Raw genomic sequence first — 56,568 nt, 5'->3', positions numbered from 1 at the left:
AATTTAAGGACAAAGGGCCGGAATGACGACGAGTCTGGACACACAGCGAACGATGCAGGATGGCCACTGGGCAACGCCATACACGTTGGAGCCCGGGCAGACGCAATACCACGAACTCAGCCACACCCGAATCTGGATAACCCTGCTGGATCAGGAATGGCTGATTCGCTACCAGCGTATGCCCGAAGACGACAATCAGGAACGTTGGCAGCAAAGGGTAACCCACACGCTACCCGATGCAGATCTGGAGGTTCAGCGGTTCGTTCGGCCGGACGATGGCTGCCAGGTTTGTTACCTGCCGGCGATGTCCAGCCTTGCCACGGTGATACGTCCCTACCAGCCGCTCACCATCCCCGCGGAGAGTGAGTGCACCATTTATGTTGGCACCCTGCTGTGGATGCGAATCCAGGTTGGAACCAAAGGCACTCACCTGATGGAACTGCCGCTGGCGGACCCTTCGCTGACCTGGGTGGGCAGGACCACCATGGAAGGTGAACTGTGCTATTCCGCCGCCACGTTTGCTCGCCTGGTGCTCGAGGCTGTGCCCAAACGGCCCTGGCGGGCGATTACACCGGTGCGAATTGTCAACGAACGACAGGAACCGCTTCTGCTGGAGCGGTTCAATCTGCCAACTCCGCTGCTGTCCCTGCATCGCAATGACAAGGGGCAGCTCTGGACACCGCGCGTGACGGTGACCTGCGAAACCGATATGAATTCAGCACGCCTGAAGATTGATCAGTCGCTGATTGCCGCTGCCGGCCAGTGCGAGCTTATTTCTCCGGCGCGGGAGCAAACCGCCCGTGGTGGGTTGGTACGAGCCTACGACCGTATATTTGGCTGATGTCATCGGCCAATTGCCGATTTTGAATCCGTAAATGGAGTTACCTCCTTGATTGAGCAGTTTGAAAGCAGCCTGATGCAGTTTTTTGGGGCCATCGCCTGGGGCAAGTGGATCAGCACCCTGTTCCTGATTATTCTCGGTATTGTGCTGGCCTCATTTGCCGCTCGTGGCGTTACCCGCTTCATGCAGGATCGTGCGTCACGGCACCACACGGTGATGTTGCGGCGGCTGATTTTCTACATTGTGCTGGCCATTTTCTTCGTCGCCGCGTTGCGTGAAGCCGGCTTCTCTCTCGATGTGGTGCTGGGCGCCGCCGGCATACTGACGGTTGCCATCGGTTTCGCTTCCCAGACGTCCGCCTCCAACATGATCAGCGGGCTGTTCCTGCTGGTGGAAAAACCCTTTGAAATCGGTAACTTTATTGAAGTGGAAAATACCATTGGCGAGGTGGTATCCATTGATATGCTGAGCGTGAAGTTGCGCACGCCGGACAACCTGTATGTGCGTATTCCCAATGAAACCCTGATCAAGACCCGCGTGGTCAATCGCTCACGCTTTCCCATCCGCCGCATGGACCTGACGGTGGGCATTGCCTACGCAGAGGATGTGGAGCGGGTTGAAAAGCTGCTTCTTGAACTCGCGAGACAGAACAGTGCGAGTCTGGAAGAGCCGAAGGCGTTTGTGCTGGTCACCGGATTTGGTCCATCCTCAGTGGACCTGCAGTTCTCTTTCTGGGTACCCAGCAACAAAGTGCTTGAGGGCCGCAGCCAGATGATGGTGGCCATTAAGAAAACGCTTGATGAGGAGGGGGTTGAAATACCTTTCCCCCATACGAGTATTTATGCCGGAAGCCACTCCGAGCCCTTCCGGGTAGAGCTGCTTCGGCCGGAAACCACAACCAACCAGGGAGGCCCGGATGCCGACCAGAATGGATGATGCTTCGAAAGCCGGCCCGGTGCCGGATACAGACGGAAAGCTGGCGTTGGGCTGGCGCGAGTGGGTTGCCTTGCCGGAGTTCGACATTTCCCGGATCAAGGCGAAGGTGGATACCGGTGCCCGTACCTCTTGCCTCCATACCTTTCGTACCGAACCCTACACAGAGAGCGGTCAGCGCCGGGTCCGCTTCTGGGTGCACCCGGTTCAGAACGACCTGCATCATGTGGTGGAGTGCGATGCGGCGGTTCTGGATGAACGCAACGTCTCGGACTCCGGTGGCCATAAAGAATTGCGCCTGGTGATCGAAACCCGGTTGGTGCTCGGCAACATCGAGTGGCCCATCGAAATGACATTGACCAATCGTGACTCCATGCGTTTCCGTATGCTGCTTGGTCGAACGGCAATGGCCAGGCGCGCCATTGTTCTTCCTGAATGTTCCTATCTTGCCGGCGAGCCGGCCCTAAGGACGAAATAATGAAAATTGCGATCCTGTCGCGTAACCGTCATCTCTACTCAACGCGTCGTCTGGTGGAGGAAGGTATCAATCGGGGCCATGAAGTGAAGGTGATCGATTGCCTGCACTGCTCCATGAACATCACGTCCGCGGACCCTCGCATTCACTACCACGAGGAAGTTCTGGAAGACTTTGATGTGGTGATTCCCCGTATTGGCGCGTCGGTGACCTTCTATGGGACGGCCGTGTTGCGGCAATTCGAGATGATGGGCGTTTTCCCCGTCAACGAATCCGTGGCCATTACGCGTTCACGGGACAAGCTGCGTTCATTGCAGTTGCTGGCCCGTAAGGGCGTTGGCATGCCGGTGACCGGCTTCGCCAACAAGCCGGACAACGTGCCGGAACTGCTGCAGATGGTGGGAGGTGCTCCCGTGGTTATTAAACTGCTACAGGGCACCCAAGGCATTGGCGTGGTACTGGCTGAAACCCGCAAGGCGGCGGAAAGCGTCATTGAGGCCTTCATGGGCCTGAAAGCGGACATCCTGGTGCAGGAGTTCATCAAGGAAGCCGGTGGCGCTGATATCCGCTGTTTCGTGATTGGTGATAAGGTGATTGCAGCGATGAAGCGCCAGGGTGGGGAAGGCGAGTTCCGTTCCAACCTGCACCGGGGCGGTACAGCCTCGCTCGTGAGGATAACCCCCGAAGAGCGCAAAACGGCGATCACGGCGGCAAAATCCATGGGCCTGAACGTGGCCGGTGTGGACCTGCTGCGCTCCAGCCGTGGGCCTCTGGTTATGGAAGTGAACTCGTCACCGGGCCTGGAAGGTATCGAAAATGCCACCAACAAAAACGTCGCTGGCATGATCATCAACTGGACCGAGAAGAACCAGAAGCCCTGGAAAACCCGTACCAAGGGGAGAGGCTGATATGGCTGCTCGGGCGCCGTTTGTTATCGCCGGCCACGAAGTCAAGGCGGGCACGCGACAAACCGTGGAAGTTCCGGTTGCCAAACTATACACCCACACGCCTCTGCACATACCCGTTGAAGTGGTTCATGGCCGCCGGAGTGGGCCTGTACTGATGGTCTGCGGAGCGATACACGGGGACGAAATCAACGGTGTCGAGATTGTGCGCCGCGTGCTGACCAACTCGGCCCTGCGGCATTTGCGGGGCACGCTGGTGGCAGTCCCCATCGTGAACATTTTCGGGTTTGTTCAGCGTACCCGCTACCTCCCGGATCGCCGCGATCTGAACCGCTGTTTCCCGGGCAGTGAAACCGGCTCCCTTGGCGGCCGTATTGCCTACCTGCTGCGCACACAGATCATGGAGAATGTCTCCCACATTATCGACCTGCACACGGGCGCCATACACCGGTTCAATTTGCCGCAGATTCGCGCGGAACTCAAAAACCCGGAAACCATTCGTATGGCTGAGGCCTTCGGCGCTCCTATCATCATCAATGCCAGCTTGAGGGAGGGCAGCCTTCGGGCCTATGCTGACTCTCAGGATATTCCGGTAGTAACGTTTGAGGGTGGCGAGGCCCTCCGATTTGACGACGTGGTCATTTCCAGCGGCGTTAAAGGGGTCATCCGGGTGATGCGGGAACTGGAGATGATTCCCGCCAAGAAAGGCCCCAAGGCCCCCAGGAAGCGTTCGGAAACGGCTGCGAACTCGCAATGGGTGCGTACCGATATCGATGGCATCATGCGCCCGGTTGCCAGCCTTGGCCAGAAAGTTCGTAAAGGTCAGAAGTTGGCCATGGTGGCCGACCCGTTCGGCGAGTCGGAAACCGCCGTGACATCACCCTGTTCCGGTATCGTCATCTGTGTAAACAACCTGCCACTGGTAAACGAGGGCGAGGCGATCTACCACATTGCCCGATTCGACGAGCTCAGCGAGGCGGAGAAGGCGATGGACTATTTCCGCAGCAGCTATGAAGGAGATGTGGGCGACGATGTAGTGCCCGTGCATCCCTGGGACGACCGGCAGAAATAGAAACGAGGTTGGACATGATCTGGGATCAGACCTTTATCGAACTGGCGCCCCAGCCCAGGGGCTTTCATCTGGTGACCGATGAAATCCTGGCCCAGGCGCCGGCCCTGCAAAACTGCCAGGTGGGGCTTTTGCATCTGTTTATCCAACACACCTCGGCCTCCCTGGCGATTAACGAAAACGCCGACCCGGATGTACGCGGCGATCTGGAACGCCATTTCAATGTGATGGTGCCCGAGAACGCGCCCCACTATGAGCACACCATGGAAGGCCCGGACGACATGCCGGCTCATATAAAAAGCGTTCTGGTTGGCCCGTCACTGACCATTCCAGTGAACGATGGACGCCTTGCTCTTGGCACTTGGCAGGGGATCTATCTTTGTGAACACCGGAACAACGCTGGCAGTCGCTGCGTTGTCGCGACATTGCAGGGACGGTGGTAAGTGCTTGGTGCTGAAGGTGGCTGGGTGGTTCGCCTCTGTAAACCATTCATCACGGGTGTCTGCTTGCAGGCACCCTGAACGGGAACTCAACGTATGCAAATACTCGACTCTGAAGTCGTCGCAGAAAACCTGCCCTGGAATGCGCTTGTCGACCAGTTGGAACGCGCTTTCGCTGGCGGTATCGTAACACCACCTCGCCACCATCATGCGGTTGAACGTCAGGACGGGGAGGCCACGATGCTGCTGATGCCGGCCTGGGAAGATAAGGGCAAACAGCCGGGCTATCTTGGTGTGAAGATGGTGAACGTTTTCCCCCAGAATGCGAATCATGGCATGCCCGCGATCAGCGGCGTCTACCTCCTGAGCGACGGCGCCACGGGCCAGCCCCTGGCCTGTATCGATGGCAGTGAGCTGACCCGCCGCCGCACTGCCGCGGCCTCCGCTCTGGCAGCCCGCTATCTGGCCCGTGAAGATGCTGAGACATTGGTCGTCGTGGGCACTGGCAAGCTGGCGCCAATGTTGATTGAAGCCCATGCGTCGGTACGGCCGATTCGCCGGGTTGTGGTGTACGGCCGCAATCTAAGCAAAGCGGAGGACCTGGCGCGGTCGTACTCGGGTTACAACAAAGGGCAGGCGGCGTTTGAGTCCGTCACCGCTACCGACAACCTTGCGTCGGTGGTTCCAGAGGCTGATATCGTCAGTGCGGCGACGCTCTCAACCAAACCCATGATTCAGGGTGAATGGCTGAAACCCGGAACGCATCTGGATCTGGTGGGGGCATTTCGTAAGGACATGAGGGAAACCGACAGCGAATGCGTTGCTCGTTCTGATGTCTTTGTTGACTCCTATGCAGGCGCTAAAGGCGAAGCAGGAGATCTGCACTTTGCTGTGAACGACGGCGTTTTTGACATGGAACAAATTCAGGCGGAGCTGTCTGAACTGGCAAGTGGTGCTCGTACTGGGCGCGCCGATGATGATGCCATTACGCTGTTTAAGTCCGTGGGTGTTTCGCTTGAAGATCTGGCTGCGGCGATTCTGGTCTGGGAGAACTATTCGAGTTCCAGTAAGCAGGGTAAAGCCTGATTACACGGCTTGTGTCGTGCAAAATGGGTGGATGTCCACCCATTACCCTCCTGGAAATGGGTAGAATATTACCCGCTAACGCTAAGTCTGCCCCATCCTGATTTTTAAATACTATTAAAATCAATTATTTATTTTATCTGGCCTGTTAGTTGCTCGTGTTCGTTGCTGTAAGTGTCCAACCGGAACCTGCTGGGCTCCGTTCTAGCACCCAACAAACACAACGAAACGGGAGCATTCTCTATGAAAACCCAATCCGTCATTGCCATGGCATTTGTCTCAACGTTTGCCGTGACCAGTCCCGCCATTGCACAGGACCGGTCTGATTGGCCGGATAACTTCACGGTCGGTACCGCAAGTCAGGGGGGAACCTACTTCGCGTATGGGTCAGGATGGGCAAACTTTGTGGCCGAGAATCTGGGCGTGTCCGGCGGTGCAGAAATTACCGGTGGCCCAATGCAGAATATGGCGCTGGTTCATACTGGCGATCTGAAGTTCGGCCTGACCACCATGGGGCCGGCGCAGGAATCCATCGACGGTAACAGCCCACTGGCACCGGGCATGAAAATGGACAATGTGTGCGCGATGTTTCCCATGTATGAAACGCCGTTTTCCGTCACCGCACTTTCCAGTTCCGGCATCACGTCCATCTCTGATATTCCCGACGGTGCCACCATTGGATTCGGGCCGGCCGGCTCCACATCCGACACCTATTTCCCCCGCATCATGGAAACCCTGGGCGTCAATTTTGAGCGCCGTAACGGTAGCTGGTCCGATCTGGGTGGGCAGTTGCAGGATGGCCTGATTGACGTGGTGGCCTTTGCAGCCGGCATTCCGATTCCGGCGGTCAGCCAGTTGGAAGTACAGACCGATGTGACCATCATCGGCATGACGGATGAAGAGGCGAAGAAGGTGACGGATAATTTCCCCGTATCGGAATTCACCATTCCAGCCAGCACCTACCAGTCCCTGAATGAGCCGTCCCGCGTGGTGTCCATGTGGAACTTCGCCATGGTCAACTGCGACATGCCGGAGAGCTTTGTGTATGAAATTACCAAGCTGACCATGGAGAACAACGACAAGATGGTGTCCATCCACAAGGCCGCCAAAAACTCCGTTCCGGAAAACTACACGAAGAACAACGTCCTGCAATGGCATCCCGGCGCAGCTCGTTGGTTCAACGAAAACGGTTACACGATCGAAGACAGCAAGATCAATCAGTAACCATCGTGTGTGCGGGAGAGCCACGGCGGTGGCCCTCCTGAGCAAAGCCGGCGAACAGCCGGCCCCGTTTTCCCGTGAGCAGGGTCTATCATGACTGACAAACAACACCCCGAAGAACACCCGGTGAACGACATTGGCGATGACCACGTCCTGGCCCACGATGTCGATGAAGAGCCGGTCGAGGCCAATCGCCGCCTGTTTAAAGGTGGCATGCTGAAATTTGTGACGTTGCTGGCCATCGCTTACTCGTCGTTCCATCTTTACAGCTTGAACATCGCACCGCTGGAAACCTGGTCGTTCCGGATTGTGCATATTGCGGGCGCGCTGGTGTTGGGCTTCATCCTGTTTGCCGGTGCCCGTTTTGTCTCCGCCGAAGAAGGCCCCGCACGCCATCGCTGGACAACCTGGATCGGCGCCCTGGCCATGGTGCCGGCGGTATACGCGCTGTACCAGACATTTTCGTTCCACCAGATGATTCTGGGTGGCACGCTAAGAATTCCTGTTGACCTCGAAACCTGGCACTTTGGCTGGCCGCTGTTGGCCGCCAGTGCGATCGGTATCGTGATGAGCTGGTTTCACCAGCGTGAGCGTTCCCGCTTCAGTGTGCCGGATCTGGTGCTGATTGTGTGTTCGGTGGCGGTCGCCGCCTATTTCCTGGTGGTTTATAACACCTCGATGCGCATGTCCACGGGCACCTCGTTTGCGCCGGTCGGCATTTCATTCGCCGCCATTGCCGGCACGGCCCTGATCATGGAGTTGACTCGCCGGGTGGCAGGTCTGGCTCTGGTCGTTATCGGGCTGGTGTTCCTGGTGTATGTCTTCCTTGGCCCCTATCTGCCCGGCTTCCTGGGGTATCCGGGCCTGTCGGTCCAGCGCTTTTTCAGCCAGGTGTATACCGACGCTGGTATCCTCGGCCCAACCACCGCCGTGTCGTCGACCTACATCATCCTGTTTATCGTCTTTGCTGCCTTCCTGCAGGCATCAAAGGTGGGGGATTATTTCGTGAATTTCGCCTTCGCTGCGGCGGGCCGCACCCGAGGTGGCCCGGCCAAGGTGTCGATTTTTGCCTCCGGCCTGATGGGTATGATCAACGGCACCAGCGCCGGCAACGTGGTCTCCACCGGTTCCCTGACCATTCCGCTGATGAAAAAGGTGGGCTACAGCAAACAGTCGGCAGGGGCCGTGGAAGCGGCGGCCTCAACCGGTGGGCAGATCATGCCACCGATTATGGGGGCGGGCGCCTTCATCATGGCTGAGATCACCGGTATTCCCTACACAGAAATTGCCATTGCGGCGATCATCCCGGCCATTCTTTACTTCGCCTCGGTCTATTTCATGGTGGACTTTGAGGCGGCGAAGACCGGCATGCGAGGCATGCGCGAGGATGAGCTGCCCAAGCTCAAGACCATGGTGAAACAGTGCTACCTGTTTGTGCCCATCATCATTTTGATTGTTGCTCTGTTTATGGGCTATTCGGTGATACGGGCCGGTACGCTTGCTACCGTGTCTGCCGCTGTTGTCAGTTGGTTCTCACCCAACAAAATGGGCATACGGAAGATCCTTGAGGCGCTGGAGATTGCGTCCTACATGGCCATCCAGATCATCGTGGTGTGTGCGGCGGCCGGTGTGATTGTGGGCGTGATTTCCCTGACCGGTGTTGGAGCGCGGTTCTCCGTGTTGCTGCTGGATGTGGCCGAAGCCAGCCAATTGCTGGCTCTGATCTTCGCCATGTTCATTTCCATCCTCTTGGGTATGGGTATGCCAACCACCGCCGCCTACGCGGTTGCCGCGTCAGTGGTCGCTCCGGGGCTGGTCCAGTTGGGCATTGAGCCGCTTACCGCGCATTTCTTCGTGTTCTATTTTGCGGTGGTGTCGGCCATTACCCCGCCGGTTGCCCTGGCCTCCTACGCGGCTGCCGGAATCTCGGGCGCCAATGCGATGGAAACCTCCGTGGCCTCGTTCCGCATTGGTATTGCGGCGTTCATCGTGCCCTTCATGTTTTTCTACAACGGCGCGCTACTGATGGATGCCGGCTGGTTTGATATCGCCCGCGCACTGATCACCGCTCTGTTCGGGGTGTATATGCTGTCCGGTGGTGTGCTGGGCTGGTTTGCCCGGGCCTCTGCTGGTGTGATCACTCGTCTTCTGCTGATTGGCGCGGCGCTGCTGATGATCGAAGGCGGTTTATGGACAGATCTCAGCGGTATTGCCCTGGCGGTCATTGCGTTCCTGGCGCAGCGTCAGAGCAAGCTGCGCCCGGCCAGTACCTGAACAGGGCTATACTCTAGCGGCTTTCAACGATTTTTCAGGAACCGGAGTGTATGTCCTACCGCATTATCGCGTTTCTTGTTTTTCTGGTGACTCTGGCCTGCTCATGGATGTTGGGTGGCTGGTACGGTTACCGGCAGGTTGAACAGGAGAGTGTGGAAGAGTCGTTTCGCTATCGTCAGCTTGTGGCCAATGAGCTCAACCGGTACGTGCCCATCCCCGAGTTGATGGCCGAGCATCCGCTGTTGGCCGAAGCCCTGGCATCACCGGGTGACCCAGGGACACTTTTGCGGGCTAACGACCAGATGCAGCGTATGGCGACCATCGTCGGCAGCTCGGATGTCTATCTTATGGACGCCTCCGGAACCACGATCGCGGCCAACAACTATCTGCGCAGGGACAGCTTCGTGGGCCGAAATTTTGATTTCAGACCCTATTTTCAGGACGCCATGGCAAGCGGGGATTCCGCCATTTATTTTGCCCTGGGCACCACCTCTGATGTCCGCGGACTGTATTTCTCCCATCCTGTCCGCGGTGACAGCGGCGAGATTCTGGGTGTTATCGCCATGAAAGTTCTGGTGCATGAACTGGAATCCCAGTGGCGGCGCCCCGCCTCACTGAAGGATTCGGAAATGGTGGTGTTGGACGACGCTGGCATCAGTTTCCTGTCCAGCAAGAGCGAGTGGCTGTACCGGAACTTTACCGGTGAAAAAGCCGGCGCTCCCAGTGAGCTATCCCGCCAGCGCTACCCAGATCGTGAGCTTTCACCGATTGATTTCGACAGCCTGGGGTCACCCTGGGGGCTTTCCGACAGGGCAGGGACCATGCGTATTCACAACGATGGAGAGAGCCGCGAATATCTCAGGGTGCGAACACCCCTGCCACGCCTGGACTGGACACTGCAAGTCATGGTCAGTACCCGCTCTGTTGTGTGGAGTCGGCTCGGGTTTGCAGCGGTGGGCGTGGCGATCTTCGTGGTCGGTTGCTCGCGTCGTTGTATTTGCGCGAGCGCTACCGCCGGGAGGCGGAATTGGCTTACCGGGGAGAGCAGCTCGAGCGCAGTGTTGCCAGCAGAACGGCGGAGCTTGAGCGCTCCAACCAGCAACTTCTGGATGAAATCCGCGAGCGGGAGAAAACCCGCGATGAACTCCGTGAAACCCAGCACGAGTTAATCCAGGCGGCCAAGCTGGCGGTGCTTGGCCAGATGTCTGCGGGCCTGAATCATGAAATCAATCAGCCACTGACGGCGATTCAGACCTATGCCCGCAACAGCCGCCGGTTCCTCGAGAAGGGAACGACGGAGATGGTGGATGCCAACCTTTCGGAGATCATCACCCTGTGTGACAAAATGGCGGAGCTTACCCGTCAGTTCAAGGTGTTCGCCCGAAAATCGGAAGGGCCACCGGCACTGGTTGATTTGCGACAATCGGTCGACGGCGCCCTGAAGATAATGGCGGCGCAGGAGAGCCGATCCGATATCTCCATTCAATGGCACCGCCCGGAACAACCAGTGCAGTGCCATGGAGATCTGATCCGGATCGAACAGGTTATGGTGAACCTGGTGGCAAACGCCATTCAGGCCGTCGAAGGCAGAGAGCAGCCGGAGATCACCATTGATGTGGAAGAAGATGACGGGCATTGGTATTGCCTTGTGCGGGATAATGGTTCGGGCCTGCCGGGCAGTACGGAGCGGATCTTCGAACCTTTTTTCACCACCAAATCGGTGAAGCAGGGGCTGGGGCTGGGCCTTTCAATATCCCGGCAGATCGTGGATGCGCTTGGCGGCAGTCTGACGGGGCGTAACCGGAGCGACGGACCGGGCGCGGAGTTTGTTTTAGCACTCAGAAAGCGGGAGGCCACTGAATGACAGAGGCGTCGGTAATTTTTGTGGACGATGACCCGCATATCCGCAAGGCCATCGCGCAGACCCTTACGTTAGAAGATCTATCCGTTGCCTGTTTCGAGGATGCACGATCTGGCCTTGAAAACATTACGCAGGACTACGAGGGCGTGGTGCTATGTGACTACAACATGCCGGGGATGGATGGCCTGGAAATGCTCGACAGGATTCGCGCCAAGGATGACACCATCCCGGTGATTATCCTGACCGGGCAGGGCGATATCAGCACGGCCGTCACCGCTATGCAGCAAGGCGCCTACGATTTTATCGAAAAGCCTTTTGATCACGATGAACTCCTGGAGCTGCTTCGCCACGCCCTGGAAAAACGTCACCTGGCACTGGAAAACCGGCGGCTGAAAGCCCAACTGAAGCACCTGGCCCGGCCTGGCCCCAGGATTCTGGGGGATTCAGCCGGTATGCAGAAAGTGATGGCAACCATCGATCCGGTACTGGATATCTCCGCCAATATCCTGTTGCACGGCGAAACCGGTTCGGGGAAGGATGCCTTGGCCCGCTATATCCATGAGAACAGCCCCCGAAGCTCCCACAATTTCGTTGCCATCAACTGTGGCGCGGTGCCCGAAAACCTGATCGAGAGCGAGCTTTTCGGCCACGAAGCGGGTGCCTTTACCGGTGCGGACAAACGCCGCATCGGTAAAATCGAGTACGCTCACAAGGGCACCCTGTTTCTGGATGAACTGGAAAGCATGCCCATGGCCCTGCAGGTCAAGTTGCTGAGAGTGCTGGAAGAACAACGTGTTGAGCGCCTGGGCAGCAACCAGGTACAGGATGTGGATGTCCGCATCATCGCTGCCACCAAGGCCGACCTGAAGCAGCTCAGCGACGAGGGCGAGTTCCGGGCCGACCTGTACTATCGGCTGAACGTGGTGAAGCTGGATATTCCGCCACTGCGCGAGCGCAAGGATGACATTCCCGTGCTGTTCCACCATTTCGTGCTGATTGCGGCCGCCCGCTACGACCGCGAGAGCATACCCCTGGACGCCAGCCAGGCCGCGCGTCTGATGCAGCATAGCTGGCCGGGGAACGTGCGGGAGCTGAGAAACCTGGCCGAACGCTACGTTTTGCTGGGGCCGGTCGCATTGGACGAAAACGACTCCTCCGTCACCACCAATGTGTCCGGGCGCCAGACGCTGTCCGAGATGATGGACGACTTTGAACGGTCAGCGGTCGTCAGCGCGCTCAATGCCTGTCATGGCAGCATCAAGGACACCATGGTCCAGCTAGGCATTGCCCGCAAGACGCTGTATGACAAGATGAAGAAGTACGGGCTGGACAAAGCGCAGTTCCGGGATTGAGCCTGAAGGCGTTGCGTCAGGCGTGATACCGCCTTTCCGGCCGTCCAACGCTGCCGTAGGTGACTTCCGCGGTCAGCTCCCCCCGGCCCACGAGAAACTCAAGATAGCGCCGTGCCGTGGTCCGGGATGCCCCCATGGCATGGCCGACTTCCTCGGCGCTCCATTGGCCGGATGAAACCACCTCGCGAATTTTATCCAGCGTGATGCTATCGATGCCCTTGGGCAGCCTGTCTGTGTGCACGGGCTGACCGGCTTCGCTTGACCCTCTGGGCAGGAGGGCATCGACTTCTTTCTGGGCGATTTGCACTAGGCCGGACAGTTGCCGCAAGTGGTCCCGGTAACGGTTGACGGCTTCCTCAAGGCGTTCGAAAACCAGGGGCTTGAGAATGTAGTCGAAGACGCCGCCGCGCAGGGCGCTTTTGAGCGGTTCCACTTCCTTGGCAGCGGTGATAAGAATTACGTCACTGCTGCTATCCCGTGCCCGGAGTTCGCGCAGCAGATCCAGCCCATTGCCATCGGGAAAATAGATATCCAGCAGGATCAGATGTGGCGCCATAACGTCAATAAGGTCGCGGGCATCCCCCAGGCTGTGGGCAATGCCGCAAAGCTCCACGTTCTGGAGTCGCTCGACAAACCGCCGCTGGATTTCGGCGATCTGCCGGTCGTCCTCAACAATCAGGATTCGAAGGGTATTCAATGACGGTCACTCCCCTGACTGGTTTTCGGAAGGTAAAGGGTGAATCGCGAGCCCACACCCGGTAGGTTCTCCACCATGATGGATCCCCCCCAGCGATTCAGGAACTGACGCACCAGGTGCAGGCCATAACCGTGTTCTTCAGCGCCTTGCTTGGTGGTCACGCCTTTCTCGAAGATCTTCTGTTGAGAGTCTTCGGGGATACCGGGCCCCTGGTCTTCCACTTCAAAGATCAGTTCATGCCCCAAGTCTGTCATGGATAGCTGAACCCGTCCTCCTTCGCCGGTTTGATGGCGGGTGGCCTCGAGGGCATTGTCGATGAGGTTGCCGAGGACACTCACCAGCTGATCCCGCGGCATGTCGGCGGGTATGTCCACCATGCGGCTTTCGGCATCAATCTGTAGGCCCAGCCCCATCTCCCGGGCGCGGTTGTACTTGCCCATAAGGCAACCGGCGATAACGGGATCGGGAACGGCCTCCAGAAGCAGGTGAATCAGCGCCTGATGATCACTGACTTCGCTGCCGATCAGATTCAGCGCGTCGTCATAGGCTTCAATCTGGATCAGTCCTGCGATGGTATGGAGCTTGTTCGAGTATTCGTGAGTCTGGCTTCGCAAGGTATCTGCGTATTGTTGTATGCGAGTCAGTTGCCGACTGACCTGATCCACCTCGTCCTTCAGCCTGAAACTGGCCACAACACCGGTAATCTCCGCGCCCTGGCGGACGGGCAGGCGGTTGACAATCATCTGTCGGTTGCGCAGCCAGACCTCCCGATCAAAGTCCGGCGTGCCGGACTCGAGTACCGACAGCAGGTCACTTTCGGGAAGAACGTCAAGAATGGGGCGACCGGAAAGTGGCGTGTCGGGATCAATGCCAAGGGTTTCCAGGGCCGTGCGGTTGAAGGTCGTGATCACACCGTCGCGGTTGACGGCGATGATGCCTTCCCTGACGGACTGTAAGGTGGCGTCCCGCTCCTGGAACAGGCGTGCGATTTCCTCGGGTTCCAGGCCGAATATGGCGCGCTTGAACCGGCTGGCGATCACCATGGCGATGAGTATGCTGACCAGCAGGGTCAGGCCAACCACGGTATACAGTACGAAGCTGTAGCGCTTGATGGTGGCATCCACCTGATCGACCCCGTATCCCACGGAGACAATTCCGATAATCTCGCCGGTCTCCGGCTCGATCACGGGTGCCTTGCCACGCATGGATTCGCCTAGGCTGCCTGCGGCCCTTGCCACATAGGCCTTGCCCTCAACCAGGGCACGCCGGCCCTGGTCGCCATCGTCGTCGGCCATGGAATGCCCGATGCGATCAGCAGAGGGATGCGCCAGGCGCATGCCCTGGTGGTCACCAATCACAATGAACAAAGCCTCGTTGGTGCGGGTCAGTCGGCTTGCCAGCCGGTTCAGTCCCTCAATATCACGCTGGCGCACGCCCTCGATCACCGAGGGAGCTGCCGCGACGGTCTTCGATACCATCAGCGCCCGTTGTCCGATCTCATCGAACAGGGAGTCGCTGAGGTAATAGCCGGCAAACACGCCAATGAGAATCGTCTGTACGGCGCTGACGAATCCGAGCGTGAGGATCATTCGGGTTTTCAGTTTGGTTTTTCGGAACACGTTGTCAGCAATGATTGGTTTGTTGTCGTTATGGGGTCAGGTTAAAACACCCGCTTTATGATTGCCCGTGAATTTTATGAACGAAACGTCCTTTAGTTTCTTTAAAGGCATTACGCGCACAAACTTCTGGCCCCATTGGTGAATCTTTAACCTCTGTTATGTAGCGCTTCACGTTGGCCCTGAACCTGGGCCCGTACCCTGGAAGCGATCACAAAAACAAGACAGAGGTGACAATCATGACTCTCAAACGAAGCTTGTCGTTTATCGCGGCAGCGGCTTTCAGCCTTAATGCCATGGCATGGCAACCCTCCGGAAAAGTGGAATGCATCGCCCCGTCAGACCCGGGTGGCGGCTGGGACTTTACCTGTCGCAGCGCTGGTAATGTGATGCGGGACCTTGGCCTGGTTGAGGGCACTGTGCAGACCATCAACATGGCAGGTGCTGGCGGCGGCGTTGCCTATGCTCACACGGTCAGCAAACGTGCGGAAGATGACAAGCTGATCGTTGCCGCATCAACGGCAACCACCACCCGTCTCGCCCAGAAACAGTTCCCCGGGCTGGACGCCGATATGGTGACCTGGGTCGGCGCACTGGGCGCGGATTACGGCGTCATTGCCGTAGGCAAGGACTCGCAGTATGAGAACCTGAATCAACTGCTCGATGCCATCAAACAGAACCCGAAATCGGTCAAGTTCGCCGGTGGCAGTGCCCGTGGAGGCTGGGATCACCTGAAGGTCCTGATCACCGCGAAGGCTGCCGGCGCCGATAAACTGCCCGCCATTCCGTACCTTTCTTACAACAACGGCGGTGAGGCCATGACCCAGGTGGTCGGCGGCCAGGTCGACGCCTTCACCGGTGATATTTCCGAAGTCACCGGCTTCCTGTCGTCGGGCGACCTTCGCGTTCTGGCCGTGCTGGCTGACGAACGACTGCCGGGTGAATTTGCCGATATTCCGACCGCAAAAGAGCAGGGCGTTGATGCCGTTGGCCCGAACTGGCGCGGTTTTTACATGCCCCAGGGCGCTTCCAGTGAGTCCAAGGCGTTTTGGGTTGAGGCTGTCGATACCCTGTATGCCAGTGAGCAGTGGAAAAAGGTGATGAAGGCCAATGGCCTCATTCCGTTCCACCCGCCTGCAGATGAGTTCGACAGCTTTGTCAAACAACAGGTACAGGACATCGAGAACCTGTCCCGCGAAATAGGACTGCTGAAATGACAGGCCTGGGTGATCGACTTCTTGGCCTGGGCCTGTTGGTTCTGGCAGTGGCCTACGGCTGGGTTGCACAGCAGTGGCCCGAGCCGTTTGGCGGCGCTGAAACCGTTGGGCCGGAAACATTTCCTACCATCCTTGCTGTGGTTCTGGTCGCTGGCAGCATCTATCTCATGGTCAAGCCGGACCCCGACGCCCAGTGGCCGCTGGGTCGGTCCGCATTGGAGCTGGTGGTGTCGCTGGTCGTGCTGGTGGTCTACGCGATGCTGCTCGAGCCCCTGGGGTTTGTCATCTCGACAACCCTGGCGGTTGGCACCCTTAGCTGGCGCATGGGCGCGCCCGCCAGGAATGCCTTTTTAACAGGCCTGATCAGCGCCGTGGTGGTGTTCGTCCTGTTCAACTATGGCCTGGCGTTGAGTTTGCCTGCCGGCATCCTGGAGGTGAACTGATGGAAACGCTCGGTTTTCTGATGGACGGCTTTGCGGTCGCCCTGACGCCGTACAACCTGATGTTTGCGCTCTTCGGCGCTTTTGTGGGCACCCTGATTGGTTGTTTGCCCGGCCTGGGGCCGGCAAACGGTGTGGCGATTCTCATCCCGTTGGCGTTCACCCTTGGCTTGCCGCCGGAAACCGCGATGATCCTGCTGACGTCGGTTTACGCAGGTGCGATGTATGGCGGTCGTATTTCCTCCATCCTGCTCAACATTCCTGGTGACGAACCGGCGATGATGACCTGCCTGGATGGCTACCCCATGGCCCAAAAGGGACGGGCTGCGGATGCACTGGCGATCTCGGCCATTGCGTCCTTTGCGGGTGGGCTGATCGGCACCATAGGGCTAATCATGCTTGCCCCGGTGCTGGCAAGGTTTGCCTTGAGTTTCGGCCCGGCGGAGTATTTCGCGCTGTTCCTGCTGGCCTTCGCCACCCTGGGTGGTATTACCGGCAAGAACCCGATGAAGACGGTCATCGCCGCTACTCTGGGGATCATGATCTCCACCGTGGGCATCGATATTTCCACCGGCACCCAGCGCTACACCTTCGGTGTGCTGGAGTTGTACGAGGGGATCGATTTCATCCTCGCAATTGTTGGTCTGTTCGCCATTTCGGAGTTGTTGTTCTTCGTTGAGTCGCGCATGGGTGGCGGACGCAAGAAGATGAACGTGGGCAAGCTGACGCTGACCTTCAAGGAGTTGGTCTCCACGGTTCCCACTCAGTTGCGTGGCGGCGTGCTTGGATTTATTTCCGGCGTGCTGCCGGGCGCCGGTGCGTCCCTGGGCAGTTTTATCAGTTACACCCTCGAAAAGAGCGTGATCGGAAAGAAGGGCAGGTTCGGCGAGGGCGATATCCGGGGTGTGGTGGCACCTGAGGCGGGCAACAATGGTGCCTCATCGGGCGCGCTTGTACCCATGTTGACCCTGGGGGTGCCTGGTAGCGGTACCACTGCGGTGCTGTTGGCGATGCTGATTTCATTGAACATCACGCCAGGCCCGCTGATGTTTACCCAGAACGCGGATATTGTCTGGGGTGTGATTGCCGCTCTGCTGATTGGCAACGTGCTTCTGCTGGTTCTCAACATACCGCTGGTCGGCTTCTTTGTGCGCCTGCTGTCGGTGCCTCCCATGTACCTGCTGCCGATTGTGACCATGGTTGCGTTTGTGGGCATCTATTCCATCAGCAACAGCGCCTTCGACCTGTATTTCATGGTGGCGTTTGGCGTGGCGGGTTATTTCCTGCGCAAACTGGAAATTCCGGTGGTGCCGATTATTCTCGGGCTATTGCTCGGACCGGAGATGGAGAAGAACCTGGGGCATGCCCTGGTGTTGTCAGACGGCGACTGGAGCATTCTGTGGGAAAGCACCCTGGCCAAGAGCTTCTGGCTGGTTGCCGCTCTGAGCCTGGTGTTGCCTTATGTGGTGGGTCCGGTGCTGCGTCGCCGCATGAATGCGGCCATGAAGGAAAGCCCGACCAGCGACTGAGCCGGTTCCCGGTTGCTAACCTACGCTTTGCCGCACCGGATGACCGGTGCGGCTTTTTTGTGTGCGGGTTAGAGGTTCGCTTCCGCGTACTCCGCCAGAACAGAGCGCGGGACGCCCTGCAGGTGAATGTGTCCACCATGGCTGAAGCTCTTGAAGCGCTCGGTCATATAGGTCAGGCCTGAACTCAGGGCACTAAGATAGGGGGTGTCGATCTGGGCCAGGTTGCCCAGGCAGATCACCTTGGAGCCGTTGCCGGCACGGGTGATGATGGTCTTGATCTGGTGTGGCGTGAGATTCTGGGACTCATCAATGATGATCAGGCTGTGCTGGAAGCTGCGGCCACGAATGTAGTTCATCGACTTGAAATGAAGCGGCACCTTGCTGAGGATGTAGTCCACGCTGGCGGTCATGTTCTCATCGTCTTCGTGAAGAGCTTCGAGGTTGTCCACGATGGCGCCCAGCCAGGGCTCCATTTTCTCCGCCTCGGTGCCGGGGAGGAAGCCAATGTCTTCGTCCAGGCCCTGGGTGCTGCGGGTGGCAATGATGCGTTTGTACAGCTTGCTGGCAACCGTCATTTCAATGCAGGCCGCCAGGGCCAGGATGGTTTTGCCAGAGCCGGCGGAACCGGTCAGGTTCACCAGGTGGATATCCGGGTCCAGCAGCAGGTTCAGGGCAATGGCCTGGTAAATATCCCGTGGCACCAGGCCCCAGACTTCCTCGTGCATCAGGTCGTGCTGGTGCAGATCCCGAATGACTATCTTGTCTTCGCCGACATCAGACACCTTGCCGACAAACCCCTGTTCATCAATCACGAACTCGTTGATGGTCAGCTTGGCCAGGTCGCCTTCACGACGAAGGATGTGTTCGGTAATACCCTCCCGCTGAATGGTTTCGACTTTCTCGATCGTGTCCCAGAACGAGTTCGGGAACTCTTTGTACCCTTTCGGCAGCAGGTCGATATCGTCCAGCAGCATGTCGTTGTGGTAGTCCTGGGCCTCCACGCCGAAGCCCCGGGCCTTCAGTCGCATGTTGATGTCCTTGCTGACAAGGATGATGTCCCGCGACTTGTGGCGGGTTTGCAGGGCCGCCAGGGTATTGATGATCTTGTTGTCGTTCAGGTGCTCGGGCAGGCCATGGTTGCCCTGGTAGTCCGTGCTCATCAGTATCGATAACGCGCCGAGCGGTTCTGCCTTCTTGCCGCGCACGATGGGAACGCCTTTCTCGATTTCTCCGGGGCTTGCGTCACCCAGCAACTTGTCGATGTTGCGGATGGCCTGACGGCAGTCGGCGGCAACGGCCTGTTTACCGGATTTGAGACTGTCGAGTTCTTCGAGGACCGTCATCGGGATGATGACGTCGTGTTCTTCAAAGTTCAGGAGGGCGTTCGGGTCGTGGATGAGGACGTTGGTGTCGAGGACATACATCTTTCTGCGAGCCTGCGATGCTCTTGGCATAGGGTGTGATACCTCTCTGGTCAGCCGTTCCCGGCACAGCGGTTGGTGAGCTCCTGGTCGGAGATCAGTTTGAGCATGTCATACGTGGTCACAATACCGGTGATCTTGTCGTCCTTGGTGATGAAAATCCGGTGCAGGTGTTCACGCATCATAATATCGGCAATGTCGCGCACCGGCGTTTGCTCGTCAACCGATAAAACGATAGGGGTCATGATGTCACGCACTTCCACCGGCACCTTGCCCATTTCCTCAAAAATGGCCATGCGCAGGCGACGGGCTTCCTGTTCTTCTTCCGGGGTCATGCGGGCATCGGATTCGGAACGGCTGGCGTTCCAGCGGAATTCGGTGATGTCCTTCAGCGTGGCAATGCCGACGATCTCGCCCGTTTCGTCGGTAACGGGGCTGCCGGTGATTTCGTTGTCGGTGAGGAACCTGGCCAGACGGTCCATCGTCCAGGATTGGGGTACGGCCTTGATGCTCGGGGTCATGATCTCGTAGGCGAGAACGGTCATTGACGAATCGGCTCCGTTAGCAGGTCCTTTGTAAAAGAGCTTAGCTGTTACTGATGTTCTAGTCATCCCCTGATTCAGCTTTGGGAACCACATCTTTCAGTTGGCCCTGCGAGTTATAGATTAGCTCGTAGTTTTGATAACGGTCCCACTGGGCGACCCGTTCCAACTGCTCCATGGAACGGATAGGAATGTCCACGAGCAGAGTATTGACCAGCCAGCCGGGAATTGAACCGTTTGGCTCGGTGTGCTGAACCCAGATCATTCGGGTCTGGTCGTCTTCGGGAATAAAGCGGTAAAGGGTGTCGGACTTGTCGACACGGATGTAGTCATCTTCTTCCTCCCGTTGATCGGGAATGGCATTGAGGTCCATGACAATCTCGCCGTCGGCCTGCTGGCCTCGGGTGCGGATGCGCAGGACGTAATCCCGATCGGTGACCGGCCAGGGCATATCGTTGACCGAGTAGGCGTAGCGCTCATCAAAGTCACCCGAGCCGAAGGCATAGGATTCCGAGCAGTTGTGAACCCACTGAACGCAGGACTTGGGGTTGATCATGACCGCCATCAGGTTCTCGATCGGTACGTCGAGCACCGCCACGGCCTTGAAGGCCTGGAAGCTGGAGTTTGGCTGGTCAATGGTATAGACCCTTATATGATCGGTTTCTTTGCGAAGGCTCCAGTTCTCCGAGTCTTCGGCCGGCAGCCCGGCGAAGGCCAAACCTGAGGTCAGCAGGAAAACCGTGGTGGCTGCAAGCCAGTTGACGCGTCCATTGGCCAGGCGTTGGTTGCCACGGGCTCTCAGGTTTTGCATGAGGTACACTTCCTTGAACATGGTCGGGCGAGTCTACCACGACTGATCTGGTGCGAGCCTGCTACGATCGGGGGTTTGTGAACTGGGTAACTGACTGAATTACTGACGTTAACATTTGGCCCGAATTGACGATGAAAAAAACGAACAAGCGACTGATCGATGACCGGGGACGGATTCCCTACGGCGCATTGGACACACCAGTGGATGTCATCAACTACCGCGATTTTGACCTCCGTACGGTGATGGACAAACCGCGCTCGGCCCTGGCCCGTAAAGCCCGTTTTAACCAGTTTCAGTTCATCAGTGCGATGGCGCCGGGATGGGTGTTCGGGCTCGCGGTAGTGGATCTGAAACTGGTTAGTACGGCGTTTTTTTATCTTTACGATTTCAAGACCGGACAGATGCTGGAGCAGTCCCTGATGCAGCCATTGGCGATGGGGACCCACATTGAACCCAGGCCGGAAACCGGGGTGACGGAGTTTCGCAAAGGGAAAACAAGGGTTCGCATTACATCGGACGGCCACTCGCGTGGTGTGTCGGTTTCGGGGCCGGGTGACCTCCGGATAGCCCTGACTATCGGCGCGGACAACCATCCTCTGCGCCTGGTGTGCCCAGCCGGTTACAGCGGTTGGGTGTTTACCCGTAAATCAGCGGGTCTGCCGGTGTCCGGAGACATTCGGTGGCAGGGACAGAACTGGCAATGCGACCCCCTGTCGCGCGCAGCCGTTGATTGGAGTTGCGGTTTTATGAGGCGCGAAACCGCCTGGAACTGGGCGAGCCTGGCAGGGGTGCTGGCGGACGGCCGTGCCGTTGGTATCAATCTGGCGGCGGGCGTGAATGAAACCGGTATGACGGAAAATGCGCTCTGGCTGGAAGGTCGCTGTATCAAGCTCGGGCAGGCCCGTTTCGTGTTTGATCGCTACGATGAATCCGCACCCTGGCATCTCACCACGGACGATGGCAGGGTCGATCTCCGGTTTGAGCCATCGGGGGTTCGGCGGGAGCGACTCAATGCGTGGCTGATCGCCTCCAATTTCCGCCAGTACATCGGTACCTTCTCTGGCACAGTGCACGATGAGGCGGGCAACTCAATCCCCGTAGACGGCCTACGGGGATTGATGGAGGATCACTTCGCACGCTGGTAGTGGTGCGGTCAGTGTTCCGGCAGGGTAACGTTCAGTTCCAGTACCGAACAGCTGTCGTTGCGGTCAACTTCCACCTGGACCTGGTCATCGCTGATCTGAACGTACTTGCGGATGACCGCAAGCAGCTCTTTCTGCAATTCTGGCAGGTAGTCAGGCTGGTCGCGCTGGCCCCGTTCGTGGGCAACAATGATCTGTAGGCGTTCCTTGGCAACGCTGGCGGACCGGTTGTTTTTCTTGCTCTTGAAATAATCCAGGAAACTCATCCGTCAGCCCCCCTTGAACATCCGTGAGAAGAAACCCTTTTTCTGGGACGTCATGAAGCGATGTTCTCGCTCCTCTCCCAGAAGGCGGGCCACGGCATCATCATAGGCCTGCCCGGCATCGCTGTCTTCCTCAAGAATGACTGGAACGCCCTGGTTAGAGGCATTCAGTACCACCTGGGACTCCGGAATCACGCCCAGCAGGGGTATGGCGAGAATTTCCTCCACATCGGCCACGGAAAGCATTTCGCCCTTTTCCACCCGATCCGGGTTGTAGCGGGATAGCAGCAGGTGTTCCTTGACCGGATCCTGCCCCATCTCGGCTCTTCGGGACTTGCTCTGCAGGATGCCGAGAATACGGTCTGAATCCCGCACCGAGGACACCTCCGGGTTGGTCACAACCACCGCCTCGTCGGCGTAGTAGAGTGCCATCAGGGCGCCATGCTCAATGCCGGCGGGAGAATCACAGACAATGTAGTCAAACCGATCGGACAGTTCGTTGATCACCTTCTCAACGCCATCCTTGGTCAGGGCTTCCTTTTCCCGGGTCTGGGACGCCGGCAGGATATACAGGGTGTCGACCCGCTTGTCCCGGATCAGAGCCTGGTTGAGAGTGGCTTCGCCCTGGATCACATTCACGAAGTCGTACACCACCCTGCGTTCGCAGTTCATGATGAGATCCAGGTTGCGCAGGCCCACGTCGAAATCGATCACCACGGTTTTGTGGCCCCGCTTCGCCAGGCCGGTGCTGATAGAGGCGCTGGTTGTGGTTTTACCTACGCCACCTTTTCCTGAGGTAACGACAATGATTCTAGCCAAGGTTGCATTCCTGTTTTGCGGTGGATTCGTCGTTCTTCCCGCTTGTGCGGGTCGTTACGTTCTTTTCAGGCCTTCTCCAGTGGCGTTACCACCAGCAGATCGTCCCTGAGCTGGATCTGTACGGCGGTTTTCCAGCCGTTGTCCTGAAGATCTTCGGAGATTTTATAGTGTCCGGCGATGGACACAAGCTCTGCTTCAAGAGACTGGCAGAATACCCGTGCATGTTCCGCACCGTGAATGCCCGCGAGGGCCCGCCCGCGCAACGGACCATAAACATGGACATTGCCGGCCGCAAGCACTTCGGCACCGGCCTGAACCGGCGCAAGGATGATCAGGTCGCCGTCGGGCGCGTAAACCTGCTGGCCGGAACGGACCGGCTGGTTGATGATTTTTGCGGGCGCTGGTTCACCCGGGTTTTCGACCCTGGCGGGCGTCGGGTTCCCGGTCGGTTCAGTGGCGGCCGATTCCGTGGCCGGCGCGGTATCGATGTCCCGGTCGCGCTGGTTGCCACCGGGAAGTAGCGCCAATGACGCACCGCGGGCCAGGCGGCGCTGATCATCGTTGCCACCGCGTACACCGATGACATGGATATTGTGGCGGCGGCAGGCGCCGATGATCTTGAAAAAATCCAGTTCGCTGCTCAGCCCCTCATACTTTTCCAGGCTGATGATCAGGGGGATGTCCTTGAAGAATCCGGGTGCCTGGCTGATTTTGTCTCTGAGCGTGCTTTCGAAGTCGTCATTGTCAAAAAAATACAGCTCCAGTGCGGTCATGGAAACGTTCGCACTCTTCAGTTGGAAGCACTGCTTTACCCCGGATACGGCGGTCTCGCTCATGGATGGGTCTCTTCCGTGGTGTCGTCCTGAGTGGTGCCCGGGCGCTTGCGAAGCGCCGGGCCGTCAAAGCGGATACCGGACCAGCCGGTGCCCATGAACTGGCGGATATTTCTATGGCTTTCACCTGCCGGTTCGTCCAGCACCTGCTGGTAGTGCTGGGCAAACAGACGCAAAGTGTCGGATTCGGTCAGGTTGCAGTATTGGGCCAGGGAAAATACCCGGCATGAACCGGCATTCTCGCCGGTGCCATTGTACAGCGGTCCGTTGTGAAACCCGGTGGGCTGATAATCGAAGAATCGATCAATCAGTGCCAGGGTGTCGTCAAAGTCGCCATGACCGGCCTCAACCGATGCCAGGTGGATACGAACCGCGTCATTGACGTTCATGCCTTGTGGTCCTGTTTGGGCCCTTGCTGATAGCGGGTTTTCCACTCCTCGTAAGGCATGCCGTAGATGATCTCCCGAGCGTCCGGGTCAGACAGCTCGAAGCCTCTTTCGGCGGCCTCGGCGCGATACCATTTGGAGAGGCAATTGCGACAGAACCCTGCAAGGTTCATCAGGTCAATATTCTGGACCTCGGTGTGCTCGCGCAGATGGTTGACCAGCTTTCGAAACGCGGCGGCTTCGATTTCCGTCTGCGATTGTTCTGGGATCGGGTTTGTCATGATTGCTCACACCTGTCTCTGTCGTCGTTGGGAGTTGCTACTCGGAGCTCCTGACATTCTCAGCATGTTACCGTAAGATACAAGGCTGTACATATGTACAGATAATTTACTTGATTGAAGAGTCATGGCCCAGCGCAAGATTATCCATGTAGATTGCGACTGCTTCTACGCCGCCGTGGAAATGCGGGACGATCCCTCATTAAGGGAGGTTCCGCTGGCAGTGGGTGGCGAAGGTGGCCGTGGAGTGGTTACCACCTGCAACTATAAAGCGAGGGCCTTTGGCGTGCGGTCCGCCATGCCCGGCGGCGAAGCCCGGCGCCTGTGCCCCGGCCTGGTGACCGTGCCGCCGGACATGGCCCGCTACCGGGCGGTGTCAAAACAGGTGATGGCCATCCTGAGGGAGCTGACCGATCTGGTGGAGCCGCTGTCGCTGGACGAAGCCTTCCTGGATGTCAGCGAGGTGACCGAGCATAAGGGTAGTGCCACGTTGATGGCGCAGTACCTGCGCAAGCGAGTGAAAGACGAGGTGGGTATCACCATTTCCGCCGGCGTGGCTCCCAACAAGTTCCTGGCGAAGATTGCCAGTGACTGGAAAAAGCCAGACGGTCTGTTCGTGATCCGCCCGGAAGATGTCGAGGGGTTCGTTCAGGACCTGAAGGTCGAAAAGCTTTTTGGCGTGGGGCAAGTGACCGCTGGCAAACTTCATGCGATGGGCATTGCCACCTGTGGCGACATTCAGGCGCTACCCGCTGAAGCCCTGCCGGAGAAATTCGGTAAACAGGGCTACCGGCTGCGGGAAATGGCGTTCGGCCGTGATGACCGAGGTGTGGTGGTGTCGCGCATTGCCAAGTCCGTAAGCGTGGAGCGGACCTTTTCCCAGGACCTTCCAGACAAGCGCGCCTGCGAATCGGTGATGGCCTCGCTGGTGGCCGACCTGAACCTCCGGCTCAGCCGCAAGGCCGGCCGAAAGCCCATTCACAAACTGTTTATCAAGATTCGTTACAGCGACTTTTCCACCCACACCCTGGAGCGCGTGCGTGACCGGATTCAGGAGCCTGAGCTGGAAGATTATCAGCCACTGCTGGATGAGCTGGTGACCGATACGGGGCGCCCGGTGCGCCTACTGGGGCTGGGCGTGCGCTTCCGCAATGATGAGTCGCCGGTTATGCAACTGCGGCTATTTGAATAAACAGGTCGTAAAATCCGTTAACCGAAGCCAGGCCTAAGACGCCGCCAATCAAGGCGCCTGCCGCCACGTCGCTGGGGTAATGAAGTCCGAGCACGACCCGGGAAGCGGCCACACTCAAGGTGAAAGGTAGTAACAGCCAGGCCATCTCAGGCGCCGTCATGGCGAGCACTGTATTGAAGCAGACTGCGTGTAAGGTGTGGCCGGACGGAAAGCTGTAGCGATCCAGGGGCGGAGTGCCGCAATTGATCGACGGAAACGATATAAACGGGCGTTCGCGGATCAGCCAACGCTTCAGCAGCTTGTAGGTGATGGTGCAGGTCAGGCCGGTGGCCACCATCAGCAGCGCGATGGCGAGCCCGGTCTGAGGCATAAGCACGGGCATCGACAGAATGACCAGATACCATAGCCAACCATCACCCAGCCGGCTGACAACCTTGAAGTACCCCTGCACCGGTCGAAACCGCAGGGACCGATTGATGGACTGGCAGAGGGCAAATTCCCTCTGATCCACCACATTAAAGAAGCGAGATGCCTTGCTTGTGGAGGGCATGGTAGCTGTTCCTCAGTGGCTGGTTCAGTATCAGGTGTTCGAACTGCTCAACCTGTGCGGCCCAATTCAGGTCCAGTGCGTCCAGGCGTGCCTGTGCCCGTATTCTGTTCATCAGGGTTGGCTGGTCAGCCAGGCGCAGGGCATGGTCGACAAAGCCTTCGTCGTTGTTGAGCTGAGCCTTCATGCCGTTGTCTTCGTGGCGGATATGTTCACTGGCGGCGGCATCGTCAAAAGCCACCACCGCCAGGCCGCTGGCCATGGCTTCAGTAACCACGTTGCCGAAGGTGTCGGTTTTGCTGGGGAACAGGAAAATGTCACCGGAGGCATAGTGCCGGGCTAGATCTTCACCACGGCGGGTTCCGGCAAAAATGTAGTCTGGATGGCGTTCGGCCAGGCGCTTGCGCATCGGCCCATCACCCACCAGTATGAATTTCGCGCAGGGGTGCAACCCGCGGATACGTTCAAAGCATGACACCGCCATCTGAAGGTTTTTTTCCGGAGCGAGGCGACCAACATACAGTACCGCGCGGTCGTTGGTTTGCAGCCCCCATTGCTGCCGGAGAGTCGGGTCCCGTTTGTGGGGCGAAAAACGGGTACAGTCAACGCCGCGACTCCAGACCGATGTCGGGTGAATGCCCATGTCATGGGTGGTCTGTGCGATTTTCCGGGTGGGGACCAGGGTTATGGCCGTCCTGTTGTGAAACCAGCGCCCGTAGCTGCACAACAGTTTTTCCAGGAACCCAGCACCATAGTAGCGACTGTAGGCATGGAAGTTGGTGTGAAAGCCGGAACTGACCGGGATGCCGGCTCGTCTGGCGGCCGCAACAGCCGCTACGCCGAGGGGGCCCTGGGTGGCAACGTAAACGGCATCCGGGCGTTGATGCTTCCAGAGTGAGGCCAGGAAGCCCGGCCGGGTCATTCCGAACCTCAAGTCACTGTAACCCGGTAGCGGCAGGCCGGTCACCACTTGCTCGTCGGAAAACAGGCGTTCCCCGGCACCTTCGAATCGTCCTTTTGATTCATGGCGCTGGCGTGGGCGAATGACCGTAACCTTGTGGCCACGTTGCATCAGACCCAGGCATAGGTGCCTGAGGGTGTTCGCCACGCCATTGATTTCCGGAGGAAAGGTCTCCGAAACAATGGTAATGTGATGCTTGCGCCCTGAAGCCTGGGTGACTCTCATCGCGGTGTTACCTGTGGTTTCCTCTTTCATGCCTCCACTATGGAAACCTGGCATGACAGTTCCGGGACAATCCCATGACAATCCCTTTACCTTTTTCACCAATCAGATTCGGGAGTACGCATGAAAACCCGCAAGCTCGGCAGGACCGACATTGATGTAAGCGAGATTTGCCTGGGCACCATGACCTGGGGCGAGCAAAATACCGAACAGCAAGCGTTTGAACAGCTGGACCTGGCCACCTCCGAGGGCATTAATTTCATTGATGCCGCGGAGATGTACCCGGTGCCGCCGCGGGCTGAAACTCAGGGCCTCACGGAAAGCTATCTGGGCAACTGGCTGGCGAAGCGGGGCCGTCGCGACCATCTGGTGATTGCCTCCAAAGTGGCGGGGCCGGGCAATGGACTGGATTACCTCCGGGATGGCCCACGCCTGACCCGGGACCATATTCGTCAGGCCTGTGAAGACAGCCTGCGCCGGCTCAAGACCGATTATATCGACCTCTATCAGGTGCACTGGCCGGATCGTAACGCCAATTTCTTCGGCAAGCTGGGATATCAGCATCGTGTGGACGAGCAGGCTACCCCCATTGAAGAGACACTGGGCACCCTGGCGGAGCTGGTCAAGGAAGGCAAAGTCCGCCACGTAGGCATTTCCAACGAAACCCCTTGGGGAACGAGCGAATACCTCAGGCTGGCCCGGGAGCATGACTGGCCCAGGGTGGTCAGCGTGCAGAACCCCTATAACCTGCTCAACCGCACCTTTGAGGTGGGAATGGCGGAAATTGCCTGCCGTGAACAGGTTGGTCTGCTCGCGTACTCCCCGCTGGCCTTCGGCATGCTCTCTGGCAAATATCTCGATGGCAAGCGCCCGGAAGGCGCCAGGATGACCTTGTTTGAGCGCTTCACCCGTTACACCAGCGGTCGTGGTGCCGAGGCGACCCGAGCCTACGTAGACCTGGCAGCCAGCCACGGGCTGTCACCGGTACAGATGGCGCTGGCGTACGTGACCAGCCGTGATTTCGTTACCAGCAACATTATCGGGGCCACGACGCTTGAGCAGCTTCGTGAGAACCTGGGGTCAGCGTCGGTGTCCCTGAGCGAAGAGGTGCTTGAGGCGATAGAGAACCTTAACCAGGTGTACACTTACCCCTGCCCATAGTCCTGCGTGGATTACGGTTTATTAACAACGCCCATCGTGAAGCAACCACTCTGACCGTTACTGGCGGCAGAGTGGGGTGCTTACAAACTGCAACAAAGATTGCTGTTTTCTTGACAAAAATGCGGTGCTCCCGTGACAAAAAAGCGGCGCTTTTGTGTGCAAAATCACATCTTTCTGGCCTTTAATCATTAGACTTAAGCATTACATGACAGTAGAATTCCGCTTCGATTACAGGTCGCCAGAATTATTATGATTATCCGTATCTTCGTCGCACTTCTTGCACTCAACATGATCGCCTTCGTCGTTCGCGCCGAAGCGAGCGAGCGTGTGTTTGCAGATGAAGTCCCGGCCGAGAACGTGTATCAGCTTCAGGAAGAGATGTCGGGCGACTTCGAGCGTGAAGAGTCCGACATGTATGCCACCATTGGTTCGCGCCTTCTGAGCCTCAGTCTCAGCGACTCAGATTCGGGAAAGAAGTCCTACGCGTCTGATCGTGCCAAGCCGGACCACGGTATTGCATTGCTTGAAGAGGGCGCCTGCCTCAACCTCCGCTGGAATTTCTGAGCCCCATCGTCTCCTCCTCCCCCTGAACCCTGACTGACCTTTCACGAATTCGCACCACCCTTTATCTGCCTCCGCGCATTGCCAGTCATAATGGCACATGTGATTATCCGTATCGGTAAGCATTCTGACGGCAACTAAGGGAGTAACACGATGGCCGCGATGGTGGAGGAACAACCGGTAACGCTCGCAGACAGCAGCGCCTGTGTGGACGAGCTGATTCGCCGGGTGGGTAAGCGCATCACACTGGGCCTGCCATTGGGGCTTGGTAAACCCATACGTTTTGCCAACGCTCTCTACCAGCGTGCCAAGGACGATCCGTCCATAGAACTCCATATTGTCACCGCACTATCCCTGACCGCGCCCGGTGGCAGTTCATCGCTGGAAAAGCGTTTCATGGGCCCGTTCGCCGAGCGCCTGTACGGGCGGATTCCGGAGCTTGACTACGCACGGGACGTGATTGGTCAGCGTTTGCCCGCGAACGTTCGGGTATCCGAATTTTTCTTCAAGGCCGGGTCCTTCCTGAATAACAAGGACCAGCAGCGCAACTATGTCTGCACCAATTACACCCACGCAGTGCGCGATCTTATGGCGCTGGGTGTTAACGTCGTCGGCCAGATGGTAGCTCCGGCGACCGAGCCGGATCAGGAAGGCTACGTCAGCCTCAGCTGCAACCCGGATCTGAGCCTGGATCTGTTGCCCCTGTTGCGTGCGCGGGAGGCGGCCGGAACCCCCGTGGCGTTGGTGGCAGAGACCAACAGCCATTTACCATTTCTCGGCAATGACGCCGCCGTCGAGACCGGCCAGTTTGACATCGTCCTGGAGCACGCCGCCTCCGACTACCCTCTGTTCTCGGCACCGCAAATGGCGGTCAGCCCCGAGGATCACCTCATCGGGTTCTATGCCAGTGCGTTGCTCCGGGATGGCGGAACGCTGCAGGTTGGGATTGGCTCACTGGGAGCGGCGCTGGTTCACAGTGCCATTCTCCGGCATCGCCATAACGAGCACTGGAAGCAGGTGTTCGATCACCTGAAGGTGGCAGAACGCTTCCCGGTGGTTTCCGAGTACGGTGGCACGGAGGTCTTCGAGGCGGGACTCTACGGCTGTAGTGAAATGATGGTGGATGGTTTTATTTACCTCATGGAGGCGGGTGTCCTGACTCGCGAAGTGTTTGATCATGCCGGACTGCAAACGTTGATAAACCGGGGCGAACTTGCCCAAAGTGTCTCTCTGGGCACCCTCGATGTCCTGCGGCGGGAGCAGTTGATTGATTCGCCGTTACGGGCCAGGGACGTGCAGTGGCTGTGTCGTTACGGCATCCTGAACCCGGAGGTCGAGTTCAAGGGCGGGCGGTTGCGTGTGGGCGAGCAATCCCTGGACCCGGATCTGGACAATGAGGAGGCGAGAAGCGCCATTGAGTCGTTAGCTCTGGGGCAGTCACTGACTGGAGGGATTGTGGTGCATGGTGGCTTCTTCGTCGGCCCCGAAGCCTTCTATCAGCGGTTGCGGGACTTGTCACCGCACGACCGCCAACGCATCTGCATGACCAGCGTTAACTACATCAACCACTTGTATGACCATGCGTTCGGCAACCAACGTCTGAAGGCGGCACAGAGAGTACATGGCCGGTTTATCAACTCGGCAATGATGCATACGCTCAGCGGCGCGGCCGTGTCCGACGGGCTGGAAGATGGCCGTGTGGTGAGCGGTGTTGGCGGCCAGTACAATTTTGTGGCCATGGCCCACGAACTGCCGGGCGCGAGGTCCATCCTGACCCTGCGCAGCACCCGTAAGTCCGGTGAGGAAACACTGTCCAACCTTGTCTTCAGTTACGGGCACTGCACCATTCCCCGTCATCTTCGCGACATTGTCATCACCGAGTACGGTATAGCGGATCTGCGGGGCCAGTCCGACGAACAGGTATACCTGCAACTGATCCGCATTGCAGATTCCCGTTTTCAGGCCGACTTGCTGAAGCAGGCCCAGAAAGCGGGAAAAGTGGATGCGTCGTTCCGTCTGCCTGAGCATTGGTGCAACAACACGCCAGAGGCGGTTGAAGAGGCCGTAAAGATTACCGGAGATACGGAGATGTTTCCGGCATTCCCGTTCGGGCGGGACTTTACCGATGAAGAGCTCCGGCTGGGCAAGGCTTTACAAACCCTGAAGGCCGCAACGGCGACTCGTCGTGGTAAACTGTTGACCTTATGGCATGCCGCCAAGGCAAGCGATGACGAAAATCGCTACCAGCCGTTGCTGGAGCGCATGAGCCTGGATAAGCCCCGGAGCCTGAAAGCGAGACTGGACCGGCGCCTGGTTATCCATGGCCTGAATCTGACTGATACACCCCCGAATACAGGAAACACAAACGCCTGATGCAAAAGCCTGCTGTACTAACCGTCCACTATGTCCTCAAGAACAAGCTCGGTGAGCTGGTTGACACCTCCGAGGGCAGCGAGCCGCTTCATTTCCTGGAGGGCAGCCCGGAAATCATCGAAGGTATTCAGAAAGCGGTGAAAGACCGTAATGTCGGCGATTGCCTGGAAGTGACCGTACCGCCGGCCATGGCGTACGGAGAGCATAATCCGGAGCTGATCCGCAAAGTACCCCGCTCCATGTTCGAGGGCGTGGAGAACCTGCAGGTAGGGATGAAGTTTCAAACCAACACCGGCGACACGGCCCAGGTGGTACAGGTGGTGAGTATTGATGGCAACCTGGTGCGGGTGGACGCCAATCATCCGCTGGCGGGTTTTACCCTGTACTTTGATCTGGAGATCATCGGCAAGCGCGAAGCCACGGAAGAGGAAATCAACGCTGGCCATCCGCTGAGCTGAGTTACAGCTCCGGGCCGACAACCGCTGTCGGCCCGTCTGATGGCTGGTCTGAAAGGCGCCCCGCCTGAATCTGCCGTAGCCCGTCGTGTACTGTCTGCCGCAAATCCCGCGTTACCTCGGCCAGGTCCGTGCCGTTGTCGATAGTCACCACCGGGTGGGCGATAACACCGACCTCGACCGCCGGCTGGCGAAGCATGCGAATCAAGTGATGCTGAAACTCATCGTCGCCAATAAACGGCGCCAAATGGTCGGGGTGGCCGTTTCTCAGGTAACCGATGCTCAGAGGCTGTATGTCCACGCCTGCATCCGCCGCGGCGTGAAGCAGTCGGCTATGGAAGGGCAGGACGGTCACTCCGGCTGTGGTGGTGCCTTCGGGAAATACCAGCACCGACTGCCCGTTCAGAAGAGTGCTGGTGATTTCTTGGCGGGCCTGGCCGGCTTTGCCGCTGCCGCGCTGAATAAACAGCGTGCCCGCCTGTGTGGCCAGCCAACCGATCACCGGCCAGCTCCCTACTTCCGCTTTGGACAGGAAGCTCAGGGGCACCTGTCCGCCAAGTACGGGAATGTCCGACCAGGAGATGTGGTTGCTTACATAAAGCACGGGCCTTTCGCTGAAGGCACCTTGCGTGGACATGCGAAAGCCAAGGCATCGACTGGCCCCGTTAAAGCAGATGCGGGCGAAGGGCGCGCGGTCGATTCGGCAGCGGAACAGGGTCTCAACCAGTAGCAGGGTGCCGGCAAGCGTTGCTGTCAGGCCCAGGAAGCCGGCAAAGAGCGTCAGTCTCGTGGTCAGGCGTATCAGTTCCATAGCCAATCCTCGGGTTGCCAGATGGGGCGGCCGCTTACTGGGCCTGTTTGCGCATGAAGTGGCGGCTGTACCGGCTGGCCAGATTATTGACGTCCAGAACCACCAGCAGGTCAGCGCAGCGAAATTCCGGGTCCCAGCAGGGCTCCCCGCAGACGCGGGCGCCGAGGCGCATATAGGCCTTGATCAGTGCGGGAACGTCCACCGGGCGATCTTCGCTGACGGCGTGGGTCAGGTGCGGCAGTGCCCGTAACGGGGTTACCCGGTATTCTTCGCCGGCCAGGAATTCCCGCTGCAGGTAACGAGCTATGCGCCAGGCTTTCAGGCCGCCATCTGACATACCGATACTGGCGCAGCCGATCAGGTAGTCCACGTTTCGCGATACCAGGTATTCCGCAACGGACGCCCACAACAGGCTGATGGTCGCACCGTTACGATAGTCCGGGTGCACGCAGGTTCTCCCGAGCTCGGCCACGGTGCCGGGAAGTTGATAAAGAGACGACAGCTCGAACTCACCCTCGGAATAGAAGCCTCCGGCTTCAACGGCCTGACTGTGGTGAAGCACTCGTGTTGTGGCCACCAGTTCACCGGTGCTCTCATCGGTGACAATCAAGTGATCGCAGAATTGGTCAAACTCGTCTGCATCAATGCCAGGGACGGTAGCGCCAAGATCAGAACCATACTCTTCCGAGAAAACCTGATAGCGCAGTTTCTGGGCGGCTTCAACGAGATCCGGCTGTTGGGTAATGACGGTTTTGAGCCGTCGGGCCGAGCGTGACAGGCGGGCAGTCTGGGCGTTCATGGCAATGCCTCTTTGTTTCCACTTTTCGACAAGGCTATGAATCCGGTGTGACATCGGAATGAACGAGGGATGACGACTTTGTGACAAGTCCCGTTTCTTGTGTGGCATTGGGGTGTGGCACTGTGACCTTTGTCACGGGCTGTAACGAACAGGTGGTTCCATGTATATTTCTGAATAGCATGTATAATTGCTGTTACAGGAGGTAGCCTGTATTGTCAGTTGGGTAGCTGATCTTCTGACAGTCAGCTCTGTTCCGGTCATGTGGGGTGACGTTGGCCGGACGTTTCAGAAACCGGAAAAACAAAATCAGAGATGGATGGCGTGGAACAGACGAACGAAAGTTGGCGGATTCTTATAGTCGAAGATGATGAGAGGCTGGCAGAGCTGACCAGGGAATACCTGGAGAGTAACGGGTTGACTGTCGCCCTCGAAACTCACGGTGGGAACGCGGTGGAGCGCATCCGCAAGGAGCAGCCGGATCTGGTCGTCCTTGACCTGATGTTGCCGGGTGAGGATGGACTGTCCATCTGCAGGCGTGCGCGGCCTTTTTATCCGGGCCCGATTATCATGCTTACCGCCCGCACGGACGATCTGGACCAGGTGCTCGGCCTGGAAATGGGTGCCGACGATTACATCGGCAAACCGGTTCAGCCAAGGGTGCTGCTGGCGAGAATCCGCGCCTTGCTGAGGCGGGTTACCGAGAATGGTTCGGTAGCTGCGGAAGAGGGTAGCGGTGAAGAACCGGTCAGACTGCAGTTCAACAACCTGGTGGTGGACAGGTCCATGCGTGAAGCATGGTTGAGCGACGACAGTATCGATCTCACCAGCGCTGAATTCGACCTGCTCTGGCTATTGGCAAGCAATGCCGGCCGAGTGCTCAGTCGGGAGGAAATCTTCACCGCCCTGAGAGGGATCGAATACGACGGCCAGGACCGTTCGATCGATGTCCGGGTTTCAAGGATACGTCCCAAAATCGGCGACGATCCCATCCACCCGAGGCGCATTAAAACCGTACGCAGCAAAGGCTACCTGTTCGTAAAGGAAGCCTGACTGTTCAGTCTCTGGCGCTGGCCCGGCGGGGCCGGCGTTCATTGCCAGGGTTATCGCAATGCCCCTCAAGTTTTTTCTCAAGCTTTACGCCCGGCTGATTGGTCTTACCTTTCTGATTCTCCTGTTTTGTGCTGCCTTGTTCCTGGGTGTGAATTCCGTCAGGGGGCAGTATTGGCAAGAGCGGTTTTCAGAACCGCTGTTGCGCTGGCTTGTTGCAACACCCTATCCCCAGAAACAGTACCCATGGCTTGAGTCGTTCTACGATTTCCGGGTAACGCCGCCCGGTAACCTGTCGGTATCCGATGTCATCATGGAGCGTCTTTCCTACGGTCAGATAGTGTCGATGGACACCAGCATCGGCCAGCAAGTTATGGTGCGGAACGATAGCGGTGGGATCATCGACCTTCGATTCCGGGACATCTACAGTGACGTTGCTGAGGCAACCGCTCTTATCGCCCGCCTGCATCTCGATGACATGTCGCCGAACGGTCGGGAAGGTGCCATGTCGCAGTTATCCGATACGCTCGGGGTGGAGCTGCTGCCGGTTCGGGATCAGGCAGAACTTCCGGATTCCGAGGTGCTTGAGCGTGTCTCCGAACGGGGTATTTCGCTGTACCATCATCCCTCCCGGGATCGTGCCCAGGTGTTGATCCGTCTGGAAGACGGTACTCTTGTGGACATGGCAATGCCTGCGCCCTTCAATCCCTGGGCATGGCCGGTCGTGCTGCTGTTGCTCGTAGTGGCTGGAAGTGTTCTTGCATTGGCTCTCTACCTGGCGTTAAGGGATGTGGACAGCAATCTCCGGGCCGTGGAGTCGGTGGCAATCCGTATTGCCCGGGGCGAGATGGGCGCGCGGGTGGATGCTGGCGACAGCCGCCTTGTGTCCCGGCTGGCCGCCGCCTTCAACAGTATGGCGGAGCATATCCAGCGGTTGGTAGGGGTTCAGCGGGAAATGATCCACGCGGTTTCTCATGAATTGAGAACACCGGTTGCCCGTATTCGATTCGGTGTCCAGATGATTGAAAGCGCCAACTCTCCGGAAGCGCTCCAGAAGCAGCTTGACGGCATTGACGGCGACATCCAGGAGCTTGATGAGCTGATTGATGAAATCCTGACCTACGCCCGGTTGGAACAGGGTGGGCCCGTATTTGCGCTTCAGGAACAGTCGGTGAGTGATATCGTTCGCCAAGTGGTGGGCGAACAGCAGATGATCCGCCCCGTTCACGCCATTGAGGCAGACATTGACGATGAATCCGAACGCTGGTCACTGTCTGACGTGGAGCCACGGTATTTGCACCGGGCAGTTCAGAACCTGGTCGGAAATGCCGCTCGCTACGCGGCTGGCCGCGTGAAAGTCCACTGTCAGTTTGATGAGGATAATTGTCGCATCGATGTTGAGGACGACGGTCCCGGTATTCCCGAAGAGGACTGGGAAAAAGTGTTTACCGCATTTGCCCGCCTCGATGACAGTCGTACCCGCACCTCGGGCGGTTACGGTCTTGGCCTCTCAATTGTCAGGAGAATCCTATACTGGCATGGCGGGCAGGCGTTTGTCAGTCGCAGCGACGAGTTGGGTGGAGCTCGTTTTAGTCTGGTCTGGCCTCGCAAGAAGCCGATGGAGCACACCCTCTAAGCCATTTTGTGATGCGCCTCTCAGCCCCTAACCTGATGTAACAGACGCGCAACACAACCTCAACTGAAGTCTCGGCAAACCGAGCCGATACTTAGAGTGTAAGGGATGACTTTTGAGGTTGTAGTTCTTACGAACTTTCCTTGTTTCATTCGTCATTTGAGGGCCGGTTTTCCGGCCCTTTTTTTATGCCCGGCTTTTGCCATAGCGTTCTTATCAATCCTTTGAGAAGATTGCAGCATTGACCTGAACAATGCTGAAGCACCTGAAAGGACGCCCCATGACCCAGCACCTGCTCGCCATCGATCAGGGGACCACCAGTTCCCGCGCGATCATTTTCAATGCCTCCGGCCAGGCCATCGCCACGGCGCAACAGGAATTTCACCAGTACTTTCCGAAAGATGGCCAGGTGGAACACGAAGCCGGCGAAATCTGGAAGAGTACATTGGCAGTGTGCCGGGAAGTGCTTGAATCGTCAGGGTTGGATGCTTCGACCCTGGCGGGTATCGGCATTACCAACCAGCGGGAAACCACGGTGATCTGGGACCGGAAAACCGGAGAGCCTATTCACCGCGCGATTGTCTGGCAGGATCGGCGCACGGCGTCTGTTTGTACCAAACTCAAATCCGACGGCCATGAAGGTACGGTGGTTGAACGCACCGGTCTGTTGATTGATCCGTATTTCTCCGCCACCAAGATTGCCTGGATACTCGACCATGTCGACGGTGCCCGTCAGAGAGCGGAAGCCGGCGAGCTTGCCTTTGGTACTGTGGACTGCTGGCTGCTCTGGAACCTGACTGGCGGGCGCTCCCACAAGACCGATGCCACCAACGCCTCGCGCACGGCGTTGTTCAATATCCATAATCAGCAATGGGACGACGAGTTGTTGACTCTCTTCCGGGTTCCCCGGGCGCTGTTGCCGGAGGTGCTTGATTCCGCAGCCGACTTCGGCACCACCGACAGGCAGTGGCTGGGAGCTTCGGTGCAGGTCGCCGGCATCGCGGGCGACCAGCACGCAGCACTGATCGGGCAGGCCTGTTTCGAGCCCGGCATGGCGAAAAGCACCTATGGCACTGGTTGTTTCCTGATGCTGAATACCGGCGAAAAGGCACTACGCTCCGAAAACAGGTTGCTGACAACCATGGCTTATCGTTTGAATGGCAAACCTTGCTACGCCATGGAAGGCAGCATCTTTGTTGCCGGCGCCGCCATGCAATGGCTCAGGGACGGGTTGAAGCTTATCAGTCACGCCAGCGAATCCTCTGATTACGCCTCGAAAGTGGGGGCGGAAAACCCTGTTTATCTGGTGCCGGCCTTTACCGGGCTGGGTGCACCCCACTGGGACCCGCATGCCCGCGGGGCGATTCTCGGCCTTACCCGGGACACCGGAATCGGCGAGATCGTCACCGCTGGCCTGCAATCCGTGTGCTATCAGACCAAAGACCTGATCCGTGCCATTCAGAACGATGGCGCGTCTCTGCAGGCTCTTCGGGTGGATGGTGGCATGGTGGTCAACGACTGGGTGATGCAATTTCTGGCGGATATCCTCAATGTGCCGGTGGACCGTCCCCGCGTGACGGAGACCACGGCTCTGGGGGCGGCCTATCTGGCCGGGCTGCAGACCGGTGTATACCAGGGGCTGGACGAGATAGCACAACTCTGGGAGCGGGAACATCGCTTCGAATCGGCCATGAAGCCGGCGCTGCGGGAGACCCTGTACGCCGGCTGGCTGGATTCCGTGGAGCGGGTTTGTAATAACTGAGGTTCTGGTTCTCAGGTTCTTTCGAAGGCGATCAGATGGTCCGCCTCCACCCGGACTGGCACGTGTTCGCCCAGGTGAAAGTCCAGATGGCTCCGGAACAGGGCTTCGAACTCGGTATCTTCCGAGCAGCGAAAGCGATAGAGCGTCGAGGTCCCGGCAAAGGTCTTTTCCACCACCTTTGGTTTAAGCTCGGAGCTGGCATCGTAGACGATGTCGTCCGGCCGGATCAGTACGTCGACCAGTGTTCCGGGTTGCCAGGGGTAGGCGCGGTTGCCGCGGATGACCCCCAGCTCGGACTCAATCGTGTCCGGCCCCAACGCTTTTCCCGGAACGAAGCCCCCTTGGCCTACGAAGCCCGCAACAAAGCGATTCGCAGGTTCGTGGTAGAGGTTGTAGGGCACATCCCATTGCTGTATCCCTCCGTCTTTCAGAACCGCCACCTGGTCACACATGGCGAAGGCTTCCTGTTGATCGTGAGTAACCAGGATGGCACTGATACCAAGTGTCTTGAGGATTTCCCGCACATCCAGGCTGAGTCGGCGGCGCAGGTCAGCGTCGAGATTCGAGAACGGTTCGTCCAGCAGTATCAATGTGGGTTCCGGTGCCAGCGCACGGGCAAGCGCCACCCTCTGTTGTTGCCCTCCCGACAGCTCATGGGGGTAGTTGTCGGCGAGATCCTGTAGGTGAACCACCTTGAGCAACTCGGTGACTTTCTGATGTTTTGCCTCGCGATCCTCTCTGCGTAAGCCGAAGCCGACGTTTTCGGCAATGGTCAGGTGTGGGAACAGGGCGTAATCCTGGAACACCATGCCGATCCGGCGTTTCTCGGGGGCGAGAGTGCGGCCGGGCAGGCTGATGGAGCTGGACTGCAGGCAGATTTCACCGGTATTGATGGGAAGAAAACCTGCCAGTGCCCGCAGGATAGTGCTCTTTCCGCAGCCGCTGGGGCCCAGCAGACAGCCGATATCGCCGTGGCTGAGGGCAAAGTTGACGTTCCTGACCACGGAGCCATCGCCATACCCGCAGGACAGGTTGTTTACTTCCAGCAGCCAGTCAGCAGGCTGAACCAGGCTATCGGTCATTCGGTCAGTCCAGTCGATTGAGAATCAGGAATTCCAGCAGCGCCTTCTGGGCGTGTAATCGGTTTTCGGCTTCGTCCCAGACCACCGAGCGCGGGTGTTCCATCATGTCCGCAGATATTTCCTCGCCACGGTGCGCGGGCAGGCAGTGCATGAAGAGGGCGTCCTTGTCCGCCATCTTCATCAGCGAGGGATTGATCTGGTAGTTCTGGAAGGCTCTTTGGCGGGCTTTCTGTTCGTCTTCCTGCCCCATGGAAGCCCAGACATCCGTGACCAGGAGATCAGCGCCCCTGGCGGCCTCAGCCGGATCATGAACCACCGACACCCGATCCTGGTGGGTTTTCAGCAATTCACTGTCAGGTTCGTAGCCCTCCGGGCAGGCAACGCGCAGGTTAAAGCCGAACTGCGTTGCTGCATTGATGTAGGACTGGCACATGTTGTTGCCATCGCCAATCCAGGCCACGGTGCCGCCGCGAATGCTGCCGCGATGTTCCCGGTACGTCTGCATGTCGGCCAGCAGCTGGCAAGGATGGAAATCATCGGTCAGAGCGTTGATGACGGGCACCCTGGACGCCGCCGCAAATGCGTCGACCGTATCGTGAGAAAACGTCCGGATCATGACAGCGTCCACCATGCTGGAAATCACGATGGCAGAGTCTTCAATGGGCTCCCCGCGCCCGAGCTGGGTGTCGCGGGGAGAGAGAAACAGCGCCGCGCCACCGAGCTGGGTCATACCCGCCTCAAAGGAGACTCGGGTGCGGGTGGACGATTTCTCGAAGATCATTGCCAGGACACGATTTTTCAGAGTTTCGCGCACGGCGCCCCGGCGCCAATCGTTACGGAGTCTAGTGCCGTGGTCGACCAGACTTTCAAGCTCGTCGGAGCTTAAGTCATTGAGTGTGAGAAAATGTCTTACTGCCATGGGATGGCCCTTAATTAATCGATAACCCTATCCAGCAGATCCGGATCCATTCGTGGTTACAACCGGCCCGTGGTGATCATTGTCCTGAAACGGCAATACGCCAGCACGCGGTGAGAGCCGCACTGGCGGGAAATACGGAAACGGAGGTTGCCTGAAAGGCAGGGGCCCAAGTCTAGCCCGTCAGGGGGCTGAAGACAACGCCAGGGCATGCGTGGGTATCAGGTGGTGTTTGGTGAGCGTCACGGGACGTGTACAATAGTGTCAGGTATGTCGCAACCGGGCGACCCCGTTTCCAATGAGAGGTGAGAGTTCATGGACATCAACGAAACCATCAAGAGCCAACTTGAGGAAAACGCCATTATCCTCTATATGAAAGGCACTCCGCAGGCTCCGCAGTGCGGTTTCTCAGCGAAGACCGTCCAGGCGCTGATGGCGTGTGGCGAGCGGTTCGCCTTCGTGAACATTCTGGATAATCAGGAGTTGCGTGAGGGCCTGAAAGTGTATTCAAGCTGGCCAACTTACCCGCAGCTCTATATCAAAGGTGAGCTGGTAGGCGGCTGCGACATCATTCTTGAAATGTCCGAAAGCGGCGAACTGGCCGAGCAGGTCAAGGCAGCTGCGAAACAGGCTGAAGCCTGAGTTAACCGCATTTAAAGGCGTTCCGGGGAGAAAATGAGTTCAACCCGGAATCGCTTCCTTCCCGAATATTCTTCCGGTGGTTCTGGATAAGGGCTAGCTAGCAGGGCAGCCTGATAAATCGCTCGGTCTATGTCGTTAAAGCCCGTCGATTTAGTGACCTTAGCGCCTGTAAGTGCTCCGCTTTGCAGCAATCTCAGCTCGACCTGACTGGTCACCTGCGTGGTAACGCTATGGCTGGAGGGGACCGGTCGTTTGCCAAGTTCCTTGCCAATGTGTACGGCCAGGCTTGCCATATAAGGATCCACATCCCCTGGTGACGACGCTATCCGGGTGATTCTTTCCGGCGTCTTTTCCACCGGTTTCTCCGGGGTGCCCGCGGTAGTAGAGGCTGAGTCTCGCGAGGGCGTTTTCCGCGTCGGGGGCTGAGGCTCCACCACGGGTGTGTGCGATGATGGCGTCGAGCGTACAGTTGGTGCTTTGTTCCGGGGATGATTGGTGTCGACTTGAGACGACTTTACAGTGATGGACTCATCACGCTGGTCGTTGTTGGGCGATGTCGCGCTGGCGGCGGATTCCGGTAAGGGAACACTGCCAGGACGGACCAGTTCGACTTCCACGGTCTGACGATGGCTTTCCATTTTTGGAGCCGTGAAGGGAAGGGTGGCCATTACCAGCGTATGAAGCAACAAGGCAACCGATATCGCCAGGGTGATCCGGTATTTGTCCGGGAGGCCGGTAACACTGCCATACTCCAGCATTGTCGCTCAGGCGCTCCCGGTGCTTATCCTGCCTTGCTCCGCAAGCTGCCCACAACGGCATCCAGCGCCCGGTCTATCAGCGCTCCCTGTTCAAGGACGGTCAGACGTCCGCGCCGCATCTCATGGGCCAGGTCGGTACGGGTTTTCTCGATCACCTTGAGCCCCATGCGATTCACGAACACAAAGCAGTCTGCTTCCTCAATGATGGCGGACAGTTTGCAGCGGAAGCTGGCCCCATTGACCAGGTTGAACTCTACCCAGTTGCCGATTTCAATAGCGTCGATCTGTGCCACATACTCGGCGATGGCGGCGTCTTCAAGTTCCTGTTGGCGCTCGACGGCCGTCTGATGGGCTGTGGGTATGTCTTCTTCGGGGTCCGGCTCGGGAGAGTCTTCCATGGCTTCGGCCAGGGCGTTGGCCCGGAAAGCTTCCGTTAACTCGTGCTTGAGGTCCGCCATCATCTCATCCAGCTTGGATGAGTTGTAGGAAACCTCTTCAAGCCCGGCCCGGAGTGACTTCAGCAAGCCGGGAACCACGCGAACCCATTGATCCCGCTCTTCATCTTCCTGGTGCGGGTGTAGGCACCAAATGAGGTCATCCACCACGCGGACGGTCTGTAGCCAGCGGTGCTCCACGTCGTCTCTCAGATAAGCCAGGAACATTACCCGACTCCAGCCGTTGATCAGGATGTTCCGCACCGGCTCCTGAAGCTTGTAACGTGCCAGTTTTTTTTGCAGCAACTGATCGACGGTTTCCTGAGCTTTTTGCGATTTGATACGTCCGCGCTCGGATTCCCGGGTGCGCTGCTCGACCAGGGAAGACTTGCGGTTTTCCCTTGCCAGGAACTGTTCGAACTCCTCGCCCAGGGTTTCAAAGAGTGTTACGTCACCATCGAATTCGTTCAGTATGCGAACGACAATGGCGTGGATCTGTTCGTAAAGCTTGTCGCGGGTTTTCTCGTCACTCTCGCTCCAGCCGATGCCGGCTCGTGCCAGGGAGTTCAGCAGGCGGCGGGCAGGGTGAGTCGCTTTGCTGAAGAACGACTTGTCCTTGATAACCACCTTGAGGATGGGAATCTGCAATCGGCTGATCAGGACCTGCACGGGGGCCGACAGGTTGTAATCGTCGAGAATGAATTCAAACAGCATGGATACAAGGTTGATCAGGTCCTCGTCCATTTCCGCCAGTGCCGGCTTTTTGCCATCGCTGGTGGTTCCGGCCTGTGCCAGCAACTGTTGGACGACCTGGTGCAGGTCAACCATCACCGGCTCGCCGGCACTCAGATTGCCGCTTATCTGTTCACCAGGGGGGTGCTGGGGAAGTGAGCCGAGGAGGCTTGCCAATTCCGCGCCCCCCACAACATGAATATTGGGGTCGGAAGCCCGCGGCGGAATGCCCGCGTTGGCGCGCTGGAGGGCCAGCATCTGCCGGATCTGGTCGAACATGGCACCTTCATGGTGCCCTTGCTGACTTTCTGCGACAGTGGGGCCGGTCGTTGATCCGGCGTTCCCGCCTGTTTCGTCAGCGTGACTGCCTGATGCTGTCTTGTTCTGCTGCTTACCGGCCTTGCCGTGGTAACGGAAATTGGGAATCACGCCAGCCTGGATGAGAATTCGGTTGGCTTCGTCCAGCAACATGCCAAGGTTGGAGACAACGTAACGGTCAAATTGCTTGAGCAGGATCAGGCGCTCGCGAATCTGGATTTCCAGTGCCTGGATAGCTTCCACGAAGGCACTGCAGAGATGCTCTGGCGCCATCGGGTTAACCGGTGCTTCATCGCTGGCGCCCGGATAAACCACACTGAAGCGTGTCTGCAATTGTAACAGGGGGCCCTGGAAGTGCACCTTGGACTTGGTGATCATGGCATTGAGGGCAACCTGTTCTTCCAGATCATCATCACCGACCAGCGAAAGGCTGTCTGAATTGGTCTGGCTGGCAAGGCTTTCATCGGCTGCCACGCTGCCGCTTTGAGGCGGGTCGGCGAACAGTTGTGCTACCGCATTTTGGAAATGACGCTCTACACCCTTCCGCTTGATACGGATTTCGCGCATCGCCTCGAAATAGCGGTTCTGCTCGTTGTTGCTTCTGGCATTGTTTGCCAGTTCGAACAGCGAGTCATCAACTGCATCAAATGCACCCTGCAACAAATCCCCCAGCCCGGCAACGACGGTGTCGCGGATGCGGACCACCTGTGCAGGTACGGGATTTGAGCTCCCTGCCTCCCGGTGCTCGCGGAGATAATGTATGCCGGACTGCTTATTCATGGCCGACTCCTGTGTACGCCTCAACCGGATACATGACCGAGCTTACAACTGTATTTTCTCTTTATACGTTAAATCTACCGCATTTTAACACACGGTAACATGACCAATCGCTAACAAAACCCACTAAAGTTCCAGAGCACCCCAAGGAACGGCGGATCCTATGCCTTCCGGCATGTCGTTATTATTTATCGCGTGATTCCAGTCTTGGGTGGAACCGCATTTCGGTCAAGAGAAATATTAAAATTTGATCTTTCTAAATAGTCAGGTGTTATAGCCAGATGATCTAGCCCGTAGCGCGCTTTTTCTTCTTTTTGGGATGAACGATCGCAGCCTTGACCACATTGTCCTTGATTTGGAGCACCTCTACCCGGTGCCCTCCCACTTTCAGGCACACGTTGGTGTCCGGGATGTTTTCCAGAGTTTCGGTGATAAGGCCGTTGAGGGTTTTGGGGCCATCAATGGGCAGTTTCCAGCCGAGGGTTTTGTTGATAGTTCGCACCGCGGATGTGCCATCAATGATGTATGTGCCATCGTCCTGGGGAATGATGTCGGGGCTGGTGGCGGCGTAATCGGTGGTGAATTCGCCGACGATCTCCTCAAGAATGTCTTCCAGTGTCGCCAGGCCGAGCACTTCGCCGTACTCGTCAACAACAATGCCGAAGCGTCGTTTCTCCTTCTGAAAGTTGATCAGTTGGGTGTTCAGGGGGGTGCTTTCCGGAATGAAGTAGGGCTCACGGCATAGCTGCATCAGCATGGCCTTGTTGATTTCATCGTGAAGCAGGAGTTTTGATGCGTTGCGCAGGTGAAGCACGCCCTGAATGTTGTTGATGTCCCCCTTGAACACCGGCAGGCGAGTGTGCTGGCTGCTTCGCAGTTGACGCAGGATGGTGTCCAGATCATCGTCCAGGTCGATCCCGACCAACTCATTCCGTGGCACCATGATGTCGTTTACGGTCACTTTTTCGAGATCGAGGATGCCGACCAGCATGTCTTTGTGGTTGGCTGGGATCAGTGCGCCCGCCTCATTTACAAGGGTTCTCAGCTCCTCTCGGCTGAGATGCTCGTTGGCGGCATCGTCGGCGGACACGCCGATGATCTTCAGGATGGCGCCGGTAAACAGATTGACCGCCCAAACCACGGGATAGAGTATTTTGAGCAGCGGCCCCAGTACGTGGCTGGCTGGAAAGGCAATCTTTTCGGGGAACAGTGCGGCGAGGGTTTTGGGTGTGACTTCGGCAAAGATCAGGATAACAATGGTCAGCAGGACGGTGGCGATGGCAATCCCGGCGTCGCCCCATATGCGGATAGCAATCACTGTGGCGATGGCTGAGGCAAAGATGTTGACGAAGTTGTTGCCGATCAGGATGACGCCGATCAGCTGGTCGGTACGATTGAGGAGCGACTGCGCTCGCCGGGCGCCTCTATGGCCGGTCTTGGCCATGTGCTTCAGGCGATACCGGTTCAGTGACATCATTCCGGTTTCAGAACTGGAGAAGAAGGCGGAAAGCAGGATGAGCCCTGCCAGGATGATGAACAGCGCGGTAAGCGATGTTTCGTTCAAGACTGAGTGTCCTTATGTTGCCGACAAGTTGGGAAAATAGGTGGTTGAAAGTCGGGGTGTCAAGTTGGCGTCTGTCCGGGAGGCATGGTGGCGTCAGCCGCCCCGGTGAAAAATCAGTTCCAGTACGAACTTGCTTCCGTAGAAGGCGAGCATTAAAAGGGCGCACCCCGCCAGTGTCCAGCGGCTGGCGGTAATGCCACGCCAGCCCTTTGTGTAGCGCCCGATCAGCAAGGCTATGAAGACGATGAGTGACAGCAGCGAGAACAGCGTTTTGTGGGCCAGGTCCTGGGCGAACAGGTCGTCGATGAAAAGGGCCCCGGTCACGATAGCCAAAATCAGCATGACCACGCCTGCCCACACCAGCTCGAACAGCAATGACTCCATGGTCTGCAACGGTGGCAGGTTGCGTATCAGGACGCTGTTGTAGTTCTGTTTGAGCTGGCGATTCTGCAGGTAGAGCAGCACCGCCTGTATGGCGGCCAGCGTAAACAGGCTGTAGGCTGTCACCGACAGTGCGATATGGGAGAGCATTCCGTAGTGGTCTTCCGGTACCAATCGGGAAGGGGAGTGGGTGATCAGGCCCATAATAATGGTCAGTGCTGCCAGCGGGTAAACGCCAAGGAAAAGGCTTTGAACCGGTTTGCGAAGGTTGAGGGCTAGCAGCAAAAAAGCGATCAGCCAGGAAATAAGGACAGAACTCTGGAAAAAGCCGAAATCGAAACCGCCTTCATGGTGGACGGTCTGGGCGATCAAAAGGCCATGTGCTGTCAGGGCCAGCAAGCCGATAAGGGTGGTGATGGCAATGCTGGTGTGTACCCGTCCCCGGAAGCTGAGAGCCTGCAGGGCGGTACCTACGCTGTAGAGCAATAACGAAGTGACCGCGAGGATCAGCGTTCCCATGACGTCCTTTTTTATAACCACTTTCTGACTCGATATCGGCGGGGTTCCACACCGATTTGACCGGGCTGGTCGTTTCAGGGCGATAGTCTGGTTATAATGTCGCGATTATGCAACAGGAATCAAGGAACCTGATCGGGTTCCGGTGTTTCATGCAACCAATTTATCCGGGTACGGAAGAGCAACATGTTTGAAAACCTCCAGGACCGACTTTCCGGCAGTCTGCGCAAGATATCTGGGCAGGCGCGGCTGACCGATGACAATATAAAGGAAACGCTGCGTGAAGTGCGTATGGCGCTTTTGGAGGCGGACGTTGCCCTGCCTGTGGTCAAGGCATTCATTGAGGGCGTGCGTCAGCGGGCAGTCGGGCAGGAGGTTCAGCGTAGCCTGAGTCCGGGCCAGGTATTCGTTAAGGTTGTCCAGCAGGAGCTTGAACGTGTGATGGGGGATGGCAACGAATCCCTCAATCTGGCCGTACAGCCACCGGCAGTGATTATGATGGCCGGTTTACAGGGCGCCGGTAAAACCACCACGGTGGCCAAGCTGTCCCGCTTCCTTAAGGAAAGGCAGAAAAAGTCTGTTCTGGTAGTAAGTGCCGACGTGTATCGCCCGGCGGCCATTCGTCAGTTGGAAACGCTGGCTGGTGAAGTGGGTGTGGAGTTCTTCCCGAGCTCTGAGGACCAGGATCCGGTTGATATTGCCAATGGCGCCATGGATGCAGCCCGCAAGAAGCACATCGATGTTGTCATTCTGGATACCGCCGGCCGCCTGCACGTTGATGAGCAGATGATGGGCGAGATTGGTCGTCTTCATAAGGCCGTCAACCCGGTGGAAACCCTGTTTGTGGTCGACGCCATGACGGGTCAGGATGCCGCCAATACGGCCAAGGCCTTTAACGATGCGCTGCCGCTGACGGGCGTTGTCCTGACCAAGACCGATGGCGATGCCCGTGGCGGTGCCGCGCTGTCGGTGCGTCACATTACTGGCAAGCCGATCAAGTTCCTGGGTGTGGGTGAGAAGTCCGATGCCCTGGAGCCGTTCCATCCTGACAGGGTGGCGTCCCGGATTCTGGGTATGGGGGATGTTCTCTCCCTTATAGAGGAAGCCGAGCGCAAGATTGATCAGAAGAAAGCCCAGAAACTGACAAAGAAGATCAAGAAAGGTAAGAGCTTCGATCTTGAGGACTTCCGTGATCAGCTTCAACAAATGAAGAGCATGGGCGGCATCGGCGGCCTGATGGATAAACTGCCCGGCATGGGGCAGATGGCACAGATGGCCCAGCAGCAGGTTAATGACAAGTCCATGGGGCAGATGGAAGCCATCATCTGCTCGATGACGGCTAAAGAGCGTCGCTATCCGGATGTGATCAATAACTCCCGCAAGCGCCGCATTGCGACGGGGTCTGGTACGCAAATCCAGGACGTGAATCGTTTGTTGAAGCAGCACAAACAAATGCAGAAAATGATGAAGAAATTCGGCAAGAAGGGCGGAATGGCTAACATGATGCGTGGTCTTGGCGGTATGATGCCGCCGGGTGGCGCAGGCGGCGGAATGCCCCCGCGTGGGCGTATGTAGAAACCGGGATGTTTTCCCTGTTTTCTTTGGCGTTCATTTAGCATAGAATAGCGCCCCTTTCGAGTATGGGTCTTCGCGCCAGTCAGTGTTTTCTGAAGCTTGGCGGGTGTGAATCGTACAAAGTTCGTACAACAGAACAGGATATTGGTCGAAATGGTAATAATCCGTTTGGCTCGTGGTGGCTCCAAGAAGCGCCCGTTCTACCATCTGACAGTGACAGACAGCCGCAAATCCCGTGACGGTCGTTTTATCGAGCGTGTTGGTTTCTTCAACCCGGTTGCCCGTGGCCAGGAAGAGCGTCTGCGTATTGATCGTGATCGCATCGATCATTGGCTGGGTCAGGGCGCCCAGACCAGCGAGCGCGTTGCACAGCTGCTGAAAGGCGCTGCTGCAGAGTAATTGAAAGAACGTTTCACCACCGGGGTTAGGGTATGGCTCAGCATTCGCAGGAAACTGTGATTGGTCAAATTACCTCGGTGTTTGGGGTCAAGGGGTGGCTCAAGGTCTACTCTTATACCGACCCCAAGGACGGAATACTGAACTACCGGGACTGGACTTTGGTTCACAACGGCAAGCGTATCCCGGCCAGGCTTGAGGAAGGTCGCCGGCAAGGCCAGGGGATCGTCGTCAGGCTTAAAGGTATTGATGATCGTGAATTGGCTCGCAGTTACTGTGGTGCCGACGTTATTGTGTCTACCGCGGAATTGCCGCAGCTTCCCGAAGGGGAGTACTACTGGCATCAACTGGAAGGCCTTGATGTGTTCACGACAGAAGGTGAGTGCCTGGGTAAGGTGCATCATCTGATAGAAACAGGCTCCAACGACGTCCTGGTGGTGCGGGCAACCGACGCTTCCATTGACCAGCGCGAGCGGCTGATTCCCTATCTCCCGGACCAAGTAGTCCGGAGCGTGGATCTTGCCGGCTCGCGTTTGGTGGCCGACTGGGATCCGGAGTTCTGACGGGTGTGGATTGGCGCGGTCAGTCTGTTCCCGGAAATGTACGCTGCGGTGACGGATTACGGGATTACCGGAAGGGCGGTTCGTGATGGTCTGTTGACGTTCACGGCCTGGAATCCTCGGGAATTCACCCATGATCGTCACCGAACGGTAGACGACCGGCCCTATGGTGGCGGTCCCGGTATGCTGATGAAAATTCAGCCCTTGCGGGATGCTATTCATGCGGCGAGGGAGTCTGCGCCCGGGCGCGCTTGCGTGGTTTATCTGTCTCCTCAAGGGGAGCCGATGAATCAGGGTGTGGTTGAGTCGTTGGCAGCGGAAGATAGCCTTATTCTCGTCGCCGGGCGATATGAGGGTGTTGATGAACGCCTGATATCGGCGGAGGTTGATCGGGAGGTGTCACTGGGAGATTTCGTACTTTCCGGTGGCGAATTGGCGGCCATGGCTGTCATTGATGCGGTTACACGCCTCATCCCCAGAGCGCTGGGTCATGCGCAGTCGGCAGAGCAGGATTCCTTTGCCGACGGTTTGCTGGATTGTCCGCACTACACCCGGCCGGAGGTTTACGAAGGTCAGGCTGTGCCGGATGTTTTGTTAGGCGGTCACCATGATCAGATCCGGCGTTGGCGGCTGAAACAGTCGTTGAGGCGAACCCGGGAGCGACGCCCCGACCTGCTGGAAAAGCGGGTATTTACGGACGAAGAGCGTGAGCTGCTGGAAGAGATTTTGAACGAACCGGGTGCCTCTGAATCATCAGGGCATTAAAAGATTGGGTATCAGGAGCACATACGATGAGCGGCAAGAACAACATCATCAGTCAAATTGAATCAGAGCAGATGACCAAGGAAATCCCTGCCTTTGCGCCGGGTGATACCGTGGTGATCCAGGTTCGCGTTACCGAGGGCAACCGTGAGCGTTTGCAGGCGTTCGAAGGCGTTGTGATCGGCAAGCGCAACCGTGGCATGAACTCTTCCTTCACTGTACGGAAAGTGTCCTACGGTGTGGGTGTTGAGCGTACCTTCCAGACCTTCTCCAAGCTGATCGACAGCATCAGCGTGAAGCGTCGTGGTGACGTTCGCCAGGCCAAGCTTTACTACCTGCGTGACCTGTCTGGCAAGGCGGCTCGTATCAAGGAGAAGCTGGGCTGATCAGCGGAAGTTGCTGGAACAGTTCGTCAGAAAAAGGCAGCCCAAGGCTGCCTTTTTCGTATCCGGTTGCCAGAACTTTTCCTGTCCGTTTCGTTTCGAGTAGGCCGCCATGCCCCGGAAACCCGCCTCCAGAGTTAAGCTTCGATCACAGGATGAAGCGGTCATTGTGCGCTTCACCGATGCCATCTGGCTTGAAGATGGGTTGGGCGAAAAAACCCGCCAGGCGTATCGGAGTGATCTTGAGCGGTTGGCGGCCTGGCTGCAGGAGCAGCCGGGAAAGCCCTTGCTGACCGAGGTGCGCCGGACCGATTTGCTGAGCTGGATATCCCGTGGGTTGTCTGACGGTTTCAAAACCTCCACGGCTGCCCGTCGCCTCTCCGGTCTTCGTCGCTTTTTCCGCTACCTTTTGCGAGAAGGCGTGATCGCTGAAGACCCTACGCTGCGAATAGATAGCCCCCGCCTTCCTCGACGGTTGCCGGACTCGTTGTCGGAAGACGACGTGGAAAACCTGTTGTCGGAACCCGATCCTGAAGTGCCTATCGAGCTTCGTGACAAGGCGATGATGGAAATCCTGTACGGCTGTGGTTTGCGGGTTTCGGAGCTTGTGGCTTTAACGGTGGATGAGGTGAACCTGCGTCAGGGCGTAGTCAGGATTGTTGGCAAGGGCAATAAAGAACGCCTGGTTCCACTTGGCGAAGAGGCGGTTGATTGGCTGGTGCGTTACATGAGGGAGGGGCGAGGTGAGCTTCTCAAGGGGCGGGCCAGCAACGCACTGTTTCCGGGTAATCGCCCCACTGCGATGACGCGGCAGACTTTCTGGCACCGGATAAAGCATTACGCACTCCGGGCTGGAATTCACAAACATCTGTCACCCCATACCCTTCGACATGCCTTTGCCACCCATCTGTTAAATCATGGTGCGGACTTACGGGTGGTCCAGATGCTGCTTGGGCATTCGGACTTGTCGACAACACAGATATACACCCATGTGGCGCGTCAGCGATTGCAATCGCTGCATCAGGCTCATCATCCGCGAGGTTAGGGCGTCGTAACGCCCCTGGTTAGTCGGCAGCCATGGGGCTTGGTACACTGAACTTTTTGCGGGCAGTGGTGTCGCACAAACTCGGCTGAGTTCGCCGTCTGACGGACTATATACCTTCGTGATTCTGGAAAACTGGAAACCAATATGCTGATCAAGAACTTGTTTAAACCCTTGTTGCCACTGGTGCTCGCTACGCTGGCGGCTGGCGCCCACACCGCTCACGCGGGCGAGGTCGAGGATACGATTGCCGACAAACTCACCGCAGCGATTCCGGGGCTGAAGATATCCGATGTCCGCAAGTCGGAGGCTGAGGGTTTGTACGAGGTGTATAGTAATAACGGCGATACCATTTTCACAACGGCCGATGGTCAGTACCTCCTGACCGGCGACCTGCTGAAAGTGACCGCGAACGGTATTGCCAATATCTCTGAACAGGGCAGGGCGTCCCAGCGCGCTCAAACCATGGACGAGTTCGGTGATGAGGGGCTGATCAGTTTTCCGGCCAAGGGCACCGAAAAGGCGTCTATTGCCGTGTTTACCGATATCGATTGCCCATACTGCCGCAAGCTGCATGACGAGGTTCCGCGACTGAACGAATTGGGTATTACGGTCAATTACTATGGCTTTCCCCGTTCCGGCCCCAATACGCCCTCTTTTCGCAAGTATATTTCCGTCTGGTGTTCCGATGATCCGCAGGCTGCCATGAATGCCGCCAAGCAGGGTCGATCCGTGGATGATCAGAGCTGCGAGAACCCGGTCAGGGAGCAATTCGAGCTGGGTAGTCGCGTCGGTGTGACGGGTACCCCGGCGATCGTATTGGAAGACGGTAATATGGTGCGTGGTTATGTGCCGTCCGAAAAACTGGCTGAAGGCCTGGGGCTGCTCTGATAGGCTACGGAATGTCTCCATTGCCTGTTCGTCAGGCGGGGCTTATTCGGGCGCCCGTTAACCGTTATACTATCGCTCCGCACAGCAACCCATCGGGAACAGAGGTGAAAGCTTGAAAGACGTCAATGTCGGAATCTGCGGACTGGGAACAGTCGGCGGTGGTACGTTCAACGTACTGACCCGGAATGCCAGCCTGATCACGGGCAGGACAGGTTTCAATCTCCGTATTGCCCGGGTGGCGACACGCACCCCGCGCAAAGAGTTTGATCTGGGGGATATCCCGTTCAGTACCGACATTTTTGACGTGGTGAACGACCCGTCCGTGGATGTTGTGGTCGAGCTTATTGGTGGTTATGACACCGCAAGGGAGCTGGTGCTGGCTGCCATCCGGAATGGCAAGCACGTGGTCACCGCCAACAAGGCGCTGATTGCGGTTCACGGCAACGAGATTTTCGAAGCGGCCGCGAAACAGAATGTGATCGTTTCCTATGAGGCTGGCGTTGCCGGTGGTATCCCCGTTATCAAGGCTGTTCGTGAAGGTATGGCGGCTAACCGGGTCGACTGGATCGCCGGTATAATCAACGGCACCGGTAACTATATTCTCACCGAGATGCGCGCCGGCCGTGAGTTCGCGGAAGTGCTGAAAGAAGCCCAGGACCTGGGGTACGCCGAAGCGGACCCAACGTTCGACGTGGAAGGTATCGACGCCGCACACAAACTGACGATCCTGGCTTCTGCGGGCTTTGGTGTGCCGCTGCAATTTGAAAAGGCCTACACCGAGGGGATTTCAGAAATCACCCCTTACGACATCGCTCACGCGGAAATTCTTGGTTATCGCATCAAGCATCTGGGGATTGCACGTCGCCGTGATGAGGGCATCGAGTTGCGGGTGCATCCCACGCTGGTTCCGCGCAGCCATCTCATTGCACAGGTGGATGGTGTGTTGAACGCAGTTCTGGTGGACGGCGATGCCGTCGGCCAGACGATGTATTACGGCCCGGGTGCCGGCGACGAAGCCACGGCATCGGCGGTCATCGCCGATATCATCGACGCTGCCCGTTCTGTGGCTGCCAAGAGCAACCAGCGGGTTCCTTACCTCGGCTTCGAGCCTGCGGCAATGGAAGATCTGCCGGTGCTGCCCATGGAGGATGTCCAGTCCGCCTACTACCTGCGTATACAGGCGCTGGACCGTCCCGGTGTGCTGGCGAAAGTTGCCTCGATCCTCAGTGAGCATGGCATCAACATCGAGTCCATTATGCAGAAGGAGTCGGAGCTGAAAGATGGTCGAATCCCGGTCATTATCCTGACCCATACGGTCCAGGAGCGACAGATCAACCGCGCCATTGAAGAGCTGGAAGCCCTGAGCGATATCGACGAAAAAGTCGTCCGTATCCGCGCCGAAAACTTTAACTGACAGGAACGCAAGGTGAGATACATCAGTACACGGGGCGAAGCTCCCGCCCTGGGCTTTGAAGACGTCCTGCTAACAGGCCTGGCCACTGACGGTGGCCTGTATGTTCCGGAATCACTGCCTCATTTCAGCGTGGAGGAAATCCGCAGCTGGCGTGGGCTTTCCTACAGCGAGCTTGCTTTCAAGGTAATGCATCCCTTCGTCGACGACGCGATTCCGGCGGAGGATTTCCGTAGGATGCTGGACGATACCTACGGCGACGTATTTGCCCATAAAGCGGTGGCCCCGCTGGTTCAGCTGGACACCAACGAGTGGGTTATGGAACTGTTCCGTGGCCCCACCCTGGCGTTCAAGGATTTTGCTCTGCAACTTTTGGGGCGCCTGTTGGACTACGTGCTGGAGAAACGCAAGCAGCACGTGGTGATCATGGGGGCAACGTCCGGTGATACCGGCTCCGCTGCTATCGAGGGTTGCCGCCGCTGCGAGCATGTGGACATTTTCATCCTGCATCCCCACGAGCGGGTCTCCGAGGTGCAGCGTCGCCAGATGACGACCGTGAAGGGTGACAACATCCACAACATTGCAGTGCGCGGTAACTTTGACGATTGCCAGCGCATGGTCAAGGCGAGCTTTGGTGACCAGTCATTCCTCGGCGGCCAAACACAGCTTGCGGCGGTGAATTCCATTAACTGGGCCCGAATCATGGCTCAGATCGTCTACTACTTTCATGCGTCGCTGGCGCTTGGCGGCCCGGATCGCAGCATGGCGTTCTCGGTACCGACGGGTAACTTCGGCGATATCTTTGCTGGCTACCTGGCCAAAAAAATGGGGCTGCCGATCTCCCAGCTGGTGATCGCCACCAACCGCAATGACATCCTGCACCGCTTTATGAGCGGCAATCGGTACGAGCAGCTTCAGCTTGAGCATACCCTGTCACCCAGCATGGATATCATGGTGTCCAGCAACTTCGAACGTCTGCTGTTTGATTTGCACGGACGTGATGGGCTGGCTGTGAAAGAGATGCTGGAGAAAGCGTCCGAAGGGCCGGTCAGTATTGAAGACTACCGCTGGAAGCACGCCCGCAAACTGTTTGACAGCGACGCTGTGGACGATGAAGGTACCACGGACACCATCCGTGAAGTGTTCGAGCAGAATGAATATCTGCTCGACCCCCATACCGCCATCGGTGTGCGCGCGGCCCGCAACTGTCGTCGTGATCCCGCGGTACCAATGATCACTCTCGGCACTGCCCATCCCGCCAAGTTCCCGGATGCCGTGTTGCGCTCAGGTGTTAAAGCCGAGCCGTCGCTGCCAGCGCATATGTCGGACCTGTTCGAACGGGACGAACAATACGCTGTTCTGGATAATGACCTGCCGGCTGTGCAGGACTTTATCGCCAAACACTGGAAGAATACCTGATCGGTATGACACCGAAAAAAATCCTGCGTCGCCCTGGTCCGGAAACCACTCCGGACTGGGGTCAGAATCTGCCCCCACTGCTTCGCCGTCTTTACGCCGCCCGTGGCGTGACTTCCGATGATCAACTCAGCTACACACTGAAACACCTCGCGTCGCCCATGGATCTGAGAGGTGTCGACCGTGCCGTTGCTTTGTTGGCGGAGGCCATCACTGACCAGCAACGGGTGTTGGTACTGGGAGACTTCGACGCCGATGGCGCCACCAGCACGGCGGTTGCCATGCTGGGGCTGGGGATGCTGGGGCTGAACGATATTGACTTCCGCGTGCCCAGTCGGTTTTCCGACGGTTACGGTTTGACGCCAGGCATTATCCACCGGCTGAGAGATGAGGGTGCGCTGCCGGACCTGCTAGTGACTGTGGACAACGGTATTTCCGCAGTAGAGGGTGTTCGGGTTGCCCGAGAACTGGGTATCCGGGTGGTTGTAACCGATCATCACCTGGCCGGTGAAACCTTGCCCGACGCGGATGCCATCGTGAATCCCAACCAGCCCGGCTGCCCCTTCCTGAGCAAGAACGCAGCGGGCGTTGGTGTGATGTTCTATGTGTTGACGGCTCTTCGAAAGCATCTGCGGGAGCAGGGCCTGTTGCCAGAACCGCAACCTAATCTCGGTAATCTTCTGGACCTCGTGGCGCTCGGCACCGTGGCGGACGTTGTTCCTCTGGACCATAACAACCGCATCTTCGTGGAGCAGGGCCTGCGTCGCATTCGCCAGGGGGAGGCCCGCCCCGGTATTCTGGCGCTGCTGGAAGTGGCAGGCCGAGACCACACTGAAATCAGCTCCACGGACCTCGGTTTTGTGGTTGGCCCAAGACTGAATGCAGCTGGTCGCCTGGACGATATGAGCGTGGGCATTGCCTGCCTGCTGTCGGACAGCCGTGACGAAGCCCAGCGCCTGGCCCGCGAACTGGATACCTTCAACCGCGAGCGGCGTACCATCGAAAAGGACATGAAAACCCAGGCCCAGGACCTGCTGGCGTCCATGTCGCTGGATATTGAGGGTTTGCCTTGGGGCCTGGCCCTGTTTGACACCGACTGGCACCAGGGTGTGATCGGCATACTGGCGGCCCGTATCCGCGAACAGACCCACCGCCCGACGATTGCGTTCGCCCCCGACGACAATGGCGAGGACATCAAGGGTTCTGCCCGTTCCATCCCGGGCTTGCATATCCGCGATGTGCTGGCCGCTGTTGATGCCAGACACCCGGGTATGATGAAAAAATTCGGCGGCCACGCCATGGCGGCAGGCATGACCCTGTCCCGCGGTGATCTGGACGCGTTCAGTGACGCGTTCGACCGGGCGGTCCGCGATACCTTGCGGGCGGAAGACCTTGAGGCGGCCATTACCACCGATGGCCCTCTGAGCCCGGATGAGCTTCACCTGGAAACCGCCACCCTGTTAAAGCGTGCCGGTCCCTGGGGTCAGCATTTCCCGGAACCCCTGTTTGACGGCAACTTCCGTGTGGTTAGCCAGCGCATCGTTGGCGAGAATCACCTGAAGCTGGTGCTCCAGCCGGAGGAGGGCGGCGACATCATTGACGGCATCGCCTTTAACACCGGGCCGGAAGTGCCCGATTACACCAAGACGGGGGCGCGGGTGGTTTACAAACCTGATGCCAATACCTTTCGTGGGCGTACTAACCTGCAGCTAATGGTGGATTATCTGGAGCCGCTGGGCTGAGTACGGAGATCCAGGAGCCTGGCTATTGGCGCTTCGGGCTTGGCGGGCTGACCCCCGGGGAAATACAGGTCGAAGGCGCTGTTGCTGATGGAATAGATGCCCACAAACGCAACCATGGTCACAATCGGCAGCAGGTACATGGGAGGCACCGACAGCAGGCGCACAAAGAAGCCGACCAGCGGTATGTTGAGAACCAGCAGAAGCACGTTGCCATCAGCAGAGCGGCAATCACACCCCAGACATATCCGCGTTCTGGGTAAACATCAGCGGGCCTGGCGTGATGTTCAATGAAATCAGC

At 57.8% G+C, this 56,568-nt stretch carries 56 protein-coding genes; 35 read left to right on the top strand and 21 right to left on the bottom strand.

All coding sequences use genetic code 11. The features are described from left to right. The first annotated feature begins 22 nt into the window (after window positions 1-22). The 12 genes from MDG893_RS13890 to MDG893_RS13840 all read left to right on the top strand — a co-directional run bounded on the left by MDG893_RS13890 (window position 23) and on the right by MDG893_RS13840 (window position 12,454). Window positions 23-841 (top strand): hypothetical protein, encoded by an 819-nt coding sequence (locus MDG893_RS13890; RefSeq protein ID WP_040474623.1) that lies wholly within the window; start codon window positions 23-25, stop codon window positions 839-841. Between the two features lie 75 nt (window positions 842-916). Beyond that, the gene (locus MDG893_RS13885; RefSeq protein ID WP_040474626.1) at window positions 917-1,777 is read left to right on the top strand and encodes a mechanosensitive ion channel family protein; all 861 of its coding nucleotides are present in this window, start codon (window positions 917-919) and stop codon (window positions 1,775-1,777) included. Further along, window positions 1,770-2,252, top strand: a complete 483-nt coding sequence (locus MDG893_RS13880; protein WP_007154435.1) for an ATP-dependent zinc protease family protein — start codon at window positions 1,770-1,772, stop codon at window positions 2,250-2,252. The genes MDG893_RS13885 and MDG893_RS13880 overlap by 8 nt, the downstream gene beginning before the upstream one ends. Beyond that, window positions 2,252-3,157, top strand: coding sequence for a 30S ribosomal protein S6--L-glutamate ligase (gene rimK, locus MDG893_RS13875; protein WP_007154434.1), 906 nt, complete (start codon window positions 2,252-2,254; stop codon window positions 3,155-3,157). The genes MDG893_RS13880 and rimK overlap by 1 nt, the downstream gene beginning before the upstream one ends. Before the next feature lies 1 nt (window position 3,158). After that, window positions 3,159-4,226, top strand: coding sequence for a succinylglutamate desuccinylase/aspartoacylase family protein (locus tag MDG893_RS13870; protein WP_007154433.1), 1,068 nt, complete (start codon window positions 3,159-3,161; stop codon window positions 4,224-4,226). Between the two features lie 14 nt (window positions 4,227-4,240). Beyond that, window positions 4,241-4,666 carry a secondary thiamine-phosphate synthase enzyme YjbQ gene (locus MDG893_RS13865; RefSeq protein ID WP_007154432.1) on the top strand — a complete coding sequence of 142 codons (426 nt, stop codon included), beginning with the start codon at window positions 4,241-4,243 and terminating at the stop codon, window positions 4,664-4,666. Window positions 4,667-4,759: 93 nt separating this feature from the next. Further along, window positions 4,760-5,749 carry a bifunctional Delta(1)-pyrroline-2-carboxylate/Delta(1)-piperideine-2-carboxylate reductase gene (gene lhpI, locus MDG893_RS13860; protein ID WP_007154431.1) on the top strand — a complete coding sequence of 330 codons (990 nt, stop codon included), beginning with the start codon at window positions 4,760-4,762 and terminating at the stop codon, window positions 5,747-5,749. Between the two features lie 240 nt (window positions 5,750-5,989). After that, window positions 5,990-6,970 (top strand): TAXI family TRAP transporter solute-binding subunit, encoded by a 981-nt coding sequence (locus MDG893_RS13855; RefSeq protein ID WP_007154430.1) that lies wholly within the window; start codon window positions 5,990-5,992, stop codon window positions 6,968-6,970. 90 nt (window positions 6,971-7,060) lie between these two features. Continuing rightward, the gene (locus tag MDG893_RS13850; RefSeq protein ID WP_007154429.1) at window positions 7,061-9,241 is read left to right on the top strand and encodes a TRAP transporter permease; all 2,181 of its coding nucleotides are present in this window, start codon (window positions 7,061-7,063) and stop codon (window positions 9,239-9,241) included. A gap of 50 nt (window positions 9,242-9,291) precedes the next feature. Next, window positions 9,292-10,410, top strand: coding sequence for a cache domain-containing protein (locus MDG893_RS21360; RefSeq protein ID WP_007154428.1), 1,119 nt, complete (start codon window positions 9,292-9,294; stop codon window positions 10,408-10,410). Between the two features lie 32 nt (window positions 10,411-10,442). Then, window positions 10,443-11,105 (top strand): sensor histidine kinase, encoded by a 663-nt coding sequence (locus MDG893_RS21355; RefSeq protein ID WP_007154427.1) that lies wholly within the window; start codon window positions 10,443-10,445, stop codon window positions 11,103-11,105. Beyond that, entirely contained in the window at window positions 11,102-12,454 is a 1,353-nt protein-coding gene (locus MDG893_RS13840) for a sigma-54-dependent transcriptional regulator (protein WP_007154426.1), read from the top strand. Before MDG893_RS21355 ends, MDG893_RS13840 begins: the two co-directional genes overlap by 4 nt. A 16-nt stretch (window positions 12,455-12,470) precedes the next feature. Here the strand turns inward: MDG893_RS13840 and MDG893_RS13835 are convergent, their stop codons facing one another. Continuing rightward, window positions 12,471-13,151 carry a response regulator gene (locus MDG893_RS13835; RefSeq protein WP_007154425.1) on the bottom strand — a complete coding sequence of 227 codons (681 nt, stop codon included), beginning with the start codon at window positions 13,149-13,151 and terminating at the stop codon, window positions 12,471-12,473. Then, complete coding sequence (locus MDG893_RS13830) at window positions 13,148-14,740, bottom strand: ATP-binding protein (RefSeq protein ID WP_007154424.1); 1,593 nt, start codon at window positions 14,738-14,740, stop codon at window positions 13,148-13,150. Before MDG893_RS13830 ends, MDG893_RS13835 begins: the two co-directional genes overlap by 4 nt. Before the next feature lie 266 nt (window positions 14,741-15,006). Here MDG893_RS13830 and MDG893_RS13825 point away from each other — a divergent pair, with 266 nt between their 5' ends. Genes MDG893_RS13825 through MDG893_RS13815 form a run of 3 tightly spaced genes read left to right on the top strand, consistent with a single transcriptional unit; the run spans window position 15,007 to window position 17,953 of the window. Further along, complete coding sequence (locus MDG893_RS13825; protein ID WP_040474620.1) at window positions 15,007-15,984, top strand: Bug family tripartite tricarboxylate transporter substrate binding protein; 978 nt, start codon at window positions 15,007-15,009, stop codon at window positions 15,982-15,984. After that, window positions 15,981-16,427 carry a tripartite tricarboxylate transporter TctB family protein gene (locus MDG893_RS13820; protein ID WP_007154422.1) on the top strand — a complete coding sequence of 149 codons (447 nt, stop codon included), beginning with the start codon at window positions 15,981-15,983 and terminating at the stop codon, window positions 16,425-16,427. The genes MDG893_RS13825 and MDG893_RS13820 overlap by 4 nt, the downstream gene beginning before the upstream one ends. Further along, a complete protein-coding gene (locus MDG893_RS13815; protein WP_007154421.1) occupies window positions 16,427-17,953 on the top strand; it encodes a tripartite tricarboxylate transporter permease in 1,527 nt (508 codons plus the stop codon). Before MDG893_RS13820 ends, MDG893_RS13815 begins: the two co-directional genes overlap by 1 nt. A 68-nt stretch (window positions 17,954-18,021) precedes the next feature. On the opposite strand, the gene MDG893_RS13810 is transcribed toward MDG893_RS13815, so the two are convergent. From MDG893_RS13810 to MDG893_RS13800, 3 genes are read right to left on the bottom strand one after another with little or no spacing between them, the layout of a single operon-like run. Beyond that, window positions 18,022-19,407, bottom strand: a complete 1,386-nt coding sequence (locus MDG893_RS13810; RefSeq protein ID WP_040474619.1) for a PhoH family protein — start codon at window positions 19,405-19,407, stop codon at window positions 18,022-18,024. A 20-nt stretch (window positions 19,408-19,427) separates the two neighbouring features. Then, window positions 19,428-19,919 carry a CBS domain-containing protein gene (locus MDG893_RS13805; protein WP_007154419.1) on the bottom strand — a complete coding sequence of 164 codons (492 nt, stop codon included), beginning with the start codon at window positions 19,917-19,919 and terminating at the stop codon, window positions 19,428-19,430. Window positions 19,920-19,977: 58 nt separating this feature from the next. Further along, window positions 19,978-20,727, bottom strand: a complete 750-nt coding sequence (locus tag MDG893_RS13800; protein WP_007154418.1) for an START domain-containing protein — start codon at window positions 20,725-20,727, stop codon at window positions 19,978-19,980. Between the two features lie 131 nt (window positions 20,728-20,858). Between MDG893_RS13800 and MDG893_RS13795 the strand changes: the two genes are divergently transcribed. Continuing rightward, on the top strand, window positions 20,859-21,872 hold the full coding sequence (locus tag MDG893_RS13795; protein ID WP_007154417.1) for a DUF2804 domain-containing protein: 1,014 nt from the start codon (window positions 20,859-20,861) through the stop codon (window positions 21,870-21,872). An 8-nt stretch (window positions 21,873-21,880) separates the two neighbouring features. Here the strand turns inward: MDG893_RS13795 and minE are convergent, their stop codons facing one another. The 5 genes from minE to MDG893_RS13770 all read right to left on the bottom strand — a co-directional run bounded on the left by minE (window position 21,881) and on the right by MDG893_RS13770 (window position 24,451). Beyond that, window positions 21,881-22,135, bottom strand: coding sequence for a cell division topological specificity factor MinE (gene minE, locus MDG893_RS13790; protein WP_007154416.1), 255 nt, complete (start codon window positions 22,133-22,135; stop codon window positions 21,881-21,883). 3 nt (window positions 22,136-22,138) lie between these two features. Further along, window positions 22,139-22,951, bottom strand: a complete 813-nt coding sequence (gene minD, locus MDG893_RS13785) for a septum site-determining protein MinD (protein ID WP_007154415.1) — start codon at window positions 22,949-22,951, stop codon at window positions 22,139-22,141. Window positions 22,952-23,016: 65 nt separating this feature from the next. After that, window positions 23,017-23,787 carry a septum site-determining protein MinC gene (gene minC / locus MDG893_RS13780; RefSeq protein WP_007154414.1) on the bottom strand — a complete coding sequence of 257 codons (771 nt, stop codon included), beginning with the start codon at window positions 23,785-23,787 and terminating at the stop codon, window positions 23,017-23,019. Continuing rightward, window positions 23,784-24,173, bottom strand: a complete 390-nt coding sequence (locus MDG893_RS13775) for a HopJ type III effector protein (RefSeq protein ID WP_007154413.1) — start codon at window positions 24,171-24,173, stop codon at window positions 23,784-23,786. The genes minC and MDG893_RS13775 overlap by 4 nt, the downstream gene beginning before the upstream one ends. Beyond that, complete coding sequence (locus MDG893_RS13770) at window positions 24,170-24,451, bottom strand: DUF1244 domain-containing protein (protein ID WP_007154412.1); 282 nt, start codon at window positions 24,449-24,451, stop codon at window positions 24,170-24,172. Before MDG893_RS13770 ends, MDG893_RS13775 begins: the two co-directional genes overlap by 4 nt. Window positions 24,452-24,575: 124 nt before the next feature. On the opposite strand from MDG893_RS13770, the gene dinB reads away from it, so the two are divergent. Continuing rightward, the gene (dinB, locus tag MDG893_RS13765) at window positions 24,576-25,640 is read left to right on the top strand and encodes a DNA polymerase IV (RefSeq protein WP_007154411.1); all 1,065 of its coding nucleotides are present in this window, start codon (window positions 24,576-24,578) and stop codon (window positions 25,638-25,640) included. Here dinB and MDG893_RS13760 read toward each other — a convergent pair. Next, entirely contained in the window at window positions 25,615-26,190 is a 576-nt protein-coding gene (locus MDG893_RS13760) for a phosphatase PAP2 family protein (protein WP_007154410.1), read from the bottom strand. The two genes, dinB and MDG893_RS13760, sit on opposite strands and share 26 nt — an antisense overlap. After that, window positions 26,156-27,403, bottom strand: a complete 1,248-nt coding sequence (locus tag MDG893_RS13755; protein WP_007154409.1) for a glycosyltransferase family 4 protein — start codon at window positions 27,401-27,403, stop codon at window positions 26,156-26,158. The genes MDG893_RS13760 and MDG893_RS13755 overlap by 35 nt, the downstream gene beginning before the upstream one ends. A 90-nt stretch (window positions 27,404-27,493) precedes the next feature. On the opposite strand from MDG893_RS13755, the gene MDG893_RS13750 reads away from it, so the two are divergent. The 4 genes from MDG893_RS13750 (at window position 27,494) to MDG893_RS13735 (ending at window position 31,923) form a co-directional block, all read left to right on the top strand. Continuing rightward, window positions 27,494-28,531: an NADP(H)-dependent aldo-keto reductase gene (locus MDG893_RS13750; RefSeq protein ID WP_007154408.1), complete on the top strand. Its 1,038-nt coding sequence runs from the start codon at window positions 27,494-27,496 to the stop codon at window positions 28,529-28,531. A 249-nt stretch (window positions 28,532-28,780) separates the two neighbouring features. After that, a complete protein-coding gene (locus MDG893_RS13745) occupies window positions 28,781-29,095 on the top strand; it encodes a hypothetical protein (RefSeq protein ID WP_007154407.1) in 315 nt (104 codons plus the stop codon). A gap of 159 nt (window positions 29,096-29,254) precedes the next feature. After that, window positions 29,255-31,465, top strand: a complete 2,211-nt coding sequence (locus tag MDG893_RS13740) for an acetyl-CoA hydrolase/transferase C-terminal domain-containing protein (protein WP_040474624.1) — start codon at window positions 29,255-29,257, stop codon at window positions 31,463-31,465. Beyond that, entirely contained in the window at window positions 31,465-31,923 is a 459-nt protein-coding gene (locus tag MDG893_RS13735; RefSeq protein ID WP_007154405.1) for an FKBP-type peptidyl-prolyl cis-trans isomerase, read from the top strand. Before MDG893_RS13740 ends, MDG893_RS13735 begins: the two co-directional genes overlap by 1 nt. 1 nt (window position 31,924) lies before the next feature. Here MDG893_RS13735 and MDG893_RS13730 read toward each other — a convergent pair whose 3' ends face one another. Continuing rightward, complete coding sequence (locus MDG893_RS13730) at window positions 31,925-32,731, bottom strand: lysophospholipid acyltransferase family protein (RefSeq protein WP_007154404.1); 807 nt, start codon at window positions 32,729-32,731, stop codon at window positions 31,925-31,927. A 34-nt stretch (window positions 32,732-32,765) separates the two neighbouring features. Continuing rightward, a complete protein-coding gene (locus MDG893_RS13725; RefSeq protein WP_007154403.1) occupies window positions 32,766-33,530 on the bottom strand; it encodes a GNAT family N-acetyltransferase in 765 nt (254 codons plus the stop codon). A gap of 312 nt (window positions 33,531-33,842) precedes the next feature. Here MDG893_RS13725 and MDG893_RS13720 point away from each other — a divergent pair, with 312 nt between their 5' ends. From MDG893_RS13720 to glpK, 3 genes are all read left to right on the top strand, one after another. Beyond that, a complete protein-coding gene (locus tag MDG893_RS13720; protein WP_007154402.1) occupies window positions 33,843-34,580 on the top strand; it encodes a response regulator in 738 nt (245 codons plus the stop codon). A 58-nt stretch (window positions 34,581-34,638) separates the two neighbouring features. After that, window positions 34,639-36,213 (top strand): ATP-binding protein, encoded by a 1,575-nt coding sequence (locus MDG893_RS13715; protein WP_007154401.1) that lies wholly within the window; start codon window positions 34,639-34,641, stop codon window positions 36,211-36,213. Between the two features lie 277 nt (window positions 36,214-36,490). Then, window positions 36,491-37,972 carry a glycerol kinase GlpK gene (gene glpK / locus MDG893_RS13710; RefSeq protein ID WP_040474618.1) on the top strand — a complete coding sequence of 494 codons (1,482 nt, stop codon included), beginning with the start codon at window positions 36,491-36,493 and terminating at the stop codon, window positions 37,970-37,972. A gap of 11 nt (window positions 37,973-37,983) precedes the next feature. Here glpK and MDG893_RS13705 read toward each other — a convergent pair whose 3' ends face one another. After that, on the bottom strand, window positions 37,984-39,054 hold the full coding sequence (locus tag MDG893_RS13705) for an ABC transporter ATP-binding protein (protein WP_007154399.1): 1,071 nt from the start codon (window positions 39,052-39,054) through the stop codon (window positions 37,984-37,986). A gap of 4 nt (window positions 39,055-39,058) precedes the next feature. Further along, window positions 39,059-39,973 carry an ornithine carbamoyltransferase gene (gene argF, locus MDG893_RS13700; RefSeq protein ID WP_007154398.1) on the bottom strand — a complete coding sequence of 305 codons (915 nt, stop codon included), beginning with the start codon at window positions 39,971-39,973 and terminating at the stop codon, window positions 39,059-39,061. Between the two features lie 312 nt (window positions 39,974-40,285). Here argF and grxD point away from each other — a divergent pair, with 312 nt between their 5' ends. Further along, complete coding sequence (gene grxD, locus MDG893_RS13695; RefSeq protein ID WP_007154397.1) at window positions 40,286-40,612, top strand: Grx4 family monothiol glutaredoxin; 327 nt, start codon at window positions 40,286-40,288, stop codon at window positions 40,610-40,612. Window positions 40,613-40,623: 11 nt separating this feature from the next. Here the strand turns inward: grxD and MDG893_RS13690 are convergent, their stop codons facing one another. The 4 genes from MDG893_RS13690 to MDG893_RS13675 form a co-directional block, all read right to left on the bottom strand. Next, a complete protein-coding gene (locus MDG893_RS13690; RefSeq protein ID WP_007154396.1) occupies window positions 40,624-41,370 on the bottom strand; it encodes an energy transducer TonB family protein in 747 nt (248 codons plus the stop codon). Window positions 41,371-41,393: 23 nt separating this feature from the next. Beyond that, complete coding sequence (locus tag MDG893_RS13685) at window positions 41,394-43,634, bottom strand: DUF1631 domain-containing protein (RefSeq protein WP_007154395.1); 2,241 nt, start codon at window positions 43,632-43,634, stop codon at window positions 41,394-41,396. Window positions 43,635-43,917: 283 nt separating this feature from the next. Continuing rightward, window positions 43,918-45,195 (bottom strand): HlyC/CorC family transporter, encoded by a 1,278-nt coding sequence (locus MDG893_RS13680; protein ID WP_007154394.1) that lies wholly within the window; start codon window positions 45,193-45,195, stop codon window positions 43,918-43,920. Between the two features lie 93 nt (window positions 45,196-45,288). Then, window positions 45,289-46,095 carry a cytochrome C assembly family protein gene (locus MDG893_RS13675; RefSeq protein ID WP_007154393.1) on the bottom strand — a complete coding sequence of 269 codons (807 nt, stop codon included), beginning with the start codon at window positions 46,093-46,095 and terminating at the stop codon, window positions 45,289-45,291. A gap of 183 nt (window positions 46,096-46,278) precedes the next feature. On the opposite strand from MDG893_RS13675, the gene ffh reads away from it, so the two are divergent. The 10 genes from ffh (at window position 46,279) to recJ (ending at window position 56,270) form a co-directional block, all read left to right on the top strand. Further along, window positions 46,279-47,667 (top strand): signal recognition particle protein, encoded by a 1,389-nt coding sequence (ffh, locus tag MDG893_RS13670; RefSeq protein ID WP_007154392.1) that lies wholly within the window; start codon window positions 46,279-46,281, stop codon window positions 47,665-47,667. Between the two features lie 153 nt (window positions 47,668-47,820). Then, complete coding sequence (rpsP, locus tag MDG893_RS13665; RefSeq protein ID WP_007154391.1) at window positions 47,821-48,066, top strand: 30S ribosomal protein S16; 246 nt, start codon at window positions 47,821-47,823, stop codon at window positions 48,064-48,066. A 32-nt stretch (window positions 48,067-48,098) separates the two neighbouring features. Then, complete coding sequence (gene rimM / locus MDG893_RS13660; RefSeq protein ID WP_007154390.1) at window positions 48,099-48,626, top strand: ribosome maturation factor RimM; 528 nt, start codon at window positions 48,099-48,101, stop codon at window positions 48,624-48,626. A gap of 3 nt (window positions 48,627-48,629) precedes the next feature. Continuing rightward, window positions 48,630-49,388 (top strand): tRNA (guanosine(37)-N1)-methyltransferase TrmD, encoded by a 759-nt coding sequence (trmD, locus tag MDG893_RS13655; protein WP_007154389.1) that lies wholly within the window; start codon window positions 48,630-48,632, stop codon window positions 49,386-49,388. 26 nt (window positions 49,389-49,414) lie between these two features. Beyond that, the gene (gene rplS / locus MDG893_RS13650) at window positions 49,415-49,771 is read left to right on the top strand and encodes a 50S ribosomal protein L19 (RefSeq protein ID WP_007154388.1); all 357 of its coding nucleotides are present in this window, start codon (window positions 49,415-49,417) and stop codon (window positions 49,769-49,771) included. A 109-nt stretch (window positions 49,772-49,880) separates the two neighbouring features. Then, window positions 49,881-50,813 carry a site-specific tyrosine recombinase XerD gene (gene xerD, locus MDG893_RS13645; RefSeq protein ID WP_007154386.1) on the top strand — a complete coding sequence of 311 codons (933 nt, stop codon included), beginning with the start codon at window positions 49,881-49,883 and terminating at the stop codon, window positions 50,811-50,813. 144 nt (window positions 50,814-50,957) lie between these two features. Then, window positions 50,958-51,701, top strand: coding sequence for a DsbC family protein (locus MDG893_RS13640; RefSeq protein WP_007154385.1), 744 nt, complete (start codon window positions 50,958-50,960; stop codon window positions 51,699-51,701). Window positions 51,702-51,813: 112 nt separating this feature from the next. Next, window positions 51,814-53,115, top strand: a complete 1,302-nt coding sequence (locus MDG893_RS13635) for a homoserine dehydrogenase (protein ID WP_007154384.1) — start codon at window positions 51,814-51,816, stop codon at window positions 53,113-53,115. A gap of 12 nt (window positions 53,116-53,127) precedes the next feature. After that, window positions 53,128-54,531 (top strand): threonine synthase, encoded by a 1,404-nt coding sequence (gene thrC / locus MDG893_RS13630; RefSeq protein WP_007154383.1) that lies wholly within the window; start codon window positions 53,128-53,130, stop codon window positions 54,529-54,531. A gap of 5 nt (window positions 54,532-54,536) precedes the next feature. Further along, window positions 54,537-56,270 carry a single-stranded-DNA-specific exonuclease RecJ gene (recJ, locus tag MDG893_RS13625; RefSeq protein WP_007154382.1) on the top strand — a complete coding sequence of 578 codons (1,734 nt, stop codon included), beginning with the start codon at window positions 54,537-54,539 and terminating at the stop codon, window positions 56,268-56,270. Here recJ and MDG893_RS21265 read toward each other — a convergent pair. Then, a complete protein-coding gene (locus tag MDG893_RS21265; protein ID WP_007154381.1) occupies window positions 56,249-56,476 on the bottom strand; it encodes a tripartite tricarboxylate transporter permease in 228 nt (75 codons plus the stop codon). The genes recJ and MDG893_RS21265 overlap by 22 nt on opposite strands. Between the last annotated feature and the right edge of the window lie 92 nt (window positions 56,477-56,568).

It is taken from the genome of Marinobacter algicola DG893, assembly GCF_000170835.1.
GTDB lineage: Bacteria > Pseudomonadota > Gammaproteobacteria > Pseudomonadales > Oleiphilaceae > Marinobacter > Marinobacter algicola.
Note: the sequence above shows the minus strand (reverse complement) of the source record. Positions and strands in the feature narration are given on the sequence as shown.

Coding starts and splice junctions, on each gene's coding strand:
- MDG893_RS13675 (WP_007154393.1), bottom strand. CDS start 46,095: ATGGGAACGCTGATCCTCGCGGTCACTTCGTTATTGCTCTACAGCGTA.
- glpK (WP_040474618.1), top strand. CDS start 36,491: ATGACCCAGCACCTGCTCGCCATCGATCAGGGGACCACCAGTTCCCGC.
- MDG893_RS13740 (WP_040474624.1), top strand. CDS start 29,255: ATGGTGGAGGAACAACCGGTAACGCTCGCAGACAGCAGCGCCTGTGTG.
- MDG893_RS13805 (WP_007154419.1), bottom strand. CDS start 19,919: ATGACCGTTCTCGCCTACGAGATCATGACCCCGAGCATCAAGGCCGTA.
- minE (WP_007154416.1), bottom strand. CDS start 22,135: ATGAGTTTCCTGGATTATTTCAAGAGCAAGAAAAACAACCGGTCCGCC.
- MDG893_RS21355 (WP_007154427.1), top strand. CDS start 10,443: ATGTCTGCGGGCCTGAATCATGAAATCAATCAGCCACTGACGGCGATT.
- MDG893_RS13880 (WP_007154435.1), top strand. CDS start 1,770: ATGGATGATGCTTCGAAAGCCGGCCCGGTGCCGGATACAGACGGAAAG.
- grxD (WP_007154397.1), top strand. CDS start 40,286: ATGGACATCAACGAAACCATCAAGAGCCAACTTGAGGAAAACGCCATT.
- MDG893_RS13715 (WP_007154401.1), top strand. CDS start 34,639: ATGCCCCTCAAGTTTTTTCTCAAGCTTTACGCCCGGCTGATTGGTCTT.
- xerD (WP_007154386.1), top strand. CDS start 49,881: ATGCCCCGGAAACCCGCCTCCAGAGTTAAGCTTCGATCACAGGATGAA.
- MDG893_RS13770 (WP_007154412.1), bottom strand. CDS start 24,451: ATGACAAACCCGATCCCAGAACAATCGCAGACGGAAATCGAAGCCGCC.
- MDG893_RS13685 (WP_007154395.1), bottom strand. CDS start 43,634: ATGAATAAGCAGTCCGGCATACATTATCTCCGCGAGCACCGGGAGGCA.
- dinB (WP_007154411.1), top strand. CDS start 24,576: ATGGCCCAGCGCAAGATTATCCATGTAGATTGCGACTGCTTCTACGCC.
- MDG893_RS13735 (WP_007154405.1), top strand. CDS start 31,465: ATGCAAAAGCCTGCTGTACTAACCGTCCACTATGTCCTCAAGAACAAG.
- MDG893_RS13725 (WP_007154403.1), bottom strand. CDS start 33,530: ATGAACGCCCAGACTGCCCGCCTGTCACGCTCGGCCCGACGGCTCAAA.
- ffh (WP_007154392.1), top strand. CDS start 46,279: ATGTTTGAAAACCTCCAGGACCGACTTTCCGGCAGTCTGCGCAAGATA.
- MDG893_RS13705 (WP_007154399.1), bottom strand. CDS start 39,054: ATGACCGATAGCCTGGTTCAGCCTGCTGACTGGCTGCTGGAAGTAAAC.
- MDG893_RS13825 (WP_040474620.1), top strand. CDS start 15,007: ATGACTCTCAAACGAAGCTTGTCGTTTATCGCGGCAGCGGCTTTCAGC.
- MDG893_RS13745 (WP_007154407.1), top strand. CDS start 28,781: ATGATTATCCGTATCTTCGTCGCACTTCTTGCACTCAACATGATCGCC.
- MDG893_RS13775 (WP_007154413.1), bottom strand. CDS start 24,173: ATGAACGTCAATGACGCGGTTCGTATCCACCTGGCATCGGTTGAGGCC.
- rimK (WP_007154434.1), top strand. CDS start 2,252: ATGAAAATTGCGATCCTGTCGCGTAACCGTCATCTCTACTCAACGCGT.
- MDG893_RS13720 (WP_007154402.1), top strand. CDS start 33,843: ATGGATGGCGTGGAACAGACGAACGAAAGTTGGCGGATTCTTATAGTC.
- rpsP (WP_007154391.1), top strand. CDS start 47,821: ATGGTAATAATCCGTTTGGCTCGTGGTGGCTCCAAGAAGCGCCCGTTC.
- MDG893_RS13865 (WP_007154432.1), top strand. CDS start 4,241: ATGATCTGGGATCAGACCTTTATCGAACTGGCGCCCCAGCCCAGGGGC.
- MDG893_RS13755 (WP_007154409.1), bottom strand. CDS start 27,403: ATGAAAGAGGAAACCACAGGTAACACCGCGATGAGAGTCACCCAGGCT.
- MDG893_RS13730 (WP_007154404.1), bottom strand. CDS start 32,731: ATGGAACTGATACGCCTGACCACGAGACTGACGCTCTTTGCCGGCTTC.
- MDG893_RS13810 (WP_040474619.1), bottom strand. CDS start 19,407: ATGCCAAGAGCATCGCAGGCTCGCAGAAAGATGTATGTCCTCGACACC.
- MDG893_RS21360 (WP_007154428.1), top strand. CDS start 9,292: ATGTCCTACCGCATTATCGCGTTTCTTGTTTTTCTGGTGACTCTGGCC.
- MDG893_RS13800 (WP_007154418.1), bottom strand. CDS start 20,727: ATGCAAAACCTGAGAGCCCGTGGCAACCAACGCCTGGCCAATGGACGC.
- minC (WP_007154414.1), bottom strand. CDS start 23,787: ATGAGCGAGACCGCCGTATCCGGGGTAAAGCAGTGCTTCCAACTGAAG.
- MDG893_RS13795 (WP_007154417.1), top strand. CDS start 20,859: ATGAAAAAAACGAACAAGCGACTGATCGATGACCGGGGACGGATTCCC.
- MDG893_RS13820 (WP_007154422.1), top strand. CDS start 15,981: ATGACAGGCCTGGGTGATCGACTTCTTGGCCTGGGCCTGTTGGTTCTG.
- MDG893_RS13890 (WP_040474623.1), top strand. CDS start 23: ATGACGACGAGTCTGGACACACAGCGAACGATGCAGGATGGCCACTGG.
- MDG893_RS13750 (WP_007154408.1), top strand. CDS start 27,494: ATGAAAACCCGCAAGCTCGGCAGGACCGACATTGATGTAAGCGAGATT.
- MDG893_RS13855 (WP_007154430.1), top strand. CDS start 5,990: ATGAAAACCCAATCCGTCATTGCCATGGCATTTGTCTCAACGTTTGCC.
- lhpI (WP_007154431.1), top strand. CDS start 4,760: ATGCAAATACTCGACTCTGAAGTCGTCGCAGAAAACCTGCCCTGGAAT.
- MDG893_RS13870 (WP_007154433.1), top strand. CDS start 3,159: ATGGCTGCTCGGGCGCCGTTTGTTATCGCCGGCCACGAAGTCAAGGCG.
- MDG893_RS13760 (WP_007154410.1), bottom strand. CDS start 26,190: ATGCCCTCCACAAGCAAGGCATCTCGCTTCTTTAATGTGGTGGATCAG.
- MDG893_RS13640 (WP_007154385.1), top strand. CDS start 50,958: ATGCTGATCAAGAACTTGTTTAAACCCTTGTTGCCACTGGTGCTCGCT.
- MDG893_RS13850 (WP_007154429.1), top strand. CDS start 7,061: ATGACTGACAAACAACACCCCGAAGAACACCCGGTGAACGACATTGGC.
- rplS (WP_007154388.1), top strand. CDS start 49,415: ATGAGCGGCAAGAACAACATCATCAGTCAAATTGAATCAGAGCAGATG.
- MDG893_RS13885 (WP_040474626.1), top strand. CDS start 917: ATGCAGTTTTTTGGGGCCATCGCCTGGGGCAAGTGGATCAGCACCCTG.
- rimM (WP_007154390.1), top strand. CDS start 48,099: ATGGCTCAGCATTCGCAGGAAACTGTGATTGGTCAAATTACCTCGGTG.
- MDG893_RS13830 (WP_007154424.1), bottom strand. CDS start 14,740: ATGATCCTCACGCTCGGATTCGTCAGCGCCGTACAGACGATTCTCATT.
- MDG893_RS13690 (WP_007154396.1), bottom strand. CDS start 41,370: ATGCTGGAGTATGGCAGTGTTACCGGCCTCCCGGACAAATACCGGATC.
- MDG893_RS13815 (WP_007154421.1), top strand. CDS start 16,427: ATGGAAACGCTCGGTTTTCTGATGGACGGCTTTGCGGTCGCCCTGACG.
- argF (WP_007154398.1), bottom strand. CDS start 39,973: ATGGCAGTAAGACATTTTCTCACACTCAATGACTTAAGCTCCGACGAG.
- recJ (WP_007154382.1), top strand. CDS start 54,537: ATGACACCGAAAAAAATCCTGCGTCGCCCTGGTCCGGAAACCACTCCG.
- MDG893_RS13840 (WP_007154426.1), top strand. CDS start 11,102: ATGACAGAGGCGTCGGTAATTTTTGTGGACGATGACCCGCATATCCGC.